The sequence below is a fragment of the Caballeronia sp. GAFFF2 genome (assembly GCF_023631485.1).
GTDB lineage: Bacteria > Pseudomonadota > Gammaproteobacteria > Burkholderiales > Burkholderiaceae > Caballeronia.
Genome location: NZ_JALQDA010000001.1, coordinates 1 through 57,671, shown reverse-complemented (window position 1 = coordinate 57,671; position 57,671 = coordinate 1). Strand labels below are relative to the sequence as shown.

At 58.7% G+C, this 57,671-nt stretch carries 40 protein-coding genes and 3 pseudogenes (1 of these 43 running past the window's edge); 16 read left to right on the top strand and 27 right to left on the bottom strand.

The window, feature by feature from the left end; genetic code table 11:
• The 3 genes from gyrB to dnaA all read right to left on the bottom strand — a co-directional run.
• Positions 1-1,016 carry the 5' portion of a DNA topoisomerase (ATP-hydrolyzing) subunit B gene (gyrB, locus tag NCT04_RS00215; RefSeq protein ID WP_244826712.1) on the bottom strand. 1,456 nt of this gene lie to the left of the window's left edge, so only the first 1,016 of its 2,472 coding nucleotides appear in the window; its start codon is at positions 1,014-1,016; its stop codon lies beyond the left edge, outside the window.
• A 114-nt stretch (positions 1,017-1,130) separates the two neighbouring features.
• Entirely contained in the window at positions 1,131-2,237 is a 1,107-nt protein-coding gene (gene dnaN, locus NCT04_RS00210; RefSeq protein ID WP_244826711.1) for a DNA polymerase III subunit beta, read from the bottom strand.
• 270 nt (positions 2,238-2,507) lie between these two features.
• Positions 2,508-4,094 (bottom strand): chromosomal replication initiator protein DnaA, encoded by a 1,587-nt coding sequence (gene dnaA, locus NCT04_RS00205; protein ID WP_250462442.1) that lies wholly within the window; start codon positions 4,092-4,094, stop codon positions 2,508-2,510.
• A 463-nt stretch (positions 4,095-4,557) separates the two neighbouring features.
• On the opposite strand from dnaA, the gene rpmH reads away from it, so the two are divergent.
• The 4 genes from rpmH to yidC all read left to right on the top strand — a co-directional run bounded on the left by rpmH (position 4,558) and on the right by yidC (position 7,332).
• Positions 4,558-4,692: a 50S ribosomal protein L34 gene (gene rpmH / locus NCT04_RS00200; RefSeq protein ID WP_004198824.1), complete on the top strand. Its 135-nt coding sequence runs from the start codon at positions 4,558-4,560 to the stop codon at positions 4,690-4,692.
• Between the two features lie 104 nt (positions 4,693-4,796).
• Complete coding sequence (gene rnpA, locus NCT04_RS00195; RefSeq protein ID WP_244826709.1) at positions 4,797-5,273, top strand: ribonuclease P protein component; 477 nt, start codon at positions 4,797-4,799, stop codon at positions 5,271-5,273.
• Positions 5,274-5,332: 59 nt separating this feature from the next.
• The gene (gene yidD, locus NCT04_RS00190) at positions 5,333-5,653 is read left to right on the top strand and encodes a membrane protein insertion efficiency factor YidD (protein ID WP_250462478.1); all 321 of its coding nucleotides are present in this window, start codon (positions 5,333-5,335) and stop codon (positions 5,651-5,653) included.
• Between the two features lie 8 nt (positions 5,654-5,661).
• Positions 5,662-7,332 carry a membrane protein insertase YidC gene (yidC, locus tag NCT04_RS00185; protein ID WP_250462440.1) on the top strand — a complete coding sequence of 557 codons (1,671 nt, stop codon included), beginning with the start codon at positions 5,662-5,664 and terminating at the stop codon, positions 7,330-7,332.
• A gap of 95 nt (positions 7,333-7,427) precedes the next feature.
• Here yidC and NCT04_RS00180 read toward each other — a convergent pair whose 3' ends face one another.
• Complete coding sequence (locus tag NCT04_RS00180; RefSeq protein WP_244826705.1) at positions 7,428-7,844, bottom strand: helix-turn-helix domain-containing protein; 417 nt, start codon at positions 7,842-7,844, stop codon at positions 7,428-7,430.
• A gap of 306 nt (positions 7,845-8,150) precedes the next feature.
• On the opposite strand from NCT04_RS00180, the gene mnmE reads away from it, so the two are divergent.
• Positions 8,151-9,539, top strand: a complete 1,389-nt coding sequence (gene mnmE, locus NCT04_RS00175; RefSeq protein ID WP_250462438.1) for a tRNA uridine-5-carboxymethylaminomethyl(34) synthesis GTPase MnmE — start codon at positions 8,151-8,153, stop codon at positions 9,537-9,539.
• Between the two features lies 1 nt (position 9,540).
• Here mnmE and NCT04_RS00170 read toward each other — a convergent pair whose 3' ends face one another.
• Together NCT04_RS00170 and NCT04_RS00165 are read right to left on the bottom strand one after the other, a co-directional pair.
• Complete coding sequence (locus NCT04_RS00170; protein ID WP_250462436.1) at positions 9,541-10,017, bottom strand: SgcJ/EcaC family oxidoreductase; 477 nt, start codon at positions 10,015-10,017, stop codon at positions 9,541-9,543.
• Positions 10,014-10,640, bottom strand: coding sequence for a LysE family translocator (locus NCT04_RS00165; RefSeq protein ID WP_244826702.1), 627 nt, complete (start codon positions 10,638-10,640; stop codon positions 10,014-10,016). The genes NCT04_RS00170 and NCT04_RS00165 overlap by 4 nt, the downstream gene beginning before the upstream one ends.
• 401 nt (positions 10,641-11,041) lie before the next feature.
• On the opposite strand from NCT04_RS00165, the gene sap1 reads away from it, so the two are divergent.
• Together sap1 and NCT04_RS00155 are read left to right on the top strand one after the other, a co-directional pair.
• Positions 11,042-11,395 carry a surface attachment protein Sap1 gene (sap1, locus tag NCT04_RS00160; protein ID WP_250462433.1) on the top strand — a complete coding sequence of 118 codons (354 nt, stop codon included), beginning with the start codon at positions 11,042-11,044 and terminating at the stop codon, positions 11,393-11,395.
• 242 nt (positions 11,396-11,637) lie between these two features.
• Positions 11,638-12,189: a YaeQ family protein gene (locus tag NCT04_RS00155; protein WP_250462431.1), complete on the top strand. Its 552-nt coding sequence runs from the start codon at positions 11,638-11,640 to the stop codon at positions 12,187-12,189.
• Between the two features lie 478 nt (positions 12,190-12,667).
• Here the strand turns inward: NCT04_RS00155 and NCT04_RS00150 are convergent, their stop codons facing one another.
• The 9 genes from NCT04_RS00150 to NCT04_RS00110 form a co-directional block, all read right to left on the bottom strand.
• Complete coding sequence (locus tag NCT04_RS00150; protein ID WP_250462428.1) at positions 12,668-14,662, bottom strand: PIN-like domain-containing protein; 1,995 nt, start codon at positions 14,660-14,662, stop codon at positions 12,668-12,670.
• Between the two features lie 101 nt (positions 14,663-14,763).
• Positions 14,764-16,806, bottom strand: a complete 2,043-nt coding sequence (gene brxL / locus NCT04_RS00145) for a protease Lon-related BREX system protein BrxL (RefSeq protein WP_250462426.1) — start codon at positions 16,804-16,806, stop codon at positions 14,764-14,766.
• Positions 16,807-16,809: 3 nt separating this feature from the next.
• Positions 16,810-19,362 carry a PglZ domain-containing protein gene (locus NCT04_RS00140; RefSeq protein WP_250462423.1) on the bottom strand — a complete coding sequence of 851 codons (2,553 nt, stop codon included), beginning with the start codon at positions 19,360-19,362 and terminating at the stop codon, positions 16,810-16,812.
• A complete protein-coding gene (locus NCT04_RS00135) occupies positions 19,362-23,141 on the bottom strand; it encodes an Eco57I restriction-modification methylase domain-containing protein (protein ID WP_250462421.1) in 3,780 nt (1,259 codons plus the stop codon). Before NCT04_RS00135 ends, NCT04_RS00140 begins: the two co-directional genes overlap by 1 nt.
• The gene (locus NCT04_RS00130; RefSeq protein ID WP_250462419.1) at positions 23,134-24,231 is read right to left on the bottom strand and encodes a GTP pyrophosphokinase; all 1,098 of its coding nucleotides are present in this window, start codon (positions 24,229-24,231) and stop codon (positions 23,134-23,136) included. The genes NCT04_RS00135 and NCT04_RS00130 overlap by 8 nt, the downstream gene beginning before the upstream one ends.
• A gap of 8 nt (positions 24,232-24,239) precedes the next feature.
• Entirely contained in the window at positions 24,240-27,785 is a 3,546-nt protein-coding gene (brxC, locus tag NCT04_RS00125) for a BREX system P-loop protein BrxC (protein ID WP_250462416.1), read from the bottom strand.
• Between the two features lie 12 nt (positions 27,786-27,797).
• Positions 27,798-28,373: a BREX protein BrxB domain-containing protein gene (locus NCT04_RS00120; RefSeq protein WP_250462413.1), complete on the bottom strand. Its 576-nt coding sequence runs from the start codon at positions 28,371-28,373 to the stop codon at positions 27,798-27,800.
• Positions 28,370-29,155, bottom strand: a complete 786-nt coding sequence (locus tag NCT04_RS00115) for a BrxA family protein (RefSeq protein WP_250462410.1) — start codon at positions 29,153-29,155, stop codon at positions 28,370-28,372. The genes NCT04_RS00120 and NCT04_RS00115 overlap by 4 nt, the downstream gene beginning before the upstream one ends.
• A complete protein-coding gene (locus NCT04_RS00110) occupies positions 29,152-29,706 on the bottom strand; it encodes a BrxE family protein (RefSeq protein ID WP_250462407.1) in 555 nt (184 codons plus the stop codon). Before NCT04_RS00110 ends, NCT04_RS00115 begins: the two co-directional genes overlap by 4 nt.
• A gap of 871 nt (positions 29,707-30,577) precedes the next feature.
• Here NCT04_RS00110 and istB point away from each other — a divergent pair.
• Positions 30,578-31,206: pseudogene (gene istB, locus NCT04_RS00105) on the top strand (IS21-like element helper ATPase IstB); the annotation flags it as partial.
• 394 nt (positions 31,207-31,600) lie between these two features.
• Positions 31,601-31,993, top strand: a complete 393-nt coding sequence (locus tag NCT04_RS00100) for a hypothetical protein (protein WP_250462404.1) — start codon at positions 31,601-31,603, stop codon at positions 31,991-31,993.
• Positions 31,994-32,628: 635 nt separating this feature from the next.
• On the opposite strand, the gene NCT04_RS00095 is transcribed toward NCT04_RS00100, so the two are convergent.
• The gene (locus NCT04_RS00095; protein ID WP_250462401.1) at positions 32,629-33,402 is read right to left on the bottom strand and encodes a helix-turn-helix transcriptional regulator; all 774 of its coding nucleotides are present in this window, start codon (positions 33,400-33,402) and stop codon (positions 32,629-32,631) included.
• A gap of 113 nt (positions 33,403-33,515) precedes the next feature.
• Here NCT04_RS00095 and NCT04_RS00090 point away from each other — a divergent pair, with 113 nt between their 5' ends.
• The gene (locus NCT04_RS00090; protein WP_250462398.1) at positions 33,516-34,595 is read left to right on the top strand and encodes an alcohol dehydrogenase catalytic domain-containing protein; all 1,080 of its coding nucleotides are present in this window, start codon (positions 33,516-33,518) and stop codon (positions 34,593-34,595) included.
• Positions 34,596-35,125: 530 nt separating this feature from the next.
• Here the strand turns inward: NCT04_RS00090 and NCT04_RS00085 are convergent.
• Entirely contained in the window at positions 35,126-35,818 is a 693-nt protein-coding gene (locus NCT04_RS00085; protein ID WP_250462395.1) for an SDR family NAD(P)-dependent oxidoreductase, read from the bottom strand.
• Positions 35,819-36,406: 588 nt separating this feature from the next.
• Here NCT04_RS00085 and NCT04_RS00080 point away from each other — a divergent pair.
• A complete protein-coding gene (locus NCT04_RS00080) occupies positions 36,407-37,333 on the top strand; it encodes a LysR family transcriptional regulator (RefSeq protein WP_250462391.1) in 927 nt (308 codons plus the stop codon).
• Here the strand turns inward: NCT04_RS00080 and NCT04_RS00075 are convergent.
• The 4 genes from NCT04_RS00075 to NCT04_RS00060 form a co-directional block, all read right to left on the bottom strand.
• Entirely contained in the window at positions 37,310-38,026 is a 717-nt protein-coding gene (locus NCT04_RS00075) for an SDR family oxidoreductase (RefSeq protein WP_250462388.1), read from the bottom strand. The two genes, NCT04_RS00080 and NCT04_RS00075, sit on opposite strands and share 24 nt — an antisense overlap.
• Positions 38,027-38,091: 65 nt before the next feature.
• A complete protein-coding gene (locus NCT04_RS00070) occupies positions 38,092-38,763 on the bottom strand; it encodes a peroxiredoxin-like family protein (protein WP_250462385.1) in 672 nt (223 codons plus the stop codon).
• 35 nt (positions 38,764-38,798) lie between these two features.
• Entirely contained in the window at positions 38,799-39,374 is a 576-nt protein-coding gene (locus tag NCT04_RS00065) for a carboxymuconolactone decarboxylase family protein (RefSeq protein WP_250462382.1), read from the bottom strand.
• A 569-nt stretch (positions 39,375-39,943) separates the two neighbouring features.
• Positions 39,944-40,426 (bottom strand): helix-turn-helix transcriptional regulator, encoded by a 483-nt coding sequence (locus NCT04_RS00060; RefSeq protein WP_250462380.1) that lies wholly within the window; start codon positions 40,424-40,426, stop codon positions 39,944-39,946.
• Between the two features lie 514 nt (positions 40,427-40,940).
• Between NCT04_RS00060 and NCT04_RS00055 the strand changes: the two genes are divergently transcribed.
• The gene (locus NCT04_RS00055; RefSeq protein ID WP_250462378.1) at positions 40,941-41,228 is read left to right on the top strand and encodes a hypothetical protein; all 288 of its coding nucleotides are present in this window, start codon (positions 40,941-40,943) and stop codon (positions 41,226-41,228) included.
• Positions 41,229-41,262: 34 nt separating this feature from the next.
• On the opposite strand, the gene NCT04_RS00050 is transcribed toward NCT04_RS00055, so the two are convergent.
• The 4 genes from NCT04_RS00050 to NCT04_RS00035 all read right to left on the bottom strand — a co-directional run bounded on the left by NCT04_RS00050 (position 41,263) and on the right by NCT04_RS00035 (position 47,918).
• Positions 41,263-42,699 (bottom strand): efflux transporter outer membrane subunit, encoded by a 1,437-nt coding sequence (locus tag NCT04_RS00050; RefSeq protein ID WP_250462475.1) that lies wholly within the window; start codon positions 42,697-42,699, stop codon positions 41,263-41,265.
• Positions 42,692-44,713 (bottom strand): ABC transporter permease, encoded by a 2,022-nt coding sequence (locus NCT04_RS00045; protein ID WP_250462376.1) that lies wholly within the window; start codon positions 44,711-44,713, stop codon positions 42,692-42,694. Before NCT04_RS00045 ends, NCT04_RS00050 begins: the two co-directional genes overlap by 8 nt.
• Before the next feature lie 2 nt (positions 44,714-44,715).
• Positions 44,716-45,897: an efflux RND transporter periplasmic adaptor subunit gene (locus NCT04_RS00040; protein ID WP_250462374.1), complete on the bottom strand. Its 1,182-nt coding sequence runs from the start codon at positions 45,895-45,897 to the stop codon at positions 44,716-44,718.
• A gap of 1,136 nt (positions 45,898-47,033) precedes the next feature.
• On the bottom strand, positions 47,034-47,918 hold the full coding sequence (locus NCT04_RS00035; protein ID WP_250462372.1) for a LysR family transcriptional regulator: 885 nt from the start codon (positions 47,916-47,918) through the stop codon (positions 47,034-47,036).
• Positions 47,919-48,020: 102 nt separating this feature from the next.
• Between NCT04_RS00035 and NCT04_RS00030 the strand changes: the two are divergent.
• The 4 genes and pseudogenes from NCT04_RS00030 to NCT04_RS00015 all read left to right on the top strand — a co-directional run bounded on the left by NCT04_RS00030 (position 48,021) and on the right by NCT04_RS00015 (position 54,403).
• Positions 48,021-48,418, top strand: a pseudogene (locus tag NCT04_RS00030) (tautomerase family protein).
• A gap of 646 nt (positions 48,419-49,064) precedes the next feature.
• Positions 49,065-49,847, top strand: coding sequence for an alpha/beta hydrolase (locus NCT04_RS00025; RefSeq protein ID WP_250462370.1), 783 nt, complete (start codon positions 49,065-49,067; stop codon positions 49,845-49,847).
• A gap of 916 nt (positions 49,848-50,763) precedes the next feature.
• A complete protein-coding gene (locus NCT04_RS00020; RefSeq protein WP_250462368.1) occupies positions 50,764-52,095 on the top strand; it encodes a DUF3443 family protein in 1,332 nt (443 codons plus the stop codon).
• A 322-nt stretch (positions 52,096-52,417) separates the two neighbouring features.
• Entirely contained in the window at positions 52,418-54,403 is a 1,986-nt protein-coding gene (locus tag NCT04_RS00015) for a hypothetical protein (RefSeq protein WP_250462366.1), read from the top strand.
• 1,760 nt (positions 54,404-56,163) lie between these two features.
• On the opposite strand, the gene NCT04_RS00010 is transcribed toward NCT04_RS00015, so the two are convergent.
• Both NCT04_RS00010 and NCT04_RS00005 read right to left on the bottom strand, forming a co-directional pair.
• On the bottom strand, positions 56,164-56,487 hold the full coding sequence (locus tag NCT04_RS00010; RefSeq protein ID WP_250462364.1) for a hypothetical protein: 324 nt from the start codon (positions 56,485-56,487) through the stop codon (positions 56,164-56,166).
• Positions 56,488-57,299: 812 nt separating this feature from the next.
• Positions 57,300-57,671 (bottom strand): annotated as a pseudogene (locus tag NCT04_RS00005) (DUF927 domain-containing protein); the annotation flags it as partial.

The window sequence follows — 57,671 nt, the reverse complement described above, 5'->3', positions numbered from 1 at the left end:
CGCATGTCGTCGCCGCTCGTCTCGACCTTCGCTTTCTTCGCGATGTCGTGGTCGGCGATGTACTTGTTCATCACGCGCGTCATCGCGGCGCGTAAGCCTGTCAGGTGAGTGCCGCCGTCGCGCTGCGGAATGTTGTTGGTGAAGCAGAGCACGCTTTCGTTGTAGCTGTCGTTCCACTGCATGGCCACTTCGACGGTGACGTTTTCACGCTCGCCCGTTGCATGGAACACGTTCGGATGCAGCACCTGCTTCTGCTTGTTGATGTATTCGACAAAGCCCTTCACGCCGCCCGCAAAAGCGAAGTCGTCTTCCTTGCCGGTGCGCAAGTCGGTCAGGCGAATGCGCACGCCGTTGTTCAGGAACGAAAGCTCGCGCATGCGCTTGGCGAGAATGTCGTAGTGGAATTCGACATTGCCGAAGATGGTCGCGTCCGCCAGAAAGTGCACTTCGGTGCCGCGATTCTCGGTGTCGCCGACTACCGGCATGGGCGAATACTGCACGCCGTTCTCTTCGATAAGCTCGCGGTTCTGCACCACGCCGCGCGCGAACTCCATGAAGTGTTTCTTGCCGTCGCGGCGCACGGTGAGGCGCAGCCATTCGGACAGCGCGTTCACGCACGACACGCCCACGCCGTGCAGGCCACCCGACACCTTGTAGCTGTTCTGGTCGAACTTGCCGCCTGCGTGGAGTTCGGTCATCACGATCTCGGCGGCGCTGCGCTTCGGGTCGTGCTTGTCGTCGCGTTTCAGGCCGGTAGGCACGCCACGGCCGTTGTCCGTCACCGAAATGGAGTTGTCCGCGTGAATGGTCACGTGGATGTCGTCGCAATAGCCGGCCAGCGCTTCGTCGATGGAGTTGTCCAGCACTTCGAAAACGAGGTGATGCAAACCGGTGCCATCCGACGTATCGCCGATATACATTCCCGGGCGCTTGCGCACGGCCTCCAGACCTTCGAGGATCTGAATGGACGATGCGCCGTAGCTGTTGTCGGGTTGCGAATTTGTGTTTTCAGTCATGGAATTTTCCGGTTCTGCGTCGCTGCTTCGGTTACTGCTCGAAACTTTTCAAAACACCTTAAAAACGCCAAAGGGGCGAGCCGCCCCTTGGTGTGTTCGTGGTACCTGAACGCGTCAGATGCGCATTGGCATCACGACATACTTGAATTCCTCGTTTTCCGGAATTGTGATGAGCGCGCTGGAGTTGGCGTCGCCAAGGCTCACTTGCAGCGTGTCGACCTTCAGATTCGCGAGCACGTCGAGCAGATACGTGACGTTGAAACCGATGTCGACGGTATCGCCCTGATACGCGATTTCCAGTTCTTCCTGCGCTTCTTCCTGGTCGGCGTTGGTCGACATGATCTTGAGCTGACCCGGCTCGACTAGACACCGCACGCCCTTGAACTTGTCCGACGTGAGAATGGCCGCGCGCTGCAGGGAGCGCTGCAGTTCTTCGCGACCGATTTCGAATGTGTTCTTGTGCGCCTTGGGAATCACGCGCTGGAAGTCGGGGAACTTGCCTTCGACAAGCTTCGACACGAGTTCGACCTGGCCAAAACTGAACTTCACCTGCGTCGCGGCGATGTCGATCTTGAGCGTGTCGTCGATGTCTTCGAGCAGACGCTGCAATTCGAGGATGGTCTTGCGCGGGATGATGACTTCCTGACGCGGGAACGTGCCGCCGTCGATCTTCATGGACGAGAACGCGAGACGGTGACCGTCCGTTGCGACGGCCATCAACTGGTCGCCATCCACCACGAGCAACATGCCGTTCAGGTAGTAGCGAATGTCTTGCTGGGCCATGGCGAAATACACCATGCCGAGCAACTGGCGAAACGTTTTCTGCGGAACCGAAAGGCTCGCGCCGAAGTCTGTAGCCTGGTTGACGGTAGGAAACTCGTCCGCGGCGAGCGTCTGCAGCGCGAAGCGGCTCTTGCCGGAGCGCACGGTCAGGCGCTTGTCGGACAAGTCGAGCGCAACCTCACCCGGCGGCATGGCGCGCAGAATGTCGAGCAACTTGCGCGCGGCGACCGTGGTGGCAATCTGGTCGCTGCCAACGCCGAAATCGGCGCGGGTGGTGATCTGGAGTTCGAGATCCGTCGAGAGGAACGACACATCGGCGCCGTTCTTGGTGATCAGCAGATTGGCGAGGATCGGCAAGGTATGGCGGCGTTCTACGATACCGCTCACGGTTTGCAGCGGCCTTAGAAGATTGTCTCGTTCGGTCTTGACCAGTTGCATAGAGTTCCTTCGTTGATGTGACGGCCTGTCCGCCGGTTTTGCCACCGCTGGTTTTGTCACCAGCGGTTGGTTCGCCGCGCTCGCCGGACAACCTCGTAACACGCGTTGCCGGCCCCCCGCCGGTCACTCGCGAATGCTTGACGCCAGCCGCCCAGGCCACGGACAGCTAAACCTATATTGTGCCTTAAAACGGAACCGCCCCCGAAAATTGGGGGCGTTTTTACCAATAAACAGGTCCGGTGGCGCAATAATCGACGCGTTCGCGCCGGCTCAACCCTTCAGCGTTTGTTCGAGCACGTGAAGTTCGTGATTGAGCTGCGCATCCGTGCCGCGTTCGGCCGCGATCTTGCGCACGGCGTGCAGCACGGTGGTGTGATCGCGACCGCCAAAAAGCTCGCCGATCTCGGGCAGACTCTTCTGCGTCAGTTCCTTCGCCAGATACATCGCGATCTGGCGCGGGCGCGCGATATTGGCCGGCCGCTTCTTCGAATACATGTCGGCGACCTTGATGCTGTAGAAATCCGCGACGGTCTTCTGAATGTTCTCCACCGAGATCTGGCGGTTCTGCACCGTCAATAGATCCTTGAGCGCTTCCTTGGTCAGCTCGATGGTGATGTCGCGGCCATGGAACTTCGAATAAGCGAGGATCTTGCGCAGCGCGCCTTCGAGTTCACGCACGTTCGAGCGCAGATGCTTCGCGACGAAGAACGCGACGTCTTCGGACAGACTCACGCCTTCGGACTGCGCCTTTCTCATCAGAATGGCGACGCGCATTTCCAGCTCGGGCGGCTCGATGGCGACCGTCAAACCGGAATCGAAGCGCGAGATCAGACGGTCGTCGATACCGGAGATTTCCTTCGGATACGTGTCGCTCGTGATAATGACTTGCGCCTTGTTCGCGACCAGCGCCTCGAACGCGTAGAAGAACTCTTCCTGCGTACGCGACTTGCCCGAGAAGAACTGAATATCGTCGATCAACAAAAGATCGAGCGAATGGTAGTAACGCTTGAAGTCGTCGAACGCCTTGCGCTGATACGCCTTCACCACGTCGGAAACGTACTGCTCCGCGTGAATGTAGCGGATGCGCGCGCCCGCCTTGTCCATCAGCAACTGATTGCCGATAGCGTGGATCAGATGCGTCTTGCCCAGGCCCACGCCTCCGTAAAGAAAGAGCGGGTTGTACGAGATGCCGGGATTGTCGGCGACCTGAATGGCCGCCGCGCGCGCGAGCTGATTCGCCTTACCGGTGACGAAATTGTCGAAGGTCAGCACGGGGTTGAGCTTCGAACGTTCGTAAGCGGAATCGGTTTCACCGCTGGCCGATGGGTTGCCGCCCGGACGCCACGTGCGCCGGCCAGCGGCGGCCTCGTTGGCGTCGAGGCTCGGCAAGTCGAAATCGGCTTGTTCGTCCTGCATGGCCTGAGCTTGCTGGGCGGCTTCCGCCGCCAGCGCGTTCACGTGCGCGGCAGCGTTCGCGTGCGCGACGACCGAAGGCGCTTGCGGTGCGGCGGCCGGCGCGGGCGGACGCGGCGCGCCGTCGGCGACACCCGCGCCGGCCGCCGGCCGCGGCGCGGCGTTCGGCGCCTGACCGATGGCGCTGCGAGCGGTCGCTTTCGGGTCGAGTACGAACTGGACGTCGATCGTCGCGCTGAAGTATTCGCGCGCCATATCGGCAATGCGTCCCGAGAACTGGCTCTTCACCCAGTCAAGCTTGAAGCGATTAGGAGCGGCTATGCGCAAGGTGCTCGCGTCGGCATCGAAGTCGACCGGGGCCAGCGGCTTGATCCACGTGACGTACTGCTGCGGCGTGAGTTCACGCTCCAGCAATGCCGAACAGTGTTCCCAGAAATCGTTCATCGAATGCGGTCGTTTTATGGTTGGCTCCGCGCTCCTGACGGCCGTGCTTGCCGGATGCGCTCAAGCGCCTCGGCAAGTCCCGGCACAGCCATGCAGGCATGCTCCGGAGGCTTACGCCGCAAGGGTTTGCGGGCGAACGGCGGGCCGAAGCAGTAGGCGGATATTTGGGAGTAAGGCGAGATTCTAACGCCAAACGGGACCGGCGCGCGAGTTATCCACAGGGTCAAATCAGCGCGTCCGACAGGCTGGAAATGAACATGATGCGAGCATGGCGAGCTTCACTATTACGCTAACCTATTGACGGTCAATAGGAAAACGGTTTAAATAGCGGGTTCCGCGAAAACAGAATTCCTGAACCTCCGGTCGTTGCGCCCGTTGTGCCTCTCGTGCCTGCGGTTATCCACAGTCGGAACACGGTGGCGCCAAAGCCCGCGCGGTCGATCAATACTCAAGTGAGAGCATCATGAAACGTACTTACCAACCTTCCGTGACGCGCCGCAAGCGCACCCATGGCTTCCGCGTTCGCATGAAGACCGCTGGCGGCCGCAAGGTCATCAACGCTCGCCGTGCGAAGGGTCGCAAGCGCCTGGCAATCTAAGGCTTTCCGGTGGCTGGTCGCGCACGTGTGGTACAGGCCGTATCTGTCCTGAAGCCGGGCGCGCATCACGAACCGGCAGGCTGCTTCAGCGCCGCACAGAAGTCTTGAAACAGGACATCGTTCAGTTGCCGGCGCAGGCCGCGTTCCCCAAGGCCGCAAGGCTACTGAAAACGGATGAGTTCTCATCCGTTTTTCGTTTGCGCCCATGGCGACGTTCGCCGCATTTCGTGCTGTACGGGAAACCGACTGGGCAGGAGGCGCGTCTCGGCCTCGTGATCGGCAAGAAGCAAGCGCCGCGTGCAGTCACGCGCAACCTGATCAAGCGGCACGCGCGTGACGCGTTTCGGTTGCGTCGCGAAGCGTTGAGCGGTTTCGATATCCTCGTGCGCTTGCACGCGAAAATCGACCGCAAGGCCATGCCGAGCGCCAGTTCGCCGCCGCTCGGCGCGCTCGTGCGAGGCGAACTGGAAGCATTGCTGGACCGTGCCGTGCGCGAAGTCGCGCGCCGTGCGGCTGAAACCGTGGCGGCGCCGCCTGGCGTGCCCGCCGTAGACGACACCTCCGGCCCTTCCGGGTCATGAAGCGCAGTCTGCGTCTCGAATCGCCGGTCACGGCGAACGGGGCGCGCGGCGCGAAGCTTATGCAAACGGCACTAATCGCGTTGTTGCGCTTCTACAAGGTTGCTGTGAGCCCGCTGCTCGGCAGCCGGTGCCGTTTTTATCCCTCCTGTTCCGACTACGCGCGCGAGGCAATCCAGTATCATGGCGCCGCGCATGGCACGTATCTCGCCACCAAAAGGCTTTGCCGCTGCCATCCGTTCTCGGCGGGCGGCGTCGATCTCGTGCCGCAGCCTTCCGATTCGCGATCAGATTCCACGCGGGTTTCCGAGCCGGCCGCGGAATTCGCTCAAGAAAAGCATTCACCACTAAACGGCGCTGATGCGCTTACCGATCGACACTGAGACAACGCATGGATATCAAACGCACCGTCCTATGGGTCATCTTCTTCGTGTCAGTTGTCATGCTGTTCGACAACTGGCAGCGCGACCATGGGCGCCCGTCGATGTTCTTCCCGAGCGCGACGCAGCCGGCCAAGACCGCCAGCAACCCCGCACCGGGCACGGCCGCATCGGGCGCGCAGCCTTCCGAATTGCCCAACTCGCCGGCCGGTACCGCCGCGCCGGGTTCGACGACGCCGCCCGCCACGGCGGCCGCGCAACTCGTCAAGTTCACGACGGACGTGTATTCCGGTGAGATCGACACGCGCGGCGGCACGCTTTCGAAGCTCTCGCTCGTGAAGGAAGGCGACGGCAAGCAGCCCGACCTCTACATCACCCTCTTCGATCACACGCCGACCCACACGTATCTCGCGCGCACGGGCCTGCTCGGCGGCGACTTCCCGAACCACAACGACATCTTCACGGCGGTGCCGGGCCAGACGTCCTTGTCGGGCGACGCCAAAACGCTGACGCTCGCGTTCGAATCGCCGGTTAAGGGTGGCGTGAAGGTCGTAAAGACCTACACGTTCACGCGTGGCAGCTACGTGATCAACGTCGATACGAAAATCGAGAACGTCGGTAGCGCGCCGGTCACGCCGAAGCTCTACATGGAACTCGTGCGCGACAACACGCCGGTGGAGACGCCGCGCTTCTCGCATACGTTCATCGGGCCGGCGGTCTACACGGACCAGCATCACTTCCAGAAGATCGACTTCAGCGATATCGACAAGAACAAGGCTACGTTCGCGCCTTCCGCCGACAACGGCTGGATTGCGATGGTGCAGCATTACTTCGCGTCGGCGTGGATTCCGCAGCAGGGCGCAAAGCGTGACATCTACGTGCAGAAGATCGATCCGGATTTGTATCGCGTGGGTGTGCAGCAGGCCGTGCAGACCATTGCGCCGGGACAGACCGCGACCGTCGATGCGCGTCTTTTCGCGGGTCCCGAAGAAGAGCGCATGCTGGAAGGTATCGCGCCGGGGCTCGAGCTCGTGAAGGATTACGGCATGGTTACGATCATCGCCAAGCCGCTTTTCTGGCTGCTCGAAAAGATCCACAGCTATGTCGGCAACTGGGGCTGGGCGATCGTGCTGCTTACGCTGCTCATCAAGGCTGTGTTCTTCCCGCTGTCGGCGGCGAGCTATAAGTCGATGGCGCGCATGAAGGAAATCACGCCGCGCATGCAACAGATTCGCGAGCGCTTCAAGAGCGATCCGCAGAAGATGAACGCGTCGCTGATGGAGCTTTACAAGACCGAGAAGGTGAATCCATTCGGCGGCTGTCTGCCGGTCGTGGTGCAGATTCCGGTGTTTATCTCGCTGTACTGGGTGCTGCTGTCGTCGGTGGAAATGCGCGGTGCACCGTGGATTGGCTGGATTCACGATCTGTCGCAACAAGACCCGTACTTCATCTTGCCGGTGCTGATGGCTGTATCGATGTTCCTGCAGACCAAGCTGAACCCGACGCCGCCGGACCCGGTTCAAGCCAAGATGATGATGTTCATGCCGATCGCGTTTTCGGTCATGTTCTTCTTCTTCCCGGCTGGTCTCGTGCTGTATTACGTCGTGAATAACGTGCTGTCGATCGCGCAGCAGTATTACATCACGCGCATGATGGGACAGCGGAAGAAGAAGGCGGCTTGAGGTTTCTTTAGGTTTGATGTGGAAGTGGATTTGAAAACGCCCGGCATGCCGGGCGTTTTTGTTTGCTGTCGATCTTAGTAGGTTCAGGGTCAGCTTCACCGCTTCGCCGCCCCATAAAACTGCTGCACGAGTTCCTCGACCAGATACCGATGATGCGGCGACAACGCCTCGATCTTCGATACAAGCTCGAGCGTTTCCCCGGACGCCGGGTATTGCTCATCCCGTACGAGCGGCTTAGGCGTCCCCTGAGCGATACCGCCCGGCGACGGTCCATAGTGCAGCCAGTGCAACTCCACTTTGAACCATTCGGCCAATACTTCCAGCTTGTCGATGGTCGGAATCGAACGCCCGGTGAGCCACTTGTGCGCCGTTTGAGGGGAAACCGCCTCGCCGTGGTAACGAAGACTGAATTTTTTGGCGAGATCGGTCGCGCCGCGCAACTTCTCAGGTGCGCGGGTCATCGAGAACTTAAGCCGCTCGGAGAAATCGGCTTTTTCTTGTGGTGTAGGCATAGTGCAATTGTGCGAGGCAACCGTTGCCTATGCGTCAACCAATCGCGTTAGAAGTGGCGGAAATATTCGTCGTTTTATCTTGTGTAAGCGTTACCGGTCACTGCCAAAAGGCAATCTAACTTCGCTCTCAGACCTTCGTCAGTGCTGCCCAAGCCGCGAATTTGTTGTAGAAAATGGCGTGAGTCGCATGCGTTCGTCCGTATCTCAAATAAGATACGGCAAGAATTTTCCTAACGGGCGGGATGCCGGCAGTTAAGCGTCTCAGCGCGATACAATCCCCGCACCCGAAATCCCTGCTTTCCTCACATGTTCAGCAACGACTCCGATCCGATTGTCGCCATCGCCACCGCGCCCGGACGCGGCGGGATTGGCGTCGTGCGGCTGTCGTTCGGACGCGCGGGGGAAAGCGCCGCGCACCTCGCGATGTTCGCGCTGTGCGGCCAATCGTTGAACGCGCGCCACGCCAGCTACGTGCCGTTTCTCGACGGCAACGGCGAGGCGCTCGATCGCGGCATCGCGCTCTACTTTCCCGCGCCGCACTCATACAGCGGCGAATACGTGCTCGAATTGCAGGGTCACGGCGGGCCGATCGTGCTTCAACTCGTGCTGCAACGCGCGCTCGACGTCGGACGCGAGTTCGGCCTGAGACTTGCCGAGCCCGGTGAATTCACGCGACGCGCGTTTCTCAACGACAAGCTCGATCTCGCACAGGCCGAAGCCGTCGCCGATCTGATCGAGGCCAGCACGGAAGCCGCCGCGCGCTCCGCGGGCCGCTCGCTCGAAGGCGCGTTTTCGCGCGAAATCCACGCGCTCGTCGAAGACGTCATCAATTTGCGGATGCTGGTTGAAGCGACTCTGGACTTCCCCGAGGAAGAGATCGACTTCCTGGAAGCAGCGAACGCGCGCGGCAAGCTCGCACGCATTCGCGAGCGCTTGAACACCGTCCTCGCCGATGCACGGCAGGGCGCCTTGCTGCGGGAAGGCTTATCGGTCGTGCTGGCCGGGCAGCCGAACGTGGGCAAGTCGTCGCTGCTAAACGCGCTGGCCGGCGCGGAGCTCGCTATCGTCACGCCGATTGCCGGCACCACGCGCGACAAGGTCGCTCAGACCATTCAAGTGGAAGGCATACCGCTGCATATCATCGATACGGCGGGTCTGCGCGACACGGAAGACGAAGTCGAGCGAATTGGTATCGAGCGGACTTGGGGTGAGATCGAGCGCGCCGACGTCGTGTTGCATTTGCTCGACGCCCGCAGCGGGATGACGAGCGAAGACGACGCGATCGCCGCGCGTTTCCCCGATGGCGTGCCGGTCGTGCGCGTGCTGAACAAAACGGACCTGGCGGGCGCACCAGCCGCAAGCCGCGACGCGGACGGCGACGCGCGCCAAGTCAATCTCTCGGCGAAGACGGGCGAAGGCATCGCGCTCTTGCGAGAAATGCTGCTCAAGATTGCCGGATGGCAGGCAGGCGCGGAGAGCGTGTATTTGGCGCGCGAACGGCATCTCATCGCGTTGCGGGCGGCGCGCGAACATCTGGCGCTGGCGGCCGCCCACGCCGATCAGAATTCACAGGCGCTCGATTTATTCGCTGAAGAGCTGCGCCTCGCTCAAGAAAATCTCAATGCAATCACGGGTGAGTTCACTTCCGATGATCTACTGGGCGTGATTTTCAGCCGGTTTTGCATCGGAAAGTAACTCAAGCGAGTTTCGGTTTCCCTATCTCCCGCAACTCGGCGCTCAGTTTGTCGCTTTCCTGCGGCCTTCCATGAAACGCGGCCGGTGTGTTCTGGAACAACTCGATGCGATACGCCCCGTCGCACATCGACAGAACCATGGTCTGAATCGCGTTCAGACTCGGATCGAGCGCCGCCGTGCCGCGTGGCCACATCCCTGCAACCGCACGCAAAAGCAAAGTCTGCCCGCTCGCCATGCGTCTGACTTCCCGCACCTTGGCCACGAAAAGCGGCGTCGGATGCTGCGCGAAAATCGGTTGCAGATGCGCTTCGATGCACGCGCGGCCATCGATCGTGCTGCCGTCGAATCCGACCAGACTGCCGCGCTCGGCGAATCGCGCGGCCATTGCTGCCGCGTCTTGACGATTCCAGTCATCGAGCAAGCCGAAAAATACGCGGCGCGCGTTGGTCGCCCAATCAGCAAATGCGGTCTGAGTCATGTCGCCCTCTTCCATGCAGCCGCAAAGACGCCGGCGCCCATGAGCAGCGCGCCGCCGGTCCGATTCACCGTGCGCTGCACGGAGGGCTTGCGAATTGCCCGACGCGCGCCCGATGCGAGCATCGCGTAAAAGAACGCATTAGCTGCCGCCAGCCCGACAAAGGTTGCCTCGAACAGCGCGATTTGCGAGACGCTTGCCGCGTGGGGATCGATGAACTGCGGCAGAAACGCGACGAAGAAGATGATGCTCTTCGGGTTGAGCGTGGTTACCGCGTAGGCGTGGGCCAGGATGCGGCCGGTGCGCAGATCGTCGCCGGCCTTGACTGCGTCCGTGTCGATCACCGGCGCGCGCCACAACTTGATGCCCAAGTAAAACAGATACGCCGCGCCGACCCACTTGACCACCATGAACAGTTCCGCCGATGCCGCCAGCAAAACGCCGAGACCGAGCATGGAAGCCGTCATCGACGTGAGGTCGCCGAGCGCCACGCCGAGCGTCGTCGCGAGCGCGTACTTGCGCCCGTGCCCGAGCGCGTAGGACACGACCAGCAATACGGTCGGGCCAGGGATTGCAACAAGAATGGCCGATGCGATAGCGAACGGCAGCCACTGAGCAAGCGTCATGGGATATCTCCTGATTTCGTTGGGATTGATTTATCCATGAACGGCGGCGCGGCGCAATAGGCCGGAAGGCTAGCTAGACATCTCGGCGAAGAATCGATTGCTTGGAAGGTTGGAAAGCGCTCTTGGTCGGGTAATGCGCCGCACAAGAATCGTGTTGAGATAAATCGCTACCATTGGCAAGTAATAACCGCTTCAATTTCCTCCAAATAGAGGTTTTTAATGCCTTTCATATCAATACGCTGCGTTCTGACGAACTAACGCAAGCGTGCGACATTCCGGCTTGTTGCAATCGCACACAACTTGTGCTTGCAAACTTTCAAACGTCAATTAGCATGGCTTTTGCATTTAGCGGCTTTTAAATACATAGCTAATTCGAGACGAATTCGTTTGGAGGCTACTCAATGAAGAAGCGCGCCAGTTTTCTCGTTGCGATGGTAGGGACGTTCGCTATCGCTTGCGCTGGGCAGGCCCAGGACAGCACGGTTCAAGCCCAACAGACATTCACGTTTCGGCCTAACTCATATGGTTGCCTGTCCAAGGACAAATTCGATTCAGCCGATGAGCATGCGAAAGCTGGCGAGCATCAAAAGATGCAGCAATATTTCGAAGGCTTCGAATGCGTTTCGACGCCGGTCGATTCGCATTTTCGCGTATTGCGCGTAGTCGGACACGACATCGAATTCGTCAATGCGTCGAATAGCGATACGCAGGGAATGTGGACTGCCGACCGGTTCATCGAACAGAAAGGGCTTTGAGTAATTACAAATGACGGTAGCCTACGCGCATCGAATAAATGCGCGTAGGTAAATCATTGCCGTTGAAAATGGTGCCATCTTCCGTGGCGGCGAACGCTCGCTGCGCGCATCTTATTCTTCCAATTTGTTCCTGAATCACCGCACAATGTCGGTCGCGTGAGCGTCGGCGTGCGGTGTCTTGGTATTTGTTCGCCGCCTCTTCTACTTTCCTTGCCGGTTTTCGACCGGCCTTTTGGTGTTGCATGGCCCTCAAATCGACAATCTACAAGGCGGACCTTCAGATCGCCGACATGGACCGCCACTACTACGGCGACCATTCCCTGACCATCGCGCGTCATCCTTCCGAGACCGACGAACGGATGATGGTGCGCGTCGCCGCTTTTGGCCTATTCGCGAGCGAACGACTGGAGTTTTGCAAAGGACTATCCGACACCGATGAACCCGATCTCTGGCAAAAGGACCTCACTGGTCAGATCGAGACGTGGATCGAGATCGGCCAGCCGGATGAGCGGCGTATCGCGAAAGCGAGCGGTCGCGCGGACCGCGTGGTGGTTATCGCGTATGCGGGCAGGACGAGCGACATCTGGTGGCAAGGTGTGAAGGGCAAGGTCGAGCGTCTACAGAACGTGACGGTGTGGTCGCTTGAGGAGGGCGTCGGCGAGGCGCTTGGCAAGCTGGCCGAACGGACGATGCGGCTGCAGATGACGGTGCAGGATGGTGAGGCGTCGTTGGGAAGCGCGACGGTGGATCCGGTGATGATTCGGAAGGGGGTGTTTAAGGGGGCGGCGGTTTAATGTCGATGCGGGCGGGTTGAACGACGCGCAGTTTACGTGTGGGATATCGTCAACGCAAAAAGGCTCAGCCGAATAGCTGAGCCTTTTGATTTTTCGTGGTGAGGAGGACTATCAAACTATTCATCCTACTCCCCGCCAGAAAGAGCATTGATCCGTGCCAAATTTACTGTTACCCCCAATACTACCCCCGGATAGATGACGCTGCTGCTTTGACGCCGAGCGTTTTGTAGCTAACGGGTTCGCGCGCGAATGTGGGCGCCGCCATGCGACGCATTTCGCCGAAGCGATGATCGAAGAGATTCAGTGGCAAACCGGCCGCGCGTTAGCTCCAAAATAAAGAAATCTGTTGTGGCGCCGATTCGAGCCAGTGGATCACAAGGGAGCATGCCCTCCATCGGACAGCGCAAACGCCGAGCCGTCCATTACGATTGCCGGCGGTCCTTATCTACGGAGCGCGCGGCTTGCTTGCTTTGATCGCCTATTCTGCCCTCAGAATGGTCACTCGCAGACGACGCGCATCGGGCGTGCAGAAGCGTTGCCGAAGTTGGGCACTGGGTTCGACGTGACGAGTTATCGCCCACTTAGGGATCAGGGAGCCCGACGATATATCCAGGACAATCTCGTCAATCGTAGAGAACCGTTTTCCGATACCCCAGATGTCGTCGTCAGCCGGCTCGTCGTCGACCAAAAGTTCATTCCCGTCGAGCTGAACGGACTGCAACAGGCCAACCACTTCTTCCCTGGTTGCACTATCAGCAGGCGAGGGGGTCCAAACAAGGTTGAGAACGCGTGGCGTTTCTTCGCCGGGCATATAGGTCCACCGGGCGTTCGACTGAGCTAATTTGTGGCGAATGAAATCTCGCGCGGAAGAATATCGTTCCCGTGTCAGGAGCGACAACGGCTTGTCCATGTAGGCCGACTTACCTCTCCGTCGCAGCTCCCCCTCGCTATCGAAATAAATCTCGAAAACCATCCCACACAAAATGTATTGACTAACGTCGTCCGGGAACCGTCCGAGCTGGATATCCAAGTTGACGATGAAGTTCATCGCTTTCTGCGCGTTGCCGCAGGCGGCTTGGTAAAGGTTGCGCCCCAATACAAACCAAGAGGTTGGCGAGAAAGATTCATGTCGAATCGCTCGTACCTCTTCTACGGCCGGATTTTGGATGTACCAATTGTGCGACTTAAGTGAGTGAATGATCTCGTTAATTCTGCCGGGAGCGTCGTCCTCGTACGTGCCATCGCGATAGCCATCCTCTTCAAACGTCAACTGTTGTTGCGCTATTCCGGGGGCGTCCTCAGTTGTCCCCGGTAAAGCCTCCTCGTGGATTTCCTCAGGAAGTCGTCCGGATTGGGCGCCTGGCTGTGCAGAGTGAGGCTGGGAAGCGGTAGCACCTTGCGATGATGCGTCCAACGCGGCTTCGGAATGTTCGGCAGCTTCCAGTTCAGGCTCGTCTGCCGTTTCCGGCGTCTCGCTTGCCCCAGACGCCCCCGTTTCGGGAGCCGCTGTGGCAGCAGCGTTCGTTCCCAGTTCAATCTGGATGGCTGCTGCCAGTTGGCCGACGCTGGCCGGCTGTCGCTTCGATAATCCTTCAACTAGGAAAGCCAAGCTGGCGATCGCGATATTCTCGTGCCCAACGACCCGTTTGAATTCGGAAATCAACCTGGGATCGATTACCTTCAGTTTTGGGTCGTCGTTAGGAACTGCCTTTCTCCTTCCGCCCACTACCTCCGTGCGCTTACGCGGCGCATAAACCCAGTCGGTCTTCTGATCATTGGTAACGAGCAAGACCCTACTGAATTGTTCACGCGATGTTAGTGATGCTTCCAGTATTTCAAACCAGACGATCAGATCGCCGAGGCGATTCTCAGGCTTACTTTCGTCGCGAAAGGCGGGGGGCAAACGATGCTCAATGCGCGCAGGTCCCTCGATCGCTGCGCGTCTGCAGAGTCCTGCGAGGTCTGAGTCTAAAATGACATCGCCGAGGTGCTGCTGAATCTCTTCGTGAACGGCCTCGGGGTCAAATTGATGCCTGAAGGCGCGTGTGAATTTCTTCAGTCCGTCTATTGCGCCTCTGAATTGCGTGAGATAAGCGGTTCTATCGCCTCCGAATTCGATCGCCGCTAGAAGCTCTTCGTCGACAAACAGGGATGCCGTGTCTAGCATAGCGTCAAGCGCTTTGCGCGGCTGATCTTCGTCTTTGCTCTTCGGTGTGTACGAACTCAACTGGCCCTCGCGAACCCTTGCGAGATATTCACCCGCGCACCACGCCGGTATGCGGAGCCGTCCTTCCGCAGCAACGGCGTCGGACCATGTGAAGAACTCGCTGCGTGCGGCCGTATGCAGCTTGAACATATACGCGATGATATTCGTGTCAAGGAACACCAAAGTGTCCGGCGACGCGGCCATTTCGGCGAGCTCGCGCAAATGTTCATCTTTCGTCCGATCGATCGCATGGCATCCAAACAGCATTGGTTAAATCCCCTTAAGACTGTGCGCGTTTATCACTAAGCTGGATGTGCGCACGATTGGCAAAGGCATTCGCCACTAGCCTGACTGGTAGTGTCGGCACTTCAGACCATCCCGAGTACCTTCATTGCGGCAGTCTTTGGATCCCCAAAGAAGATCGGGTCGACGTGCTCCATGATGTCTGCGCTCACATCAAGAAAGTTGCGCTTGTTTTCGATCGGAATAAGCGCACGCTTGGCGCCGTTGTCCATCGCGACCTGAAGCGGCTCAGTAAGCGAGCGGAGCGGCTTGATGTTCCCCTGAACACTCATGTCGCCGAGGATAAGAAGTGCGGAGCTCGCAGGCGCCTTGCGCAACGCGGAGTAGCTGGCGACGAAGAACGCCACACCAAGCTCTGCTTCGACGCGGTTCGCGAGAAGGTCGATGACCTCGACGTGAAGGTCGGAGACATCGAGGTCACGCGCAATTCCTAGGTCCGACTTCTTCGTTTGCAAAAAACTAAATGCGCGCTGGACCGATTCTTTCATCGCGCCAGAGACGCCACCGGCCAGTTTCAGCTTACCCGTTCCACTGGAGATCGATACTTCTACTCGGTACAAGCCTACCGTACCATCCGACGTCACGCCCGCCGAGTAGACCGTTCCCGGCGAGAGCGGGTCTGTGGAAATGAGATCACGCCCGCCCTGCTCCGGTACACCGACAAACTTCTCCTCGCCCGTCTCCTGCAGCGTGTAGCTAAAGGACGTGTGGTAATACTCGAAGGAACCCATCTTCTTCAATTGCTCCTTCACGCGACGTCGCCCTTCCAGAGCGAGCTCGAGGATTTCGCTGAGCTCGTCCTGCGTCATGTCGCCGTGCGGGAAAAGAATCTTGACCAAGCCGGACACCGTTTTGCGGACAGCTTTCCGATCCCGGGTGTTAAGGTGGGCGCCGAGCGAGAAGTGGCGATCGATGATCTCGGTGAAGTTATGTTTCCGCATTTCGCGGAGGGCCTCAGCTAGGTAGTCGACCACGAAGCCATAACCGTTCGTAAACATGTCATTCCGCATCTTCGGAATCTCCCACCCTGGCAGATAGAAGTGCATGCGGTCGATGAATGCCATGTCGTCGCGGATGCTGTCCGGCATGGGGGCGAACAGATGGCCTGTCTGCACCATCACGTCCACTGGCTGATTGGTGTTGCCGAACATCGCGATGCTCGCGTCCCCCGAGACCGCTTCCTGGCCGCGCTGGAACGTGCCTGATTCACAGTAGGTCTTCATCGTTGTGATGACCTCCTTCGGCATCTTCTGCAGGTCGGCAACTTCGTCAAAGCCGACGACGTCCCAGATCTGCACCATGCCCTTCTGCCGGCCGTTCATGTGGCCGAAGAGGTTGGCTACAGTCGTCCCGCCGGTGAGCAGCGCCGAGTACGGTGATACCTCCTGCACCACGTAGCTCTTGCCCGTGCCGCGGGGCCCGAGCTCGACTAGGTTGTAGTTGCGCTCCGCCAGTGGAATCAATCGCACCAAGAACAGCAGTTTGAGGCGTCTCGACATCTCGCTGGGCTCATAGCCCATGCTCCGCAAGATGAGGTCGAGCCACTCATCGGCCGTGAACTCGCTGCGGATACGCCGATACTCCTCGAGGTCAAAGGTAGCGATCTGGATCGGAGTCAGCTTATCGATCCAGAAGGGATTCTTCCCGCGCGATTCCTCGTCGTACTCGAAACGCATGTCCACCTGCGCCCAGACGCCACCCATCACGAGGCGTTCGTAGTCGCGGACGTAGTGCTCGGGGATGTGCACGTTTTTGTGGCCGAAGTTCGTGAGCTCGGCCCAGTAGTCCGAGTCGACAAGGCGCACCTTCACCTTATCGATGAAGGTATGGCGACCGCGGTCCTTGACCATGGCCTGCGCCTTCATCGACTCGTCGGAGCGGATGTAGTTGTTGGCGAGCGTGTCGTTGACAACCTGGAGCCCCATTTGGATCGCGATTTCGTCGCTCGAGGCGCAGTACTTTCCGAGGAGGAACTCGAGGACAAAAACCGGCACGTTGGCGCCGACCTTCACCTTTCGGACAAGGTCCTTGCGCACTACCTTCCCGGCAAACAGTCGGTTGACTTTGTCGTCGAGCGCGTCTCGCGTCGGGGTCGCTCCGTTGCTCATGGCTTAAACTCCAAGTCGAACCGGGATGTCGGTGGGGGAGCGGAAAAGCTCCGCGTCGGTTGCAGGGTCCTGCACCACGACGCGCAAAGAGGCTACGCTTTCATCGCTCAACAGGAAAGCGACGGTTACCTGCTTGTTGGGCTCGAGCTCTAAGGTGCCGGTGCTGCGATCAAACTGGGCGTCCACCACCATGCCGACGGCCCCTACCTGTTTACCGGCCGCCATCAATAGCGGCCGAACTTGAATGCCCGTCGCGCCAAGCAGCATCTGCTTGGCGCCGAAGGTGAACGTAACGCTAAAGATACGGTTTGTCACGGCCTCTGGGAGCCCCGTTGCTTCAATTGGAGCCGCCGCGGGTCGCGCCAATTCGTGCGTTTGAGTGCGCACGGTCAGCACCGGGATGACCATCTCCTGGAGCGACGGCCCGCCGTGGTGGAACGCGAGGTCACCGCCCGCCTTCAATACCCCCGACGCCGCCGGGAACACGAGCTCGAGGTCCGAGGCGTAGCCGAGGGACGATGCCGACACACGGACGCAGCCGGGCGGCGTCGTGCCGCCCCGTCCGATCCAGCAGCGCCGATGTAGCTCCACGGTGTCACCGCCGGGAGCGTCGGTGCGCATCGACTCGTCGCGGTCATTGGCGAAGAACAGATGACCGTGGTCTGCGCTCACCACCGACTGCTCGATGCCTGCAGCCGCAAGCTTGCGGATCGCGCGCGCAAGATTGTCGATGACCGTGTCCATCACCTGCCGAGCCTGAAACGTGAAGCCCGTCTCGCCCGCGTGGTCGATCTCCTGCGAGCGGACGAGGACGACTTGTGCACCCTCAAACTTCTTCGCGAGCTTTGAAAGCGGGAGGCTCAAGAGTTCGTCGAGCGCAACGTCGACCAGCTTTGGCACGCGCGCGGCGGCGTGCTTCTTCCGGCTCGCGAGGTCGGGCAGGAAGCTGTCATCGATGCGTGCACCGAGCTTGCCGCCCTGCTCGGTGACTGAGAAACTCGCAGAGGCGCCGTGGTGCAGCGCCGCCATGCCGATAGGCGTGATGCTGGGAAGCGCGCCGACGGCCGCGCGAACGGAGACCTCCGAGGTCTTCGGCAGCCGCTCGGCGAGCTCGATGCCCATCTCGAAGCGCATGGCGTCGACGAGGAGGTAGGCGACGGGCTTGGGCCTGTCGGCGACGATTTCGCTCCAGATGTGCGTCTGGTGGAGTGCGCCGGGGACGGTCCACCCAGATTTGACGAGCGCTTTGGTGAAGCCCTCAGCCATCGCGTGACAGGCGTCCTCGTAGGCACGGCGGACAACGCCCAACGGCCGCTCCTCGGGCTCCTCGTCGAGGTTCGCGACCCACGCTTCCAGACGGCGCTGTGCCTGATCGAGACGGAACCAGCCATCCTTCGACACGTAGGCGTCCAGCCACGCTGCCGCGCCTCCGCAAGTCTTGTTGACTGCGTTTCGCACTTCAACCGCCGCGTTCCCAAGTTCGGCCATCCGCCGAGTCGCTTCCCACTGCGCCTTCCTACAGACGTCACGGTCAAGCCAGAAGCTCTGCTCTCGCTCGGAAACGAGTCCCAGCGCCTCACCGAACCTGCTGTTCGAGATGAGGTCGCCCGCGTGACGAAGCAGGGCGCGCTCCTCGAAGCGAAAGGTATCGATGGCTCCAAGGCTGCCGGGCGGCAGCGTCGCATTCTGGAGACCCAGCTCCTCTTCTACGCGATTGGCGAGCGCCGGGTACGCATCGGGAAAGTCCCTGCGAAGACGCCGTGCAAGCTCGCGCACGGCAGATACATCATCCTTTGATGAAGGCTTGGGGACGCCGTCGAGGGAAGCGGGCACGTCGCACGACAGGTCGAGGCGGAACTCCCCGGCGAGAACATAGCGAAGCGTAATGGCGCGCAATTTCGCGGGCGGCGCGTCCGGTTTCAGCTCGAGCCCGAGACGCGCCTCCACGAGCTTTGTCAGCTCGCGCGTTGCCTCCTTGCTGACGATCTCCGCGTCACGCGTGTCGTCTGCGAGCCAAGTGGCTAGGAGCGCATCGTTGCCGCCCGTGTCGTAAAAAATGCTCTTCAAGATCGAAGGTGGCTCTACGGCAGAGTCATCCGCCGCGGCACGCGCGAGATCCTTGTAGGAGACCTGTCGATCAAAGGACAGTAACTCGTCGACGACACCGAGCGTGTACTTCTGGAGGAGGACGTTCTTCGCCAGCTGCTTAAGCTGCGGTTCCCACGTCGTTCCGGCCTTTTCCAGCTCCATCAGGACGGAGGCACGGCGGTCCCGGGCAACCTTCGGCAGGTAAATGATGACGCCCCCTGGAACGTCGCAGCTCACATGCGGCTCCACCACCGCGCGAAGCTCGAACATCGAACCTGCATACTCCGCAAGGCTCGCCTCAGTGCCCCCGACGTCAACCGAAACGGGATCGTTCGCGCTGCGAGGACGGCCGCGTACTTCCTCGACAAAGGACTGGAATTCGCCGCGCTCGTCGTACCAGACGACGACGCGGCGGAACTTGAGCTTGTCAGCGAGCTGCCTCGCCACGTAGTCGTGAAGCGGGTGCATCAGACGTTTCCTCCCTCGGCTGCAGCCTTTCGGCGACCGCCACGAGCGCGCCCGGCGCTGCCCGAGGCGGCCGGCCCTTCGAGCAAGCTCCTCAACGCGGACTTCACGGCGGCCGAAGTCCGTTCGCGGATGAGTTCTTCCACACTGCGCGTGGCCGTCTTGCGCGCGGTCCACTTGGCGTCAGTTCCCTGGGCCCAGAACACGTCCTCGAGACCGTGGGCAATGGCGAGGCTGCGGTCCTCCGCGCACTTCGGCACCACGCGCTCCGGCCAGAGACGCATGGCGAGATGGGCCCAGTCGTACGTGCCTTCGCAGAGCGCGTCCCACGTCGCCTTGAGTTCCTTCTGCCAGGCCTTGTGATGAGGAACGAGCCGCCAGAGTGGCGCAAAGTTGACGACGACTCCGTCGTCAAAATCTGGATTCCAGATAGGAGCCACGCGCCCTAGCTCGTCGACGAAGTTGCGAAGCTCGCCAACGAATGCATCCTGTATGGCAATCACCTTGCGCTGCGCGGTAGGGGGTGTCGTCCCGAACTCGGCGCGGAGCGCTTCGAGCTTCTGCTCTTCGTGCCGTAGCTTGGGTAGCGCGTGGTCGTTCTGAAGACGAAAGAGTGAATCGCGACTAAGCCGCTGGTAGTAGGCCCATGCTGAGTACTTGGCCGTGGAGGACGCCAACTGCCAGTAGACCGGTGCCTTACGAGCGCTCTTCGAGTAGTGCGCTGTGTGCGCGGCGAAGAACTCCCTCCGGATGGCACTACGGAGTTGGTCAACATTTTCCTCGCGCGAGGCCCAAAAGCGCTCCTGATACTTTTGTACGGCTGCCACGATATCCGACCGCGCGCCCTCGTCGTCGGTCAGCCATTCCGAGTCAGATTGGCGGTCCGATTCACTCTGTCCGACCTCTGCTGGAGAGGTCCTCCCGAGTTCATCGAGGGGCCCAGGCAGCGCGACCAACGCCAACGCATCACCGTTCCATCGCCCCAAGACCGTTCCCATCGAATAGGAGAGGCGCGAAGCGGTACTGCTGACTTGCTCAATACGACCGCGCAGTGTCTCAAGTGTGTGCCCGGCGACCGTTCGGCTGCATTCGTGGCTAGGTTGCAGAAGGTTCTCAAGGCCGGAGACCGCGGAGCAGATGCGCTCCCGCACGTCCCATGCGTCGCTCGGAGGCGCGACGAAGAGCTGACAGAGTTCGTCCCTCGCATCGATTTCATCTATGCCGCGGAAGAGAGCGCCCATTACCCCGACTGCAGCATCAGCCAAGTTGCAATCGGGAGCGGGAAGGGTCTTGATGCTTCCGGTTTCGTATGAGCCAAACTTCGACTGCGCATAAATCAAGTTCAGATAGGAGTTGCTCGCCAATGCAGCAAGGAGCGCAGCGACCCACCGATCGGCCGAACCAGTTGGGACGATCACAGGGCTCTTATCTGAGAAGCAGACGCCAGAACGCAGGCGGCGGGCGCTAAATCCTTTTTGGCTCCTTCGCGACCAAGTTGCAGCCGCTTTGCCATAGTACGTCGACGACTGACGACTCAGGGCAACGTTGCCATGGGTGCGCTCGGCGTGTGCCGCGAGCTCAGCGCCATCTGCGCGTCTATTAATGAGTAGGTGGGTGTCCGCACTAAACCAGCCATACTCACCGCCCTTCGAGAAGGGCTCCCAACCATCGTCGCTTCCGGCGCTTGCGCTGGGGACCTCCCATCGAAGCCGAACGAAGCGCTCATCGTCGCCCGTCGAGAGTCCCTTGGTGACTCTTCCGACGCTCGGTTCGATTCGCGCGTCCGACAGCAGCGCTCCGGCTTCATTCTCCGACAACTGGTACAGGAACTGGCAGTGTGGCAGCTTACGAAAGTACTCCCGGTCGTGCTCCATCCACGCACTATCTCCGAGAGCCCGCCTGATCGAGTCGGCAACCTTCGGCGTATCCCTTAGGTCTTGGAAGCGGACCACATTCTTGCTGCCGTCGCCGAGTATGTAGGCAGCGGTTTCTACCATCGCGTCAAGAACGCCAAGGCCAAGATCAAGGACCATTTCTAACGAGCAGGACGGATCGTCCAGGATCGCCTTGCGAAACTTTCGGAGGTCTCGACCGACAATGAACGAACGTGAAGTAATTGCCCCGATGCGACCGCCACTAGCGACAAGTTTGGACATTCGAAGCACGAATGCCGCGAAGATGTCATTGACGCCTTCAGGGAACTCCCGTTGGATGTACTCTAGGCCGACCACCGTAGGCTCGCCGAACGGCGGATTCATCAATACCGCGTCGAACCTCTTCTCGGCCACACCCAAGAGCCCCATGCCCTGTGCTGCATCTTCCGCAAACAGCCGTCGCTGCGGATTCGCACCTTCGCCTTCGTCGTTCACGAATCGAGCGAGAGCGGCCCGAATACGCTCCTCGGGGGGCGCGAAGAGGTCGCCGGTTTGGCCGCGCTTCGCCTGCGACCCAACGAGCTGTTCGACGCGCAGCAGCAATCCTAAATCGCCCGCGAGGTTCAGCGACTCAACAAGCGCGGTGAACACCCGCTCGACTTCGACATCGTCCAGCTTTGCGACGAACTCCTTGGCGATCTGCTCGTCGGCCACGAGCGGTTCGGCCACGACGATGTTGGAACGCCGAATTTGCGCACGCTCCGCGCGCCCTATGCCGAAATCGCGGTACGCCTTTTGTGCGCGCATCCAGAGCGCGAGCTGAGCGATCTGCGCGCAGCGCGGGTCGATGTCCACGCCGTGAAGATTGTGCTCGAGGATGAGGCTAGGAAGGGCCATTCGGAGCGCATCGAGGCTCGGATAGTCCTCCGCCAGCGTGCGGCACGTGGCTTCGCACTTAGGGCTTTCGGAGTCGGCATACGCCTCCTCGTAGATCGCGAGCAGAAGGTCGAAGGCGTACAGCAGGAAGTGCCCGCTACCACACGCCGGGTCAAGGACGCGCAGGTCGCGCGGGTCCTTCTTCGCACGCGGTGCGATCTCTTCACCAGGCTTGCGGACCATGTAGTCGCACCGATCGGCGAGCGCGGTCTTTGCGCCCTGCATCTCGTACCAAATGCGCCCGAGTGTATTGTCGGTGAGGAACTGCACGACGTAACGGGGTGTGAAGAATTGATTGCGGACGGCCAGCTCGCGGCTGTTGCGCGGCGCTGGGCTTTCCTCGCGCATCCTCTTACGCTCGTCCTGCCCGTTAAAGAATTGATAGACCCATCCGATGGTCTCGTCTTCGCCCCAAACGCGGCCAAGCTCCGCGGCATTCAGCATCTCGATGAGCTGCTCGAAGGTTGCGCGCTTCGGCCAGAGCACGCTCGACGGATCACGGCGGTCGAAGAGTACTTTCACCTCGGTCGACAGCTCGTCGAAGAGCGACTCAATGTAGAGTCGGTAGCCATCGCTGTTGGGCAAGAGCAGCAGCCCCGGCGCCATGCCGCTGAACTCCAGATAGCCAGCGGACCGCTCGCCCTTGGTTATGCACTCCTGCACTAACTCGCGTGCCTCCAGCATCTTGAGTGCGACAAAGCGATTGATCGTGGTGAAGGCGGCGTCGCGAAGATAGTCCGCCGCCGAGTCCACAGTGCCCATGCCGGCGGCACGCTTGTGATTGATAGCTGCGACGATGCGCTCGCGCTGGAACGCGTGGCGGGCAGAAAGATGGACGCCAGCCTTCGCAGCCATCACTCCATTACGGTGCACGTCAAAGTCGCCCTCGAGCTGCGCCGCGAAGTCCTCTTCGAGGAGCTTCCGCGCTCGCTGGGTCGCGCGTTCAATCGCGTTGCGTGTCTCCTTATCCATGTCGGAGGCCCCCCGCTGCTGACTCGGCGACCGCTCGCGCCGCAGACAACTCGATGAACCGCTCGGCGAACCACCGCACTCTCGCAACGCCTTCTGTCGGCGCCTCAGAGAGCGGAGTCTGAAGGTGCTTGCCGATCTTCGGCAGCAGGAGCACCAGCAGCAAATCTGACGAGTTGCGGTCAAGTCTGAACCGCGTCGCCCCCTGTGCGTCCAGCCATTGCGCGAACGCGTCAAGCGCGGCGTAAGCAGGCTCCGTCATTGGCTCGTGTAGATCGAGCAGCTTCCAGATGCTGTCGGGGTTCAGTAGCCGGATAGGAAGGAACGATTCGAAAAGCGCCCCTGCATTACGAGCGAACTCGATGCCTGGAAACCAGCCGCGCAGCCGCGCGACGAAGTCGTATACGTCGCTAAACGCACCGCCTTGCTCCCGCTGCCGTCGTTCGGTTTCCGCGAACAGGCTTAAGATGGTGCCGTCGCCAACGCGCACGGATTGACCGAGCATCACCATGAAGTTCCGCTCCTGCTCTGAAAGAGTGCCAGCCGCTGGCTTGTACCCAAGATCGTGTTCAATCTCATTCCAGACGTGAGCCATCATGCTGCACACCTGCACCTCACAGGGCACGTCCATAACATTGGCATACGTGCCGACGCCGTCGGCCTTGGGCAGGAACACCTCGATGTGGCTCGCGCGATAGAAGTTGCCCGGGTCGTCGCGGTTCTTGTCCTTGCGTTCATGGGTCGGCCGCAGGTCGCCAGCATCGACAAACCGCCGGCAGACCAGCTCCACAACCTGCTCTTCGTGACGCTGCTCGTAGGTTGCAACTCGCACCGCGGCGAGGTCACGAATCTGCGCGAAAACGCCGTCAACGTTCGGGATAGACTTCTTGCCGTTGGCTGCAAATCGGCGCAGCTTGGCTTCGAGGCTCTTTGGGCTTTTGGCCCGGGACGTAACCTGGGCACGGATGGCGTTTCCTTCAACGATTTCGGAACGGCAGATCTCGGCAACCCGCGCCGCGAGCTTGAGGTAACGGTCGTACTCACGGTGGTAGCGCTGAACAGCCTTCTTAATGGTGTCGTCAGGGATCGTCATGTTGGCCTCTACTGGACAATGACTTTCTTGCCAGAGCCAATCAGGCGCGAGCACTCCTCTCGAATGCCGTCCAGTGCAGCCTCGAGCTGTTCTTCGGTCTCGATTCCCTCCGCGAAATAGCTACCGACGCTCACCGCGACGACACGTTCGCCATCAATGATGCGGCGAAGCTCCGCGACAGCTGCGCGCAGGCGCCCCTCGCAGGCATCCAGGTCGGCACGAAGCTGTGGAATAGGCACGCGGTCGGCCTCAGGCTTCTGCCCGCGTTCAAAGAGTTCGGCAAGGCGGCGCTGCTGCCCCTCGTCAATCTCCGTCCAGCCCGGAGTCTTCACGAGCTTTTCAAAGGCCTTGGTATAGGCAGCAACGCGCGCGTCAAGTGCCTCGTTGAAGCGAAGGTTGTACTCGTTTTCAATCATCTTGGTCTGCTGCTCGATCGCTGGTAGTTCCTTGAAGAATGTCTCGCGCGCGAGGAGATCGTCGAGCGACGACGCGCGCGTGCGCAACTCGTCGGCAATGTCGGATTCCTGGCTCAGGAAGTTCCAAAGCACGCTTTGAGCATTGCGAGCGCGCTCGAGATCGTGGAAGCGCGGCTCTGAGAGCACCTGCTCGAGCTCGACAGCGCGCTTGATGGCGTCCTTGATGGAGCGGTGGCTCGTATTGAAGGTCGCGATGGCGTTGTCCTCCGAGCCCCGAAGGATGGCCTTCATCTGTCCGATGGCATCGTCCAGCACCATCCCTCCAGGCAAGCGATGGGCATTCAGCGTTGCGAGCGCTGCGGAGACTGTGTCCTCGTTGCGCGCAACCTCCTTGCGAAGCAAGGCAACGATCGCGCCCGCGTTCAGCTCTTTCACCTCGCTGCCGAAGGTGTCGCGGAAGGCCTCCGAGGCCTTCACCAGCTCCTCGAACTCGATGCCCTTCTTCGGTCGGAACGACGCCTGGCGGAACAGGTTGTTGTTCGAGAAGGTGTCGCGCGACTCGACGCCGATCACGGCATCGAGCGTCTGGCCCTTGCTGGTCGCTTCGATCTTCCCGGCGCGGAGCAGCGAGAGCACCAGCAAGCGCACAACCTCGAAGTCCCATCCGAATGGCTCTTTGGCGAGTTCGTCGGTGAGGTAGCGCCCGCTCGCCGTGTCGCCGTAGTTGGAGCGCTCCTCGATGCGGTCGAGCACTTCCTTAAGCGGGCCGCTTTCAGTACGGAAGACGGTTTTGCCCTTCTCGTCACGCAGGAGGCGAATGCTGCCGAATACGCTTGGAAGCCCCTGGAGGTTCTCGGCGGTGAACAGAGCGTCAGTGCCCTTCTTCACGTCCGCCGCCTTGGCGGCGGCTTCCGTGAAGCGATCGAAGACCTCGGGTAGTACCTGGCCGAGCACATCGGCCGCGGCCTTGCCTACATCGACGGCTCGATCGCTGGGGCTCCGGTCGTTGCCGCGGAAGTAGATGCGACCCGAGAGGCATGCGGCCCGCAGAAGCCGACGAAGCTCGTCACTGTGGCGGCGCAGACGAACGCGCTCCTCGGCGATGAGCGCGGGCGTGTCGTCGCCCTTGGTCTCGCGCTCCTTGCGCACGAGCATCTCCTTGGAACGGAACAGCTCGACGATCTCGCGGTCAATGGCGTCGGTCAGCGCGATGGCCCAGAAGACGTGCTTACGCTCCTGCTGGCTGCGCGTGCGCAGCTCGGCGGCGAGTGCATCGAAGTCCTTTCCGTCCTCGGCGAGATGCACTTGGACCATCATGTCGCCGCTCGTGACCTCGCGGCCGTGGATGGCCAATCCCGCTTTAAAGGTCTTGGTGTCGAACAGTATGTGCGACGGCTGCGGCTGCCAGAATGATGACAGCACCTCAGAGTAAAGGCGGTGCGAATCGCCTGGCTTCGGGCTGATGCCGTTGCGCAATCGCTCCCAGTCGTCTTCGGCAGGCGTCGGGATGCGGTAGCCGTCGTCGCCGTGGCGAACTTTGTGCGCCGCCTCGAGCTCTCGCAGCGCCTCTTTCACCGAAGCTAGCTGCGAGTCCCCCCCGACGCTCGGCTGGAGCGCGGCCGCAATGTTCTCGGCGCTGCGGTGCACGCTCTTCACGTACTGGAGCAGGCAAATCACCTTCGCGACGGGTTGTGCGAGCGGGTGATTCAGCTCCTTCAAGATGGCTGCGATCTTGGCGCGGACCTCGGAGCCGATGTTCCCCTCGACGAGGTCGTAGACATGGTCGAGACGCACGAGGTCGCCGAGCTGACCATCGGCGAGGTTCACGGCCGGGTTGATGAGGAGCTGCTGCGCGAGCTTGATGATGGTGCGATTCGCGCCGCCGACGTGCTTGCTCGCACCGCCCTGCGTGCGCAGGCCCGAGACGACCTGGATAATGAGGTCGATCTGGTACGGTAGCACCGGGTACAGGTCGATGAACGTCTCCCGCGACAGCTCCGGGAGCTTGATGTCGGCAGTGAGTCGGGTGTGCTCGGTCAGCCGGCCGCGGTGCTCGTCGAAGAGTTTCCCCAGCGCAGTCTGCGCAGCAGCGTTCTTCGAAAGCACACGCCGGCTCGTGACCTCGGAAATATCCGACGACTCGAGGTGAACCTGCTGCGGGAACCGATCCATCAAGCGGGCCAGCTCGATCTTCTTGTCATCGAGGCCGCTGACGAGCTCGCCGAGCTTCTCCTGAGAGGTGACGACGATCCAATGCTTGCCTCGGCCCTTCACGCCTAAGCTCTGCACGATGGCCTGCAGGTCGAGCATCTTCTGGACGTCTCGCGCGACGAACTGCCCAACCTCGTCGACTACGAACATCAGCGACAGCCCCGGCTTCCGACGCTTCATCAGCTCGCCCGCGCGCTCGGCCAGCTTGCCCGGCGTGATGTCGGCCTTGTTCTTGACGGCCTTCACCCACGAGTCGGCCATTGGGTACGTGTCGGGTTCGAGGCTGTGGAGTACGCGGCTCGCCTCGGAGAGCGCGAAAGCGACCTTGCCCTTCTCGGCGAACCAGTCTTTCTTGAAGAGCTGCTTGTACTCTTCCTCGAAGCGGGCGAGCTGTTCCTTCTCCTCAAGCCCGATCTCGAGCTCCGAGAGGTCGAGGTCTTTCGCGTAGCCCAAGCTCTGCAGGAAGAGCCCGTACATGATCTCCGTCAGAGTCTGGTTGCCGCTGCGGATGCCGCGGTCCGTCGAGACGTCAAAGATGACAGTGTGGGTCGGGATCTTCTCGTTGATGGCCCTCAGCAGAACCGAGAGTTTCTTGTCGCCGGCGCGCTCGGCAAAGCGCTCGGCGGCGGACTCGCACGCGACGGTACGGTTTGCAATGGAAAGCCCTAGCATCTTCGCGAAGCTTGACTTACCGGAGCCGAAGAAGCCTGAAACCCAGATGGCGACGCCCTCGTGCGGCTTGTTCGGTGTCTCGCGGTAGGCTTCGAAGATGTCCGTGTAGTGCGAGCGGATCGCGTCCGTCACGACGTACTCATCGATCTCGTCGCGGATGATCTCTTCGTCGGTCTGATCGACCTTAATGACTTCTTCGATGCGACGGTGAATGTCGTTGGCGAAAAGTGTCTTGATGGTCGTGTTCGTCGTCATCGTCGGTAGTCTTCAGAAGATCTTCGGGCGGTAGTTGTGTTCCGCGTCGAGCACACCCATGAATCGTAGGCCTGCCGCGCCATCGAGGTCACCGGGGTAGAACAGAACCGTCGGAACGTGAACGCGCCCCTTGAGCTGCTCGAGAAGCGAGAAGGTCCGGTACATCGGGAAGAGCGAGCCGGTGCGCAGGATGAATACGACGTCGCGCAGTGGATCGGGATTCTCCGGCATCCGCCCAGCGACCAAGTCAACTAACGGCGTGTACTCAGACAGGACCGAATGTATAGTCTCGACGAGAGTCTCAACGCCCTGGTCCCGTTCTGCGTTAAACCATTCTTCCAACGGACGCTGCGACTGCATGGCCTCCGCCAGGCACTCCGAGAGTGAAATACGTTTGATGCGCTTGCCCCTCTGCGAGAGGCGCGTCTCGAGCAGAGTAACGTGTTTGCGCAGCTCGAATTCCTCTTCGGGGATGTAACGAAACAGCGCATACGGCATGTCGTGATAAGCGCTGATGCGTTCGCGTGGATCGGGAAGCTCGAGCACGGGCTCGAGATCCTGCTTGATGCGCGCTTCAAGGTCGCTCATGCCATCATTCCCTCTGCATATTCGTGGGAGCTTGCACACGGTAAATCCAATTCCACGATGCTGCCCGCCACGTGGTATTCGAGCTTGCGGAACTGATGCAGCCGCAGGAGCTCATGCTCAACGTCAGACGGCCGCATCAAAAAGAGCCTCCAGTCGGGCGAGTTGACGAGCTTGCCAGGGCTCAACCTCAAGTCGCGCATCGCATGGAGCAAATACATGAAGCTTTGCTCTGGCAGGTGGTATGACGCAAACTCCTTCTTTACTGCGCCGCGAAGGAGTCCGAAGTCCGCAGCCATCTTGAGCAGCCCAGCAGCAACGCGCTTCGTAGTTTGATCGGACCATGCGTGCTCGGTGACAGCGCCGCGCTTGTCAATGTCGCAGAGATACGAGCCAACTTCCTCTGGTCGGACACGGAATGCGCCAGCTTCGTAAGCGTTGAACAGCCACGTTTCTAGGAAGTCACGTACAAGGAATTCGTCGCGGGTGATGTGCCACAGAAGCAGCGGTTTCCATTTCTCGATGGTAAGTCCCTGCTTCGCCAACATGACCAGCGCCCTATCCCGTCCTCCCGGGTCGAATCTTCGATTCAGGACGTGCGCGACGTCGCGCAGCCAAGCAGCGCTACGGGCACCGATGAAGTTTTCGGCGCGAAGACGATCTAGGTTCTGGCGCTTCGATTCTTGGAAATTCCAGGTCGCGAAGACAGCATAGGTTTCTTCGATCATCGCGCCTTTGATGACCATGAACGACGAGGCGACGTTCGCGCGCGAGCTCGAATTCACGCGTCCGTTCCCCTCACATAGGGAACAGCGAGGGCGGCGGGCTCACCACGCGCGAAGCCGAGAGCGAGCAGCGTGAGGTCTGCATCTGTGCAGCTGAAAATGCCGGGCAGCGGCACGGCTCGTCCCTCCGCAGAACGGCGCAGTCTCGCGTAGGCTTCGAGATCTTGCTCACTGACGAGCTCGAACCTTTGAAGCAGATCGACAAGGTCTGTGCTGCCCAAGGTTTCGATCCGCTCGAAGAACGAGTCCCAGTGATCGGCATCGTCCAACCAGCGCTCCCAACGCGCGTCGAACTCTTCCTCGACCTGTTCTGGCAGGTTCCAAAGCGTAATGCAGGCCGGCGGGTTGAAAACCTCGTCGCATCGATGCGCAGCGACAGCAAAAACCGATCGCGCTTGCGCGAATCGGTGGGTGCGCGGGAATCCGCGCCGCAGCGTTGCGGTTCCCAGTCTGCCGAGTTGACCCTTGGTGTTCCACCAACGCGCATTGTCGAGCTCTCCAAAGCGCGCCACGACGAGTCGTAAGCGGAGAAGTCTTTCGAAATCAATCATTGCGCCATGTAGTAATAAGTTGCCGCCTTTTGTGGCGAAATGATTACCTTCTTGCTACTTAATATTGGTGAAACATCGTCGCAACTAGCAGCCGACTGAAGCACTAGCCTCGTTTAAACGCCAAAACTTTTCGGCCACCGTAGCCGGTAGATCATTCGCTGCGAATATGCTATGTAGCCGACGGTCTGCTATATGGGCACCACCCCTGCGATCTTCGGAATTCCGCACACGCGGTACAAAAGCTACGGAATATTAGGACAAAAACTCCAAACCAACAATCGAAGCGCCGTCGACGTACATCAGCGCGGACGAGCACGGCGACATGATTTCTACACGATTCTGGGACGCCCTTAACTCGTGCGCTGCGCCGTCTAGTTCGCCGCGAATCCGTTCACTTCGCCGCCTAGTGAGTGCAGCTCTACGCGAATATCAGGCAATTCCTCCAAAATGAGGTTCGCGGTCTCGACTGTCATCGTTGACGTCTGCTAGTCCAAATCAGTATCGCGTGCGTCGTCGCGCGTGCTAGCTACACACTTGGCTAGCGATCACCTCGCTTGGCGAGTTCCAGGCGTTGGCTTGACGGTGTCGCGCAAGCAATCCGACACCCAAAGAGCGTGCCGACATTCCGCTTCGAGCGTTTGTTTCCTCATGGTCAGTGGCGAGGGGACCCGGCGACCTGCTCAGCTGCCCCACGATAGCCACATATTCGAGCAATCAAAATTCCTCGCCCCCACTTGTCCTTCTCTAGACCCACCCGAATGATGAAACCCGTTTTGGAAAGCGAAAGCGAGTGTGCCGGAGGGTCGAAATTCACAGCCATACCGGTGGTTTCAACCGCAAAGCCAGAGCAGTGTCTTCCGCGACGGATGCGCGCCTGGCAGGCTTCCCGACGATCAAGACCCTCGAGGGCTTCGACTTCGCAGCGGCCAGCGGTGTGCCCAGATCTCAGGTCCAGGAGCTGGCGAGTCTGGCGTGGAGCGAAACGAGAACGTTGTATTACTCGGTCCGAGTGGCACAGGCAAAACGCACATTGCAATGGCACTTGGTTAGGCAGCAACGCAAGCAGGGATCAAGGTGCGCTTCATCACCGCAGCGGACCTGCTGATGATACTGACCACGGCACATCGACAGAATCAGCTGGGAGACGCGCTAAAACGATTCATCAACCCGTACAGGCTGTTGATCATCGATGAGATCGGATACCTGCCGATGAGCCTTGAGCAGGCCAACCTGTTCTTCCAGGTGAGCGCCAATCGATACGAGCGTGGCAGTCTGATCGTAACCAGCAACCTTTCGTTCGGGCAGTGGGACCAGACGTTCGCCGATGACGCAACGCTCCCTGCTGCCATGCTCGACCGGCTATTACATCACGTTCACGTCGTGGCAATCCAAGGCGAGAGCTATCGACTAGGCGACAAGCGACGCGCCGGATTGGTTATGAAGAGATCGACTACGACAAAGGAGAACGCCTCCAACGGAGTGCGGTCGGCACCGCAATAACACTACAACCCGGTGTATCAAATCGAAGTGCCGATGCCGGCAGAAATTGTATCAAATCCTGAGTGCCGTTGACACCGTGAGTGGACGGACTCATGAGTCAATCGACATGGATTCGTTACGCCCCAGTTCTTGCTCCGTTATTCTTTGTCGGCCTGTTGCTTGCGCCGGAATTCACGCACGGGGAAGTGGGTAGGCAGCATCGTCTAAATGCCCATCCTTGCTCTTGCGGAAATGCGGCGATGATCCGCACCAGTACCCTCCACAGTGCTACGCGCTCCATCCCGCCGCGCCACTCGCACTTGCGCGTTCTCCTTCGTCGACAGGTTGATTCCGAGCTCTTCCGCTTCAGGGGCTTGAAGTCCGTGGCTCAGTTGCCCTTAGGCAATGACGATGCGTGCTGGGTCTTGGCGACCTTCTTGGCCGTCGGCTGGTCCACAGCGTCATCCCAGATCCCCATCGCGTCGGTTACGGCCTTTTCGATGACAGCATGCCGGACACGATCTCGGGCATCACTAATTCGGCGTTGCAAATCAGCGCAGCACTGGGCGTCGCTGTCATCGGCGGCGTAGTCTTCGGTGTCGCAGGGCCTTCACCAGATCCGGTAACCCTCGGGAGCGCGCTATTCGTCGCGATGTTGTGCGTTGGCGGCAGTCTGACCGTTTCCGCCGTCCTTTCTATCGCGCTTCAAAATCGAGTGTTCAAGCCGCTGCAAGGACTGCGCCTCGGTGAGCTGGGGGGCGGGCGTCGAGATGCTGCTCTGTCACCGCTGGTGATGCGTCGCTGGTAGGGGTACCTGAGATCCGGATGCCTTTTGACGCGGACACAGACCGTCCTCTCACGCGCAGAAAAAATTCCCCTTTCACAAAAAATGTTAAAGCCTTTAACATCCTCAGAAAATCGCCCTTCTCCTTTATTGGCGGGGCTTCTAGCCAATCACACCGATGTTAAAGCGATGTTAAAGTGATGTTAAAGTTTGTTAAAAATGTTAAAGCTAAAGAGACGCCATGGGGACGTAAGCGGCGACCCACTTTCGATTTCGCGGCTGCAGAAATTCGACGGAACGGTCGGTCCAGGGGCGGTTCGTTTGAGATTCTTGTATTCCCCCGCCCCATCGAAGACGGTAATTCCAGGCAGCAAGCAGGAGCGCAATCGCGCAGGATGGTCCTTTAGGCGTCTAACGCGGACCTTATGCTGCAGTGTGCCAAGAGCTCCACACGCGGCGGCCGGCGCGTCCCTAGGACTTCTGCAGACGGGCCAAGAACGGACGCCCAGCGTCCGGCCACGAATCGTCAATAAGCGGCCTGCAAAAAACCCGTGCAAGTTGATTACCCCGTTCCATCGTTGCCTGTGGATCGAGCCTATCCGCTCAAAGGCTCTGACTTGCCTGGTCATGCTGGCGGGGCGGCGCGTGGGGATTCTAGTTCACGCCGGTGTGTAAATCGCGAGCTTTAACGCGGGGTCGTCGTTCGCCTGAAAGGTGGCGTAATCATAGTGTTGCGGGCCGCGCTCCCGATGGATCAACATCTTTTGCCCGGACGCGCCGGCACGAATATCGTGCGCAATCCACCATTTCGCAAACTCGGCGCTGTGCGCACGTAGTCGTTCGACCAGTTCGACAAAGGCCGGATCGTCGGCATAAAGATCATGCGTTGCGCGAAACAACGCAATCATGCGACGCGCCTCTTTAGTCCAGGCCGCGCCGAAAAGCCGTCGCGAATCCGGTTCGATGAACATGAACACCAGAATGTTGCGGTCCGCTTCGGCAAGGCGCTCGAAGCCGAGTAGATCGGCCGCCGCTGCATTCCAAGCCAACAGATCCCAACGCCTGCCCGTGATATAGGCGGGAAGCTCGAGAGTCGCAATCAAATTCACGATTGGTCCCGGCACGCTTTCACGAATGAAGGTTTGCCGTTCGCCGCTGCGTGCCAGAGCGCGCAAATGCGCCGCCTCGACTTTGCCTAGCTGCAGCGCGCGAGCCAACGCTTTGAGGGTGGTATCGGACGGACTCACCGTGCGGCCCTGTTCAAGACGCACATACCAGTCCACGCCGATGCCCGCGAGTTCGGCAACCTCCTCGCGACGCAATCCGGGCGTGCGACGCCGCCGTCCGTTGTTGATTCCCACTGATTCAGGGCTTAGCTTCTCGCGCCGTGAGCGTAGGAAGTCGCCAAATTCACTCCGGCTTGCAGTTGTCATGACCGTCCATCCTTAAGGAGGTACGCCGGAATCCCAGGATAGTCCCAGGCCTTGTTACCAATGCTACGCCTGCCAGAATGACCTCGTCCAATCACCACCAAAGAGGAACACAGATGAAAGCAGCGATCTTGAAGACGCTTGGCAAGCCGCTTGCGATTGAAGACGTAGCGGATCCTGTATTGGGAACCGGCGAAGTGATTGTCGACGTCGCTGCCGCGCCAGTGCTGTCGTATGCGCAGGAAGTGTTTAGCGGCGAGCGCCGCTACCTGATCGATTTGCCGATCGTGCCTGGCTGCGGGGCAATCGGTCGCGTGCGTGCGTTCGGCCCCGACGCCACACGCCTGAAAAAGGGCGACTGGGTTTTCTGCGACCCAACCGTGCGGTCACGCGATGACGCGCTGACGCCCGACATTACATTGCAGGGCTGGAGTGCGCGCGGCGACGGCGGCCTGCGACTCGCGCGCCATTTCCACGACGGCCCATTCGCCTCGCAAATGCGCGTGCCAACCGAAAACGCCATTCGCATTGGCGAGATCGATCCCGCTGATGCCGCGAAATGGTGCGCGCTCAATACCATGCTGGTTCCTTACGGCGGGCTGCTTGCGTCGAATCTGCAGGCTGGCGAAACATTGCTTGTGAGCGGCGCGACCGGCAACTTCGGCAGCGCATGCGTCGCCGTCGCCCTCTCGATGGGTGTGCGCCGCGTGGTCGCGCCGGGCCGCAATGAACGCGTGCTTGCGGATCTGCAAAGGCGCTTCGGCGAACGCATCCGTACCGTGAAGCTTACAGGCGACGAGGACGAAGATCGGGAACGCATGCGTGCGGCTGCCGGAGCACCCATTGACTGTGTGATCGATCTGCTGCCGCCATCTGCGACCACTAGAACGGTGCGCGCGGCGGTGATGGCCGTGCGGCCGTACGGACGTGTTGTGCTAATGGGCGGTGTCGGCATGCTCGGCGGCGACGGTCTCGATTTGCCTTATCCGTGGATCATGCGCAACGACATTACCGTGCGGGGCAAATGGATGTATCCACCGGAAGCGGTCACGCTAATGACCGGCCTGATTCGTGGCAGTCTGCTCGACCTCGGACACTTTGATGTGACATCCTTCAAACTTCAGGACGTGAACGAAGCCATCAGTCATGCTGCGGCGAATGGCGGCCCATTCAAGATGACGGTGGTCCATCCATGAACGCGGTTTCCCCCGCGCTTCGGTCAGGCCGAGTCAGTGCGCCGGGTCATTTAACCAACGCCACGCCCGATCGCGCCTGAACGATATAGGGTTCACAAGACCTGTCACGCAGATCTTTGACCGTGATATGACAGCCCCTCTTTATATTCGGGATGTCAGGGCATGCAGTCATTCAGGTGCTGCTAACAGGTGCGTTTGATAGAGAGAATTGAAAGATCGGTTCGGGTAATTATGGGTCGAGCGCGACAAGCGCGCGCGAGCTGATTCGCAGTTCATCATTGCTTGCTGTTCGAGCGCTCATAATTGACCGCCTACCCCAGAAGCCGACACTGTACACATCCAAAGCTGAGTTTAGTCGGCAGAGCTGACACCCTTTTTCTCGCGCCATAAAGCAGGATCTAATGCAGAGCGGAATTGGAGGGGCAGCTGTCGACAATTGGCCCTGCGAAGACTGATGGAACGGCCGTTTTGGGAAACTCGACTGGCTGCTCAGGGTCCGAGACCCGACCGACGGCGACTTGATAAGCGACCTACCAGGGAAGCGTCTCGCCGCGGTAGTTGTAATAACGAAGACCTGGCCTGCCCGACGATGCAGCTATCTGATTCACTATTCCAGGAATGCTTTCCTCGACACTCAGCGTCGCATTAGCCCCGCCCATCTCCGTCCGAACCCATCCCGGATCGATGAGCGCGAGACCCCATGAAGCGCTTGCGTGGCGCGCAGCAAATGAGCGCATCAGCATATTCAGTGCCGCCTTGCTGGCGCGATACACTTCCCACCCACCGCTTTCGTTCAGTGCTACGCTACCAAGGCTCGATGACATGATTGCGATCGTTCCTTGCTCTTTTACCTTCTCGCGTAGCCGCTCAACTATGCGGATCGGGCTCAGGGCGTTTGTGACCATCAAACGGGTGAAGTCTTCGGTTGATACTTCGTCCGCTCGATCCGCTGAACCTAAAGCGATACCTGCGTTGACATAGAGAACGTCGAAATCGTGATGAGCAAGACGGCGCGCAAGGGAGTCAGTGTCATAAGGCTCGGCGACGTCCATCTGCTCGATGCATAACCTGTTCCCGAATACCTGCTCAAGGCGGTGCAGCGGCGTATTGGCACTACGAACCGTAGCGACTACTTCCCAGCCGCGCGAAAGCCATTCTTGGGCGAGCGCCATGCCTAGGCCGCGCGATGCCCCAATGATTAATACTTTGTTAGAGCGTGTCATATGGATTTCTCCCTTAACGAAAAAGCGGCGTTGAGATAGCCATGTCGCGGACTAAGCAAAGGTTCTCGTCCGTTGGTTGTGGCTTAGCCAAATTCTGCTGGATCCTCGGCACTGAATGTAGTCACCCGAGTGGCATAAGACATATGTCGTCGAGTAATGACTTGGCTGCTCGCCACGGTGCGTAACCTTAAGCTCGCCATCCGTAAAGCACCAGCACCTTAACGTTCGCTTTCAGTGCAACGGGGACGGGGTGCTCGCCGCTGACGACGTTCACGGTGTTTCTTTCATTGCAGGCGAGCGCTCCGTGCAGATGGGCATCTTACGAGATCTGGCATCACAACCGCACCCGTCACGTCGCAGGTCTCTTCGTACCGATATAGGTCTTTGCGCGCAAGTACGGACTGGGACGGAAGGCTAACGAGGCGATTGCGGAGCAGGCGCACAAACTGGAGTAGTACGCTGCAGCCGGGCAGCGCTTACGCGAACACGCCGCGTTATAGTTGTGAAGTCGTCTGCATGGAGCGCGATATCCTTCCGGTTGCGCGGCGCTGCGCCTCCTTCTTTCTCCCATCCCTGAGACCCGCCCGCATGGATCGCTTAGCCGCAATGGAAACGTTCGTCGCTGTCGTGGAGGCAGGCTCGTTCTCCGCTGCGGCGCGGCGACTTCAGATTGGACAACCCGCCGTTTCTAAATCGATTGCGCAGCTGGAGGAGCATCTGAACGCGCGGCTCTTGTTGCGCTCGACTCGCGGTCTGACACCAACGGACGCGGGGCAGCGGTTTTATGAGCATGCATGCCTAGCCATCGAAGAAGCTGATCGGGCGGAGCATTCTGTGCGCGAAGAATCGGAAGGACTGGCAGGCAGACTGCGAGTGGGCGTTGCCGTGACCTTCGCAAGGTTGCACATAATTCCCTCGCTTGGCACGTTTCTCGACCGACACCCGAAACTCAGCGTAGAAATCGTGATGGACGACCGGCCGATCGATCTGCTCGAAGAAGGCATCGACGTCGCGTTACGTATGGGTCGGCTCGAAGATTCCGGCATGATCGCGCGTCGTGTCGTGAGCGGAAGACGACTTGTGCTTGGCACCAAGGAGTACTTCGAGCGACAGGGCGTGCCACGTACGCCCGCCGAACTCACTCAGCATGAAGCGGTTGTTCACTCAATGCACGGCGGTGGCGATTCTTGGGCGTTTAGACACGCGGATGGCACCGAAGCCGCCGTCACGGTGTCAGGCCGCTTGCGAGCTAGCGCCGCCGAAGGGATGCGCGCCGCAGTGCTCGCGCATTTGGGACTGGCTGTCGCGTCAGAGTGGATGTTCGCGCCGGAGCTCGCGGACGGCTCTGTGAAGGCTGTCCTACTAGATTGGACGCTGCCTGACGTCGACGTGTGGGCCGTCTCTCCGTCCGGTCGAATGGCGACGACGAAGGCACGCGCCTTCATCGCTTTCGTTGAGGGCCTCTTTCCCCTGAAAGACGCTCAGGCGGCCTCAAATACTGGCCCTGCCGATTGAAGCACCGCCGTCGACAAAGAGTGTCTGCCCGGTGACGAAGCCCGCTTCATCGGAAAGCAGGAACGCAATCGCCGCAGCAATCTCTTCAGGCTTACCGAAGCGTCCCATTGGCACGCTCGACAGATAACGCTGCTCGCCCTCACTTCCGGGTGGATTGTTGGCGCGGAACAATTCGGTTTCGGTGGGACCGGGTGCGACCGAATTTACGGTCACGCCTGTCGTCGCAAGTTCCAATGCCCATGTGCGGGCAAAGCTCACGAGAGCGGTTTTAGCTGCGGCATAGGCTGTGCGCTGCGTCATGCCCAAACTGGTGAGGCTGGAGATATTGACGACGCGCCCCCAACCACGCTCGCGCATGCCGGGCACGAACGCCTGTGCGGTCTGGATCGCCGGATGAAAATTCACAGCGAAGACCTCATTGAGCGCCTCGAGATCAATTTCGCCAAGGCGTTGTGGACGCACGAGACCGACGTTATTAACGACTCCGTCGACGCGATGGCGTGTCGCCAGTTCGCGTAGTGCTAAATCGGTACTAACACGATCGCCGAGGTCCAGCGTGACGAGTTCGCCAGGAAATGCCGCTTGTGACCGCGCGATGCCGATCACATGATGCCCTTCCGCGGCCAGCCGCGCGCTGAGCGCGAGGCCGATGCCTTTGGTGGCGCCCGTCACAAGGAAAGTGCGCTTTGTCATGATCGTGAATGTATATGAGAAAAGTGCCCTGAAAAACACCCATAGGCGACGTAGACTGCGCTCAATCACACCTTCCGATTTGCACGCTCGAGTACTGGAAACATATCGGCCGGTTCGGGCCGATGCGTGTAGTCAGGATTAACCTCCGAATACAACACGATGCCATCGTGGCCAATTACGTAGCGCGCCGGCATCGGCAACGTCCATGACGGGTCAGCGTTGAACATAGGCAGATCGTTTTTCAGGTCCTTGTAAAGATCGACCAAGTAGTCGGGCAGCGCAAAGCGCAGGCCGAACGCTGCGCCAACCTCGCCTTTCGTATCGCTCAACACCGGAAAGCCAAGCTTGTTATCGCGTACCGATTTACGGCTGTTGACCGCTGTCTGCGGTGAGATGGCGACGACGCTCGCGCCGTAACCCTCGATTTGCGACAGCACCTCGTTGATCGCTTGCAGCTCAATGTTGCAATACGGACACCACACCCCACGGTAAAACGTGATGACAAGCGGTCCCCGACGAAGCAGGTCGGCCGACAACACCTCATTGCCGTCTTGGTCTTCGAGAACGAAGCTAGGCGCACGGTCGCCCGCCTTGATCGCCCGCGCTGCCTGACCACTTGCGATCAGCGCGGCGGTGGCGCGCTCCATAATCGGGTGAATTGCGGGCGGTGCATTAAACGGCGGCTTGCCGCCTTTGAAGTCTGCCTTGAACGCGTCGAGCTTGTTTTGCAATGACATCGTGCTTCTCCAAAAAGGTTTTCGCGAGCTGTGGCTCAGGCGTCAATTGCGGCAGCCGTCTGCGGCTTCGTCCACTCGTTGCCCTTCATAAAGGCGTCGTAAGGCGTATGCACGATGTGATTCGTGTAGTTGCTCATCACTTTGGTCGCGACGCCGAGAATCACTTCAAACACATTGCGGCGCGTATAGCCGGCCGCGAGAAATGCGTCGACCTCGGCATCGGTGGCAAAACCTCGCTCACGCACCACGATTGCCGTGAAGCGATGCAGGGCTTCCAGCTTTGCATCGGGAAGCGCGGTGCCAGCGCGCAAGGCGTCGATCACGGCCGGGTCCATCTTGATCATCTTCGCAAGCGTGCTGTGGCCAGCCATGCAGTAGTGACACTCATTCTCAAAATTCGAGGTCAGGTAGATGACCTGCTGTTCATGCGGCGTCAGCGTGCTTTTGGAAAACAGATCCCAGAGCGTCGAATAGCCGGCGAGCAGTTCTGGCGATTCCGCCATGAAGGACTGAAGATTCGGTACGAAACCGAAGGCGGCTTTCGTGCCTTCAAGCTGGGATTTGGAGTCATTCGGCGCGGATTCGATGGTGTAGGCGGTGAAGGTATTCATCGTGAGGTCCTTTGTGAGTCGACGGTGAGCACATGATCGCGCACCCATCGCACTACCAGAAGGCAGGCGGCGGTGATAGAACTTATTCTTTCGAGGAATGGCCAGCTAAATCGGCCAATGCCAGCGATCCCGGTGTAGTCCGACACAGGCGATCTGATGTATTACCCTTGTGTCGATACACTGCCGACGTAGAAGGCATCAGCAGTTGATCCAGGAACGGTCGTCTCGGGGTGGTGCGAGCTGGAATCAGTCGATGCAACGCTTTGCGGGAGTGTCCCTATTCGTCACGCTTTGACCATTGCCTATCGCACGCGCTGGCGGGCCCCAAAAGGGTCGCGCCGAGGCATTCGGTGCCTGCGCTCTTGTATTGCCGACGCGGGTGCATTGGGCGGCGATATCCCATTGTCATCATCCCCAGCCGCTTACAAATATGATGTTGGCGCGTCAGGCGCGAAATTAGAAGGATCGACCGCTTCGTACACTGATTCTTCGAAGGCCGAGCCATGCTTCGGCGATGCATTTTGCATTCACCGAGCCCCTCCTCCTGCAGCCACCTATTCCAATCGACGTTAAAGACTAAATGGGCCATCAACTGCACTGTCATGCAGGATGCAGACGTCATCTTCAGAAAACAGCCGAAACAGTTCTGCAGTCGTTGCCACGCCGAGCTTGAGCATGGCGTTCGTTTTGTGGGTGCAGATAGTCTGCTTCGAGCGGTGGCGTGCCAAGGCAATCGCCTTGAGTGATTGACCAGCAAGCGTAGCTTTTAGAACGTCGATTTCACAGGCAGTAAGGGGCTGATAACTTTGGCCACGTCTGGGCAGCTTTGCCGAGTATTTAGCAAGTGTAGACGAAACGAATTTTTTGCGGATGTGAGCCGCATGAATGGCAGCCTTCAAATCCCTGCCGACATCATCCTTATCGAGCACCGCGTGAACGGCCCTCATTGCCGACAGAGTTGCAAGAAATGCTTCATTTTTTATGCAAGAATGCAGGACCAGGCCAACGTCAATATGACCCGCACGTATGCGGGACAGCAATGGTTCGCCCAAGGCGTTTTGCCGCGAACTAACGCTTTGAAGGTCCGCGACGATTACATCACAGTCGACCGCTAGATTCGCCAACGTGTCTGCGCAGTGGGTCGTAGCGATGGTCCTGACCCCGGCGCACTGACGAACCGCCGCCTCAGTGCCAAGTGCGCTAATAAGATGGCCGCCAGCACAAACAACCCTAATTGGCATCGCTATCTCCGCAGGAAGAAAACTGTCGAGACTAATTAGAGATGTAGCATCAGACAATCGGATAAGTATGATTTTGTTCGGGGACGGGATCTGGCTTCCCACCTATCGATCCTCGAGCAGCATCGCCGTCGCACTGGCTGAGAGCTCTGTTACTGAGCCAGGCACGTCGCGAAGCTGGACAGCGGCTTTCGCGAGGACTTTGCGCACGTCGAACTTCACTTCGGCTGTACAAGAACTTGGATTTGTGAACGGCCCGCTACGTTGAGACGCATCCTCATCGGAAGCGGCTTAATGCCATACTCAAAATAATTGACCGGTGCTAAGCATGAAACATATCACCAAGGCTTGGTTCATAAATGAACGAACCCGGGACACCTGGGTGCAAATCGGCGTTCAAGTGGGTAGTAAAGTTCATTACGGGAAAATTTCCGATGCGGCTCTAGTTGAATTGGCATTAAGAGCTTGCAGCACAGTGCAGGAAGCAATGAATACCGAGCTTTTGCAAGCCGTTCGCGCATTCGTCCGTCAGAATAAATACGCTACCGCTCCAATCCTAACTGCGCCCCTTGATCCACTAAGTGATGCCAAGATACAGTCACCGCGTCGTTTATAAGATCAGCGAATTTGATGCACATTGAAACACTGAGCTACATTTTTCTTTCTGCCTCCCCCGTGACCTTTGGCGACGCGCCTTTATCCCCACCGCCGAGTGCCACCAATAGCGCCGCGCGGGTCGTCAAACGGTCGAAGTGATTTTGTGCCAAAGCTTCCTGAATTTGTTGCACCGACTGCTGGCTTTGCAACCACGGCTGTACGTCCGTTTCACCGGCAGTGAAACGCGCTTTGGCCAAGCGTTCGGCTAAGCGAGACTGCTCAAGTCGCTCCTGCAGCTTGGCCTCTTCGCGTTCGAATTGAGCGCTAGCCGTCAACCTGTCTTCGACCTCCTGGAGCGCAATATAAATTGCCTTTCGGAATTGGAGCGCTGCGACGTTGTAATCCGACTGCGACACTTTTATTCGCAGCTGAGTCCGGTTCCAATCGACAAATGGCAACGCGATGGCCAGCCCCACGTTGGCCACAGGATTGGTTAGGAAGCGCGCTAGGTCATCGCTCAATGTACCCACGGAACTGGTAAGCGATAGCGACGGATACAAGCTAGCACGAGCAACATCGATGTTCGCTAGCGTTTGCCGCACTCGCCATTCCGCTGCACGTACATCAGCGCGGCGATGAATAACATCCGCTGGTAGTCCCGCAGCTACCGGTGGGAGGGATCGGGTGATCAGTCTATCCGGGATGTCGATGGCGGTCTCGGGTGGCCCGCCTACTAGGATCGCCAACGCGTTTCTATTCTGCAAAAGCTCCTTGGCGATTTGATCGATGGTCACTTCTTCGGCAAGCACAGTCTGCCGCGCCTGAACGACATCGACCCTGGACGCGCTTCCCGCATCGTAGCGCGCCTGCACTATTGCAAGAGTCCGCTTGGCGTAGGCCAACCGGTCCTTAGAAAGCGTTAAGCGCTCGTTAAGCAAGCCAAGCATCCAGTAATTCTTCAAACATGCGCTAATTATTCCTAGTCGAGCCCAATCTGCGCCGTGCTCTTCTGCATTCGCAAGCCAGTTCGCTGAATCGCGTTCAGCAGCTAGCTTCCCACCAACGTCTAAGTCGTAATTAAGCGACGCGTTGACATCTCCTCCGCGCGAACGCATGCGGCGCAACGTGAGAGACTCCGTGCCCCAACCAATGTTGCCGCCCACGGTGACTCTTGGCGTCATATCCGTCGAAGTGTTTGTTGCCTCCAATTGCACTTGACGCAGGCGGTCGGCCGCTATCAGCAGATCAGTGTTAGATTCAACGACACTGCGGACTAACCGATTAAGGCGTTCATCCCCAAACTCCCGCCACCATTCCTCTGCAACGTTCGATCCATTGGCCGCCGTCGGAGCGCTCCAGTTCACTGGGACTTCTGCTGGCGGTACTCCTGGCAGTTGCGGCGCAACACAGCCAGCAATCGACAGAACGGCGCAAGCAAACGAAGCCTCGCTGGATCGCTTTGCGATTGTAGACAGTCTGCGGCTAATCATGTGCAAGCGCGTCGATAGGGTCGAGCCGAGCAGCACGGCGAGCCGGCATCAAACCAAAAATAACGCCTACGAGCGTCGACGATGCGAATGCTGTCGCAGCTGTGATGGGAGACTGAAGCATCGCCCAATCATTGGCAAAGTAAGAGACACATTCACTCAACGCGAGGGACAGGACCAGTCCTATCAATCCACCTGAAACGCAAAGAAACACTGCCTCTAAGAGGAACTGCTGCAAGATATCGCTGTGTCGCGCCCCTACCGCCATGCGGATTCCGATTTCGCGCGTGCGCTCTTTGATTGAGACTAGCATCATGTTCATGACGCCGATGCCGCCAACACCGAGCGTCGTGATCGCTACTACGATCATAAGTGTTGTCATAATGTCTTGGGTCTTATTGAGTAGCTTGGCAAAACTATTAGCATTGAACGTAGCGAAGTCCTTGCGACCATGACGCTGCGCAAGCACGTCACTGAGACGGGCTTCCGCGTCGTCAGTGCTGTGATCGCCAAGCACACGCACGATAAGTCGATCCGGCAGCTGGCGTCCCATGACTCGGGTTGTTGCGGCCGACAGTGGCATCCAGACGTCTAATGCACTGGGGTCGGAGAACATGTCGCGCTTTTCTTTTACGACCCCTATCACTGTCGCTGGCGCGTTGTTGACCGCGATAACTTGGCCCATTGCGTCGCCGTACTGGCCAAATAACTTTCGCTGCGCTGCCTGACTAATAACGACCACTTGAGTATTCTTTGCGAATTCGTCGTCATCGAATCCCGTCCCTCGCAGGAAGCTCAAACCTCGCACCCTGAAATAGTCTTTGTTCACACCAACAAGTCTTCCGCGTCCGTGAGCGTGTCCATGCTGTATCAGAACAAATTTTTCAATTTCGGCCGTCCCGCTATCGACATAGTCCTGGGCCGCCAGTAGCTTCAAATCGGCAAGCGTTAATGACTTTCTCAACGATGGGCTCGCCTTATCGGAGTCGCCGATCGGCCAGAAGGTAATTGTGTTCGTTCCCAACGAGCGGATCGTGTCAAGAGTGCGTTCTTCCGCACCAAGGCTTAGCGCGACTATCGACACTACTGCGGCGACGCCGATGACAACTCCGAGCATTGTGAGTGCTGTACGCAGCCGGTTATTCGCGAGACTCCTCAGCGCGATTCCCACGCTTGTTCGTAGGCAACCGATACGTGTTACCACACTCCTCTTCTGACAAGATGCGCCCATAGCGGGGCATTCATTTTTTTCGCCGGAAATCGATAAGCCAAGCCAGTGCGAACCGACAGGCAGCGCAACGCTAGAATAAGCATCCTCAGTTTTCGCCGTAGAGGTTGGCCTGTCATCCACGATCTTGCCGTCCTCTATTTTGATTACTCGATGAGCATGCTCCGCGACGCGTTCATCATGAGAAACCAAGACTACTGTGTGACCCTGACGATGAAGTGCGTCAAAGATCTCCATGACCTCGCGAGCGCTCTTCGAATCCAACGCCCCGGTAGGCTCGTCACCGAGTAACACCGTCCCGCCGTTCATCAACGCTCGCGCAATGCTCACTCGCTGCTGCTGACCACCTGATAGCTGATTAGGACGATGCCTGGCCCGACGCGCTAGCCCGAGAAGGCTTAAGAGCTTTTCAGCGCGATGACGTCGTTCGACGGACGGCGTGCCCGCGTACACTGCAGGAACTTCCACGTTCTCCGCCGCGCTTAAGTGAGAAAGCAGGTTGTAACGCTGGAAAATGAATCCAAAATATTCACGCCGCAGCTTCGCCAATTTTTCGCCATCTGCGTCGAACACAAGTTGACCATCGAGTTTGTAAGTGCCGGCACTTGGGCGAGCAAGACATCCGATGATATTTAGTAGGGTTGTCTTCCCAGAACCAGATGTCCCAACGATAGCGACGAATTCGCCGGCATTGATGGTGAGGTTTATATCTTCAAGAACGACTATGTGCTCACCTCCCGCTTCATAGTGGCGACTAACATTCGAGAGCTGAATAAGCGGCTCTGACATGATTAGCTCCCATCTGAGATAGCTGGGTCTGTAGGCGAATTGAATGCCAATCCGTCGTCAATAAGCACCGCCTCTCCAATAGCAAGCCCATCGCGAACTTCTGCCTTAACGTTGTTGTTCAGGCCGATCCGAACGCTGCGCTGAACAATCTCGCCCCGATCGTTGATAACCCGAACTTGATACCGCCCATCAGGTGCTTTTGCCCCCAACGCTTCGGACGGAATAATCAGGACCTCTTTACTCGAATTGATCGCTACTCGAACGTCGGCGGTCATCGCGATACGAAGCTTGCGTTTCGAATTAGGAACGTCAAAAAGCGCGTTATAGAAAACGGCCCGGTGCGTCGATTCTTCGCCGCCCGTACCGCGTTGACGAGCGGATTCAATATACCCCCGGGGCGCCGGCTCTATCGAACGCAGCTTCCCGCAGTAATGTTGGTCCGGCTCCCCTAGGGTCGTAAAGCAGGCAGTCTGGCCGAGACGTACCCGATGCACGTCCGCCTCGGACACTTCTGCGCTCACCGTCATCGTGCCGAGGTCGGCAAGCCTCAGTATGACTGGAGTTTCCTGCTGCGCATTTACCGTTTGCCCCTCTCGCGAAACGATCGCTACGACTTCTCCCTCGCTCGGTGCGACAATCTTCGTGAAGTCAAGATGTGCCTTGGCAGTTTCGACTTTCATGTGGGCACTGCGGATACTGGCGTCAATGCTCTCCAGCTGGGCCTTTCGACTCCGATACTCAGTCTCAGCTCTGATATTGTCCTGACGCGAGGTTGCTTCTTCGGCGAGCATGAGGTGATGGCGACGCATTGCCATTTCGGCTTCAAACAGCTTAGCGTGCGCGGCTGCCCTGTCTGCAACCAGCTGATCCTCGCGGGCCTGCTCTTCTTTCAGCTCGTTTTCTGCGACGGTAGGGTCGATCTCCGCAAGCAATTGCCCTTTCGTTACCTTGTCTCCAACGTGAACCTTCAAAGATTTGATTTGGCCGGAAGCCTGTGAACCCACGTCTACCTGGGTTCTACCTTCAAGCGTCCCTTCTGCCAAAACCACGTCGTCAACATCACCTTTTTCTACGCGCACAGTGCGAAAGTTCGATTTCATATCAATCCGGCACCACAGCGCGGCGACAACGACTGCAGTGATCGCAAGAGCAAGGACGACCACCACCAAAAATTTCTTTAGCATGATGTTTCTTAGCAAACGCGAAGACGTTCCTACGAGCGTGCTGCAAGCGTGGGTTGAAGTGCGCAATAGGGAACCGCCTCAAGATGAGTCAGCGCCGTTGCCCTCCTTAACTTCGTCTGAAATTGACCGCTCGTGGTCACGGGGAAGTGCAAAGGGATAGCGGTAAGCAGTTAAGGCGCGACAGAATCGAAAGGATGCTGACCTGGGCGTATCGCCCATCGGTGGGATCTTTCCCAAGGACAAAACTGCGGCGGACTGGCTGCTGCCGATGCCGGGCTCAGCACAGAGCTAGTGTGTTGCGGCAAATGATAATCATCGGAAAAGAGCGACCACAGATTGATTAGGACCGCTCAAATCACACAAATGGCCGGCCCTACTACACACATTCCTGAATTTTTTAATAGCCGAGATTTCCTTCCGCAAGCTAGCCAACAACTACTCTACCCGCCCGAATCCTCTATCTGGAATGCGACACGTACGAAAGTGGCAAAGCCACATTGGCTTCAGCAGTTACGGCGTTGTTCCTCCGCTTATATCGAGACGAGATTTCCCTGGCGCTAAGATGGACTGAACTTGAAGGAACGGTTCCGGCGTCTTCCGTTCCAGCCTTCGCCACCCGGCCAAGGAAACCGTGAATCAGCATTGCACGCGCTTCCGGCTTTATCACCGAACTTCTCCGGTCTGCTGGCAGTAGGTCGCTGTCGATCCATTTGCATTCTTATGGATTCGCGCCTCTTAAAGGTCGATTGGCACAGTGAGACACACGGTGCGCGCAACGCCATGTCTGACGTCTTCGCGCTTGTTATCCAATTGAAGCCGAAACTTGATGCAACAGGCAATCCGGTGAAGGTTACCTTTCCCATCCGTTCGATCCCTGAACCTCGAATTTCGAGTCTAGGAGATTCGTCGTCCATCTAACATTGGACGTGTACGAATCTGTCGCTCTGAGTTGGCAGCTGTTGCGACGCATCGTTACCGCAAGCGTGTGAGCGTTCATTGATCCATACAGGCGACGCAGGAATGCGTCTCTCGAAAATCAAGAAGCAGGCAGTGATGCCGAACGCTCGCCGGGGGCGGTAGCGGGCCGGGCACGGGCGGTGGCAAGCGGCTGCATCTGGGCCGGCAAGTGTTTCTGTTCAAGCCCGCTCTGTGAAATGTTTCATCACGACGGCGGCTAATTCCTGTAGCTCCGACTTCTCATCAAAGCGCTCCTCGCGTCGTGACCTGAGAAAGAACCGAGCCTTTGGGAGGCTTGGAAGCGTTGGTTTTGACACCTGCCGCAATCCAGGTCGCGCGGCCGCAGAAGCATTGAGACAACCCACGCCGAGCCCAGCTTCTAGGGCGGCGGTGAGGTCGTCAACGCCGGACGCGATATGACTCACATAGAAAGCAATGCCCCTTTTACGAAGGCTATCTATTGCAAGGCGATGCAGCGAGCAGAATTCCGGCAGGAGGACAAGGGGCAAGGGGCGCCCCGGCAGAGGATTCGAGCGTTTGGCACCAATCACCCACTGCAGTGGCTCGACACCGAGCTCCGTGCTGTCGTTCAGCCGAAGCGACTTTACGCCTATTAGGCTCATCAGCAAGGCAAGTTCGATTTCGCCTCGTTCATACGCTGCCTGAATATCGGAGCTCATGCCAACGAGGCTTCGCAATCGGATCCGGGGGCAGTCTGTCACTGTTCGCGCGAGCAGTTGTCCGAGTTCTGCGCTGCGAAAGTAACCCGTAACACCGATTGCTATCTCGATGTCCTCGGGAATCGCATGCATGTCTCGCCATGCAGCTTCCGACAAACCGACGATCCTCCTTGCGTGGCGTAACAGTTGAATGCCTGCAGCGGTAGGCGTGACGCCGCTCTTGGCCCGCAGCAGCAATGTCTGACCCGCTCGGGCTTCAAGCTTCGCAAGTTGCTCGCTCAAAGCTGATTGCGAAAGACTGCGCGCAGGGGCAGCAGCCGTAATGCTCCTTGCTTCCACTGCGGCGATAAACGATTTCAGTTGCTCGACGTCGAAAACGTGCATTTCATCCCCCGGAGATGCCGATGGATCATAGCTGATCTTCCCGCTTTTCGGATTCGTTAATGACAGCCACTATACGAGCATTAATCACAGACAGGAACGAACATGCCTCATATCAACATTCAAACTCAGGATCTCGTGATCGTGATCTTGGCCGCCGAGCCGCCGAAGCGATTAGTCAGCTGACAGCGGACGTCCTTGGCAAGGATCCGGCTGTCATGGCCGTGACACTCGACTACATCGCCGACGAGGATTGGCTGATCGGGGGGAAAAGCCTAGCTGAATTGTCTGCTGCATCGTATTTCGTCGAGGTGAGCATTACCGACGAGACAAATACAAAGGCAGAAAAGGCCAACTTCATCCGCCAAGTGCACGAAGTAATGTGCGGCTTGAGAGCAGAGGTTCACGAAGTGTCATACGTGTATCTGATCGACGCTCGCGCCGCCGCATATGGATTCGGCGGACGGACGCAAGAGTGGCGACACCAGAAGGCAGGCGTCTAGACGATCGTCTCAAGATTCGTGGCACTTGCCGAGACTCACAATGGGCATTGGTCACGGGTCATCCACTTTTGATGAGAAAGCCATGCTCGCGGACTTTTTGGAAACAATCGGCTCGCTCGGTGTGTTGGCCAGCGCCGTGGCCTGCTGCAAAAATGCTGGATCCAGTCGCACTCGCCCGCAACTGAACGAAAACGTTCGACACTCGAACGGGTGCCTTCATCGCCGGCCGAAGGTACGTCACTTCGAGTCAAATGCGGATCGCGAATGTACAGGTAATGCATTAAAAGATTCTGCCATGAAGGATCGTCCTATCCCCCGGGACGGTTTCGTTGACTAGCAGCGCGCGAATTACGAGTGCTTCTTACGGTAACGCCAGAGTCTCGCCGGCACCGCTAGACACAGTGCTCGCAAGCACCGCTGCTCGCGATCGCTGGGGCTACACGATCCATCGGCGGCTTCGGTCCGGATCATCAACGCGTGTTGGTTGCCAATCGTCGAGGACACCTCTACCGGCTGACAAGGCCGGTCATTTGACCGATATACGAAGCCAGCGATGGATGCGATCGTGCTTGCTTCGCATCACACTGGAGAGGCGCGATTAGCAGCGTGCGCCTCACAGATATTCGATATTACTTGGAGTATCTCAATGAAGTTGAAGGCAATAGCGGTCGCTGCCATCGCCTGTGCTGCGCTTCTCACAGCAGATCCGGGTTTCGCGCAAAGCATTAGCGATTCCGCGTGCGGGTCTGCAAAGAACGTCGTGCTGGTACATGGGCTTTTTGCCGACGCTTCCAGCTGGATGAAGGTCATTCCACTTTTGCAAGCCAAAGGGCTGCACGTTACGGCGGTACAGAACCCCACCACCTCCCTTGACGCGGACGTCGCTGCCGTTAAGCGTGTCCTCTCCCAGCAGGATGGCCCGACGCTGCTTGTCGCCCATTCCTATGGTGGGATGGTCATCAGCCAAGCGGGCGATGATCCCAAGGTATGCGGGCTTGTCTACGTCGCTGCGCGTGCGCCCGACGCGAATGAGGACTATGTTGCCCTGACCAAAAAATTTCCGCCCGCGCCTGCTTCCACAGGTTTGCAGTGGTCACCCGACGGTTATGGAAGTCTGTCAGAGCAGGCATTCGTCAATGACTTTGCGGGTGACCTTCCGAAGTCGGAGGCTCGTGCCTACTTCGCCGTTCAGCAACCGGTGGGGCGGGCGATCACGATGGCAAAAACGACCCTGGCCGCATGGCGCGACAAACCAACGTGGTACGTGGTATCGACCGAAGACCGAACCATCAACGCCGATTTGGAGCGCTTCATGGCCAAGCGCATGCACGCAAAGACCACTGAGATCGAGGCCAGCCACGTTGTGCTCATTTCGCATCCGAACGAAGTTGCAGATCAGATACTGGCTGCCGTTGCTCAACAGCGATAAGTCTGCCAATCCGTGCATCGATCGAACCCTGGATGTCTCGTACGCGGTGATACTCCTTTGGTTGAGCGTAGCTGAGACGCAAGAGCGTGGAAGAAGGAAGAATTAAGAAAGAGGCCCGCAGCCGTCATGGGGCTGAAAATGTGATCGCGCTCAATTCGGCGTGAAGTGTAGTGCGCAAGTTCGTACCGGTAAGTGCAGCATTGCGCCTCGTCTCACCGACTGTCTAGCGTCGTAGCATAACGGCGCCTACATCCTGCGCCGTCCGATCTGCTCATCGAGGCGCCACACGAGGTTCACGGAAAATCGACGATCAAGCAACGGGGTGGACAATCCTAATCTCATCGCTCATGACTTCCGATCAGCGAGCAGGCGACTCGTGATTACCGTTCCGGAAACAGCTACCTCTACCGCACACGCCCTTTTGGCTCGCGAGTGCGATCGATCGGGCGCTACCGCTGCTCCTACCTCTCATGGTGTCTATCGTTCCGGCGCTCCGGCTGAGTCCAGCAATATATCGCCGGCGAATCCGGTCACGCATTTATCGGTCTTATGGCCGTCTGCTGACGGTCGAGCGCAAGGCTCTTTTATTGGACGATGACGACGACCGTCATTCGCTGCTTGAAGGACTGGCTTCGGCTGAACAGTCGCTAAACGACTTCAGCGTCCGTTTCCCCATGCTGATGCGCTTTATTTCCTGTGCGAACACATCGGCCTGGTGCAGGCACATCTACGGGTTAGGAAAGGACGCTTTCTCCTATCTGAACATCGATGTGCGATGAAGCGACTCTCGAGCCCTCACACATCACAAACTGCTCAAGGAACCGCAGGCGCAGTCGATAACCTGAAAGGCTGTGCATGCCTTCCTCAGCCCGGCCTATGTTCCGGGTGCATCAACTTATTCTTGACACAAGCAGACATGCGGCATTTCATCAGCACTCTTTTTCTTCTTGCGCTTCCTTTCCTCGTGTCGTGCGGAGGAAACTCCAATACACCGTCGAATGGAGCTGCGGCAGCAGCAAACGCAGCCTCCTCGACGGCGTCGACGTCTGCTCCTGGCGAATCGGGCCCAGCGACGACCGCTACCGGTGCGTCGGCGCCGGCATCGACCTCCGCCGTCGTGGGCACAAATGAGCCGAACCCGGCGACAACAGTTGCGGATAACGTATTACCGATTAGCGTGCAAACGCCGAACTATGACATCAACCGGGCCTTGATTAGCGTCACCGTCTGCGTGCCCGGCACGTCGATGTGCGAAACGGTCAATAACGTCATGGTGGATACAGGCTCTGTTGGCCTGCGATTGCAACGTTCCGCGCTCAAACATCCTGAACTCTTCTCGGCGATGGCAGGACCCGACGCACATGCGTTGGCGGAATGCTATCGCTTCGTCTCATCGGCCGCTTGGGGAGTAGTGACTCGCGCGGATGTCCGGTTAGCTGCCATCCAAGCATCGAGTGTTCCAATTCAGATCGTTGATGAAGCAAGCGCGTCGTATGGCGATCATCCGCGTCCCGACTCCTGTTCGAAGGGCAGCAAGCCGACGTCGAACGGAACGCTCGGGATTGCTCCGGTATCCCTCAACGATTGCAAGGATCCATGCTTCATTTCGCTCAGAACACCTCGGTACTACGAGTGCACTGCAGAAGGGTGCACGCCCATCGCTAAGCCCGTGGCCGCGAATTTTCGCGTTGTTCATCCGATAGCGGCTCTTCCGTCTGATAACAATGGCTACGTGCTCAACGTACAGGCGGTTCCGGAGTCGGGCGCGAGCGCCACACCGGGGACGCTTACGCTCGGCATCGCAACGCGTTCGAACAATTCACTCGACGTTACCAACGTGATCGATCTCGCGCCGGATGGAACCTTCACGACGGTTTGGAACGGGCAGTCGTACTCTGCGAGCTACTTCGATACAGGCACCGAAGAATATTACTTCGCCACTTCGCCGGCTGGAGTGCACGCGTGCGGCTCTCACTGGTGCGCAGCGCCCGAAGCAGCGTTATCCGCGACCCTGAAGGGCCAAACTACGGAAGCGACCGCCAATTTTCGTGTCGGCGATTCAACCAGTCTGATTAACAGCGGTAAGGGCGCGTTCAGAAATATTGCCATTGTCGCTAACAAGGACTCGCGCGCCTTTGTCTGGGGTATGCCGTTCTTTGTCGGACGCAAAGTCTTTATCAAACTGACTGACGGGTCGAGCGGTTCCAGCAATGCGTATTACGCGTTTTCCGATGCCGTTTTCCCCTAACGCGTGATGCGGTAGGAAATTGCACGCCGAAGCGACATCGCACCGGCTCACGCCACCCTCAAGTTGATGGTCCGCAAGCCGTCAATAAAAGAGATGGTTCGGGAACTGAAAACGTGCATCGACGGTGCGATCGCTTCATCAGGGAGAAACAACATAAGCAGCGAGCGCGCCCTGGGCGCATCGCCATTCACATAAACCCAGACTGAACGTCCTTGAACTCGTGAAACCAACCCTTATCAGTGCCGCAACGCTCGCGGTTTTTTGTTCCGTATTTGCAGGATGCGGAGGCAGCTCTGCGCCTTCGACCTCCGGCAGTGTCTACATGGGTCCGCTCAGCAACGCGACGGTCGAGGTTCATGAGCTTGCAGCGGACGGCACCGTGTCCGACAAGCCCGTCACAACTACCACTACCGCGTCCGACGGCTCATTCACGCTTAAATCGGCACTGCACTATCCGGTGTTCGTACGGGTCACGGGCGGTTCTTACGAGGAAGAGGCAACCGGCACCGCGACCACGCTAAACGGCGAACTTGACGCGGTCTACCTGACCGCGCCGTCTCAGATGGTAGTTTCCACCTATTCGAACGCCGTCGTTGCCGACGCACGTGCTGCGGGCGGCCTCACTGCCGACAACATTGCCTCGGCGATGTCGCGTATGAACGCCTTTGCGGGCGACATCGACGTGAGCTCGACCACACCGACTTTCGTTTCGAGCGGCACTACGACGGACGTTTCCGATGGCTCGAAGATGGCGCTCGCGCTCGGCGCGGAGTCACAGAGCCGCACGTCGCTCGGCCTCTCGGTCGTCGAGAGCACGCAAAATATCGTCGCGCAAGCCGGCAACGGCGACAACCTCGCACAATGTAACGCCGGTGCAGGCAACATCAACTCTGACGGCACGCTCGACGCACCGGTCAGCGGTAACTGCGCGATTACCACTGCCGCGGCCGCTTACGTTGGCGGCAGTCACAACAAGTCCGGCATCAAGAAACTGTCGGCACTTAAAAATGTGATTCCCGGTCATGCAGCCGCAGTATCCATCAGCAGCGCGGCGTGCACGAATCGCGAAAAACTGTTAAGCGAGCTCGGCACGCTCTTCGCCAATCGAAAGAACGAAGTTCAGGCACAGCTCGGAAATGGCGTCACTGTGGCGAACTGGAAAAACTTTGCCAACGGCGGCACGTGGGGTCCATTCGCCGCGAGCTACGGCCCGGTCACGGCGGCAGCTTGCGGCAGCGACGTCGGCGCGTTCCAGCGCGAACTGGTCATGGCTGTGGAGAACTACTGGGTCGATCAGGGCATCAACTATTGCCACCATCACATCCCCGGCTGGTTACCGCCGAAGTCGCCCGCTAAGTTTCGCAACTTCTCCTCGGGCAGTACTTCTGGCGGCAGCACGTCCAAGATGACCTGCACCGCGAACCGTCGCGCCGATGGGTCGCAGAGCCTCACGCCTTTGACGCAAAGTGACGAGATTCAGTGGCAAGGCGTCGATTGTTCAGACTTCACCTCATGGGTGTACAACTTCGCGGGTCTCACGCAGGAAACGAATAACCTCGAGACGGGGATCGGTTCGCAGGCTTGCTCTACAGGCGATGATCCGCTCGTAAGCTCAGGCCAAAAGGAGCCGGGTGTGTTGCTGGATATCAACCAGGGCAACATCGCCAACATGGTCGGTTACTTGAAGCCGGGCGACCTGCTGTACATTACGCAAAAGGCGACCGTCCCGGCTAACGTCGGCACGGTCACGACAGCGGACGGCTACGATGTCTCGCACGTTATCACTTGGACCGGCAAGCATTACAGCGAGCTCAGAGCGAGCGATCCGGCGCACTTCGATCTGGGTACGCTGGGCAAGGTCGGATCGCGTCTGGGTGTTGACATCGCATCCTACCTGTCGACGTTGGACGGCAAGCCCATGCCGGTGTCCGAGTTGGGAGAATCGACGGACAAGGATCCGTGGATGATCATCGACAGTCACGATGCCGGACCGGCCTATCGTCCCTTCGTAATCAAAAATGCGACGATGAAAGCCGACTGGTACGCCGCGAGCCTCTCGCATGTACGCCGAATTATCGAAGCCGACAAGGTACAGACCGATCCGGCGCTCGCACCGCTCGTCATCACGCAGACAGTAAGTTCGAGCAACAACGCAGGTCCAGTGCTGACATTTGCGTCGAAGGCGTCATGGGCGAGTGGCACGAATGGCTACAAGCTGATTTATCAGCGGCCGAAACCGGGCGCTACACCCGCTTGCTATCGGGTAGGAACTCCGCCGGTTGCCGCAAGCACAGCGGCGGCGCAGTAAAACTCGTTGTTGACTGGCCGCCGTTCTTAATGGCGGCTAGTCTTACATTGAGGCTTTTCTCCCAGAGCAATTAGCGGCCACGTATCTGCGCGTGGTCGATCTCCACTCAATCAAGCCTCCTGACATACACTTATTTTCGCGGTTACAGCGGTTACATCAGTTACGCTATCCACGGACCCTTATCAGGCAAGGCTCGTAGCGTAACCGTTTTTTGTAACCGCGATTTGCTGTAACCGCGCAATCTGCTCTGGACCATTCAAACCCGTAGCCGGTGTAACCGCAGGCGCGGTTACAGGCGTGCACGGTTACACCGTCGCGGTTACGCGGAAAAGCCCATCTGATAAGGCTTCAATCTGACCTGTAACCGCGTAACCGCTGTAACCGCGTTTGCAGCAAGGTCAGAGAGTCTGTTCCCACAGGGCAGATGTGAAGACGTACACCTTAGTAGGCCCTTTGCCGGGAACCCGTTCGGCGCGCTGGGCCCAGCCGATGGCAGCGGGCTTGATCCAACCCGCGTCTATCAACGCCCGTGCAGCGGCTTTGAGATCTTGACCAATACAAATCTCTCGCCTGAATACCTCAGGGAAGACTAGGTATTCGACGCCCCCATCAACCATGCGCCGATATCCCGCACGATTAGGCGTGGGTCTTTCGCTTTCTGAGTAAAGGTCTGTAAAGCGCGACTCCTCATGAGCTTCGAAGAACGCTTTGACTTGGGAAAGGATTGCCGCGTGCTCGTGATTGCCGGCACCGCCTCGGGTCTCTAGCCATGCTCGAAAACACGTGGCTGCGGCTGCGAGTGTTTCACCGGGCTGCCATCCGGTGATTCCGCGATCCGTCGCATACTCGCCTGCCAGGCCGAATAGGGCGAGCCGCTTACAGACGCGATGCGCCTGACCATTTGCGTCAGTCGGTAGGTCCTCGGCTTCCTGTGTCGCCTAGCACTCGCAGTTCGACCCGCTACACAAAATTGGTGTAACAGGTGTAGCCGGTGTAACTTTGGCCGCAAACCCAAACTGGGCAAGAGTTTCCGCGTTACACAAATCGCGTTACACCGATTGCGTGTTACACCGCCAGGTGTAACACGGTCTCTCGCCCGTCACGAACAACGGCGAGGCGAGCCATGAATAGCACGCTCACCGAGATCCTCGGTTCCTGTGAACGCTGTACCTGCCCGTCGTTATCGGTGCGGGCACGACGGTGAACGGAATCGAGCGAAGCAATACCGCGTTCGGCGTGCCCTGCGCGACCCAGCAAGCCGCGTGGGCGGCGGCACGCGAAATGTGCGAACAGATGGATGGCGTCGGCTTCTGCGTGGGCCGCCTCGATCCTGTCTCGGAGAGAGGGGCGCGCCCTGGCGACTAAGAAAAAGGACGCAGATCCGCGCGGCAGTTGGACAAGCTCTACGCGGAAATGATCCGAAGTCACGCCTATCGCGCGCTCAGCATGCCCGCGCGCTGTCTGATGTGGGACATGAAGTCGATGGTGACCACGACGAACAACGGGTCCATCGGCGCCCCGCTCTCGGTGAGGAAAAAACAGTTCGGCTGGAGTTCTTCATCGGCGCTGAGCAAAGCGCTGTATGAGCTCCGCGCGATGGGATTCATCGCCGTGACGAAGCAGGGAGGATTTAAAGAGGGGACGCGTGTTTGCTCGTTGTACCGCTTTACTGATCTGCCCGTCTACGAGCATAAAGCCAGCGATCGACAGCCCCGGCAACCTGGTCACCGGATCCGGGGCGCAGCCGCTAGGTGCTCGCGTTACGGCCTGAGGTCGACATCGGTAGATTCGTTGGAGTGCTTCTGTCCGAGCGCGAGCAGAACCAATTCTTTCGCCGCGAGATTAGGGCACACGAAGATGACGAGATCGTTCGTCTTAGCGGCCGCGAGTTCGTCGGCGACGATCTTCCCTGCAATAGCGGAGTCATCTAGAACCGACGTACGAATATCCTCGAAGACGTGCAAGTCGAACTTTGCAATCGGCGAGAAGTCAGTACCGTCTTCCAATGCCACGATGAACTTTTGACCATGGGTCGAACATTCAAAGCGCTGCCCCTCTGTGGAGATCAAGCGAGATGTTTTCATGCGGCGGCCTAGTAGATCGCAGCCCCGGCAGCCGCGAGGGATTTCGTGGTTTCGGACCGCTAGAACGCTTCGCACATAAGCTGCCGGGTGTTCGCGCTGCGCAAACAAGTTAGCACGGATTGCTGCGGCCTACTTTTTGTCCATGCTTTAATAATAGTAAAAATCTGCTTAATTACATGTTCTGGCGGCGATGCTTTTGCCTCCGCATCTCGGTACGTTGGAGTTCGCGCGCCGGCGCCATATAGCAAAATGAACCTGTACGACTGTCAAATGTTGGCCGCTAGCATCAGGAAACGGGTTGACAACGGAATACTGAATGGCCAACAACTTGCGATTGAGCTCGACCATCTTGCAGACGCACTTGCGCCCTGTGTGGGGACGGACTGGCGCGTCCAGACATCCTTATCTGTTGCACGCTCGTTACTAGCACTTAGAAAAACGCTAGAGGCACTTTTCCGCCTGGAGCGCCTGATCTCGGAAGAGGTGTGCCGTCGTGACAGCGACTGAGGATCTTAGAACGTCCGGCACAAGGAGGTGACGCGTGAGTGGCGACCGCGTTATAAGTCAGCACCGCGCGCGGACGTCGAGCGGACGCCGTTCCTAAAACTTTAGGACCTGAGATCAGCACACTTCTGTGCCGATCTCCACGACATCGACGCCGCGCTAACATGGATAAAGTGTCATCGGTGTAACGGTGTAACGCGATCACATAGTTGGTGTAACGCCGAAAGGCTTATGAGACAGGGCTTTCCGGGACGCGTTACACCTGCTACACCCGTTACACCGACATTTCGATGATCGCGAGAGACGCGTTACGAAGACCATACGCGGGAAGTAAATACATAGACGCGTGTACTCCCCTTCCCCGGAATGCGCTCAACTCGTTGATACTTTCCGTCGGGCGAAACCCGAATCCAACCCGCATCCACAAGCACTTTGGCAGCGCCTTTCGGATCAAAGCCTTGAGACACTTCGCGCTTAAAAACTTCCGGAAAGACAAGGTATTCCGAAGCTCCATCAACTGCGCGCCTAAACCCGGCGCGATTCATGGTTGGTCGGTCTGAAACATCATTGAGGTCGGTGAATCGCGATTCTTCGTGGGCCTCGAAGAACGCTTTGACGTGGGAAAGGATTGCCGCGTGCTCGTGATTGCCTGCGCCGCCTCGGTTCTCTAGCCATGCTCG

What these genes read in the sequence shown, in the direction of transcription:
- NCT04_RS00085 (WP_250462395.1), bottom strand. Translation starts at nt 35,818, where the DNA reads ATGACACGCTCTAACAAAGTATTAATCATTGGGGCATCGCGCGGCCTA.
- NCT04_RS00130 (WP_250462419.1), bottom strand. Translation starts at nt 24,231, where the DNA reads ATGACGATCCCTGACGACACCATTAAGAAGGCTGTTCAGCGCTACCAC.
- NCT04_RS00090 (WP_250462398.1), top strand. Translation starts at nt 33,516, where the DNA reads ATGAAAGCAGCGATCTTGAAGACGCTTGGCAAGCCGCTTGCGATTGAA.
- NCT04_RS00110 (WP_250462407.1), bottom strand. Translation starts at nt 29,706, where the DNA reads ATGATTGATTTCGAAAGACTTCTCCGCTTACGACTCGTCGTGGCGCGC.
- NCT04_RS00010 (WP_250462364.1), bottom strand. Translation starts at nt 56,487, where the DNA reads ATGAAAACATCTCGCTTGATCTCCACAGAGGGGCAGCGCTTTGAATGT.
- NCT04_RS00180 (WP_244826705.1), bottom strand. Translation starts at nt 7,844, where the DNA reads ATGCCTACACCACAAGAAAAAGCCGATTTCTCCGAGCGGCTTAAGTTC.
- NCT04_RS00040 (WP_250462374.1), bottom strand. Translation starts at nt 45,897, where the DNA reads ATGCTAAAGAAATTTTTGGTGGTGGTCGTCCTTGCTCTTGCGATCACT.
- NCT04_RS00045 (WP_250462376.1), bottom strand. Translation starts at nt 44,713, where the DNA reads ATGTCAGAGCCGCTTATTCAGCTCTCGAATGTTAGTCGCCACTATGAA.
- NCT04_RS00155 (WP_250462431.1), top strand. Translation starts at nt 11,638, where the DNA reads ATGGCCCTCAAATCGACAATCTACAAGGCGGACCTTCAGATCGCCGAC.
- brxL (WP_250462426.1), bottom strand. Translation starts at nt 16,806, where the DNA reads ATGAGCAACGGAGCGACCCCGACGCGAGACGCGCTCGACGACAAAGTC.
- NCT04_RS00025 (WP_250462370.1), top strand. Translation starts at nt 49,065, where the DNA reads ATGAAGTTGAAGGCAATAGCGGTCGCTGCCATCGCCTGTGCTGCGCTT.
- yidC (WP_250462440.1), top strand. Translation starts at nt 5,662, where the DNA reads ATGGATATCAAACGCACCGTCCTATGGGTCATCTTCTTCGTGTCAGTT.
- NCT04_RS00065 (WP_250462382.1), bottom strand. Translation starts at nt 39,374, where the DNA reads ATGAATACCTTCACCGCCTACACCATCGAATCCGCGCCGAATGACTCC.
- NCT04_RS00050 (WP_250462475.1), bottom strand. Translation starts at nt 42,699, where the DNA reads ATGATTAGCCGCAGACTGTCTACAATCGCAAAGCGATCCAGCGAGGCT.
- NCT04_RS00035 (WP_250462372.1), bottom strand. Translation starts at nt 47,918, where the DNA reads ATGCACGTTTTCGACGTCGAGCAACTGAAATCGTTTATCGCCGCAGTG.
- mnmE (WP_250462438.1), top strand. Translation starts at nt 8,151, where the DNA reads ATGTTCAGCAACGACTCCGATCCGATTGTCGCCATCGCCACCGCGCCC.
- NCT04_RS00120 (WP_250462413.1), bottom strand. Translation starts at nt 28,373, where the DNA reads ATGAGCGACCTTGAAGCGCGCATCAAGCAGGATCTCGAGCCCGTGCTC.
- sap1 (WP_250462433.1), top strand. Translation starts at nt 11,042, where the DNA reads ATGAAGAAGCGCGCCAGTTTTCTCGTTGCGATGGTAGGGACGTTCGCT.
- rpmH (WP_004198824.1), top strand. Translation starts at nt 4,558, where the DNA reads ATGAAACGTACTTACCAACCTTCCGTGACGCGCCGCAAGCGCACCCAT.
- NCT04_RS00015 (WP_250462366.1), top strand. Translation starts at nt 52,418, where the DNA reads ATGGGTCCGCTCAGCAACGCGACGGTCGAGGTTCATGAGCTTGCAGCG.
- NCT04_RS00165 (WP_244826702.1), bottom strand. Translation starts at nt 10,640, where the DNA reads ATGACGCTTGCTCAGTGGCTGCCGTTCGCTATCGCATCGGCCATTCTT.
- yidD (WP_250462478.1), top strand. Translation starts at nt 5,333, where the DNA reads ATGCAAACGGCACTAATCGCGTTGTTGCGCTTCTACAAGGTTGCTGTG.
- dnaA (WP_250462442.1), bottom strand. Translation starts at nt 4,094, where the DNA reads ATGAACGATTTCTGGGAACACTGTTCGGCATTGCTGGAGCGTGAACTC.
- brxC (WP_250462416.1), bottom strand. Translation starts at nt 27,785, where the DNA reads ATGACGACGAACACGACCATCAAGACACTTTTCGCCAACGACATTCAC.
- NCT04_RS00055 (WP_250462378.1), top strand. Translation starts at nt 40,941, where the DNA reads ATGAAACATATCACCAAGGCTTGGTTCATAAATGAACGAACCCGGGAC.
- NCT04_RS00135 (WP_250462421.1), bottom strand. Translation starts at nt 23,141, where the DNA reads ATGGATAAGGAGACACGCAACGCGATTGAACGCGCGACCCAGCGAGCG.
- NCT04_RS00140 (WP_250462423.1), bottom strand. Translation starts at nt 19,362, where the DNA reads ATGCACCCGCTTCACGACTACGTGGCGAGGCAGCTCGCTGACAAGCTC.
- NCT04_RS00095 (WP_250462401.1), bottom strand. Translation starts at nt 33,402, where the DNA reads ATGACAACTGCAAGCCGGAGTGAATTTGGCGACTTCCTACGCTCACGG.
- NCT04_RS00070 (WP_250462385.1), bottom strand. Translation starts at nt 38,763, where the DNA reads ATGTCATTGCAAAACAAGCTCGACGCGTTCAAGGCAGACTTCAAAGGC.
- dnaN (WP_244826711.1), bottom strand. Translation starts at nt 2,237, where the DNA reads ATGCAACTGGTCAAGACCGAACGAGACAATCTTCTAAGGCCGCTGCAA.
- NCT04_RS00150 (WP_250462428.1), bottom strand. Translation starts at nt 14,662, where the DNA reads ATGCTGTTTGGATGCCATGCGATCGATCGGACGAAAGATGAACATTTG.
- NCT04_RS00020 (WP_250462368.1), top strand. Translation starts at nt 50,764, where the DNA reads ATGCGGCATTTCATCAGCACTCTTTTTCTTCTTGCGCTTCCTTTCCTC.
- NCT04_RS00170 (WP_250462436.1), bottom strand. Translation starts at nt 10,017, where the DNA reads ATGACTCAGACCGCATTTGCTGATTGGGCGACCAACGCGCGCCGCGTA.
- NCT04_RS00075 (WP_250462388.1), bottom strand. Translation starts at nt 38,026, where the DNA reads ATGACAAAGCGCACTTTCCTTGTGACGGGCGCCACCAAAGGCATCGGC.
- NCT04_RS00080 (WP_250462391.1), top strand. Translation starts at nt 36,407, where the DNA reads ATGGATCGCTTAGCCGCAATGGAAACGTTCGTCGCTGTCGTGGAGGCA.